The 55,514-nt window shown below is 68.8% G+C and carries 50 protein-coding genes (2 of these 50 only partly in view); 25 read left to right on the top strand and 25 right to left on the bottom strand.

All coding sequences use genetic code 11. The features are described 5' to 3' along the window. Positions 1 to 345: the 5' end (the start) of an RluA family pseudouridine synthase gene (locus AC3A6J_RS08970; protein WP_487859581.1), read on the bottom strand. It extends 738 nt beyond the left edge of the window; only the first 345 of its 1,083 coding nucleotides appear in the window; its start codon is at positions 343 to 345; the stop codon falls past the left edge of the window. A 559-nt stretch (positions 346 to 904) separates the two neighbouring features. On the opposite strand from AC3A6J_RS08970, the gene AC3A6J_RS08965 reads away from it, so the two are divergent. Beyond that, positions 905 to 4,195: an Rne/Rng family ribonuclease gene (locus tag AC3A6J_RS08965; protein WP_487859580.1), complete on the top strand. Its 3,291-nt coding sequence runs from the start codon at positions 905 to 907 to the stop codon at positions 4,193 to 4,195. 100 nt (positions 4,196 to 4,295) lie between these two features. On the opposite strand, the gene AC3A6J_RS08960 is transcribed toward AC3A6J_RS08965, so the two are convergent. The 4 genes from AC3A6J_RS08960 to hemC are packed head-to-tail and all read right to left on the bottom strand — an operon-like array spanning position 4,296 to position 8,377. After that, the gene (locus tag AC3A6J_RS08960; RefSeq protein ID WP_487859579.1) at positions 4,296 to 5,585 is read right to left on the bottom strand and encodes a heme biosynthesis HemY N-terminal domain-containing protein; all 1,290 of its coding nucleotides are present in this window, start codon (positions 5,583 to 5,585) and stop codon (positions 4,296 to 4,298) included. Then, on the bottom strand, positions 5,585 to 6,688 hold the full coding sequence (locus AC3A6J_RS08955; protein WP_487859578.1) for a uroporphyrinogen-III C-methyltransferase: 1,104 nt from the start codon (positions 6,686 to 6,688) through the stop codon (positions 5,585 to 5,587). The genes AC3A6J_RS08960 and AC3A6J_RS08955 overlap by 1 nt, the downstream gene beginning before the upstream one ends. Further along, positions 6,685 to 7,464: a uroporphyrinogen-III synthase gene (locus tag AC3A6J_RS08950; RefSeq protein WP_487859577.1), complete on the bottom strand. Its 780-nt coding sequence runs from the start codon at positions 7,462 to 7,464 to the stop codon at positions 6,685 to 6,687. The genes AC3A6J_RS08955 and AC3A6J_RS08950 overlap by 4 nt, the downstream gene beginning before the upstream one ends. Positions 7,465 to 7,471: 7 nt before the next feature. Further along, entirely contained in the window at positions 7,472 to 8,377 is a 906-nt protein-coding gene (hemC, locus tag AC3A6J_RS08945) for a hydroxymethylbilane synthase (protein WP_487859576.1), read from the bottom strand. A 103-nt stretch (positions 8,378 to 8,480) separates the two neighbouring features. On the opposite strand from hemC, the gene ppc reads away from it, so the two are divergent. The 5 genes from ppc (at position 8,481) to AC3A6J_RS08920 (ending at position 16,322) form a co-directional block, all read left to right on the top strand. Then, positions 8,481 to 11,348: a phosphoenolpyruvate carboxylase gene (gene ppc, locus AC3A6J_RS08940; protein WP_487859575.1), complete on the top strand. Its 2,868-nt coding sequence runs from the start codon at positions 8,481 to 8,483 to the stop codon at positions 11,346 to 11,348. A gap of 249 nt (positions 11,349 to 11,597) precedes the next feature. Continuing rightward, positions 11,598 to 13,091, top strand: coding sequence for an NCS1 family nucleobase:cation symporter-1 (locus tag AC3A6J_RS08935; RefSeq protein WP_487859574.1), 1,494 nt, complete (start codon positions 11,598 to 11,600; stop codon positions 13,089 to 13,091). A gap of 32 nt (positions 13,092 to 13,123) precedes the next feature. Continuing rightward, positions 13,124 to 13,861 (top strand): aspartate/glutamate racemase family protein, encoded by a 738-nt coding sequence (locus AC3A6J_RS08930; protein ID WP_487860044.1) that lies wholly within the window; start codon positions 13,124 to 13,126, stop codon positions 13,859 to 13,861. A gap of 49 nt (positions 13,862 to 13,910) precedes the next feature. Further along, complete coding sequence (locus AC3A6J_RS08925; RefSeq protein ID WP_487859573.1) at positions 13,911 to 14,666, top strand: GntR family transcriptional regulator; 756 nt, start codon at positions 13,911 to 13,913, stop codon at positions 14,664 to 14,666. Between the two features lie 159 nt (positions 14,667 to 14,825). Then, positions 14,826 to 16,322 carry a nucleobase:cation symporter-2 family protein gene (locus AC3A6J_RS08920; protein WP_487859572.1) on the top strand — a complete coding sequence of 499 codons (1,497 nt, stop codon included), beginning with the start codon at positions 14,826 to 14,828 and terminating at the stop codon, positions 16,320 to 16,322. 28 nt (positions 16,323 to 16,350) lie between these two features. On the opposite strand, the gene AC3A6J_RS08915 is transcribed toward AC3A6J_RS08920, so the two are convergent. Genes AC3A6J_RS08915 through AC3A6J_RS08895 form a run of 5 tightly spaced genes read right to left on the bottom strand, consistent with a single transcriptional unit; the run spans position 16,351 to position 21,525 of the window. Then, positions 16,351 to 17,208: an aldo/keto reductase gene (locus AC3A6J_RS08915; RefSeq protein ID WP_487859571.1), complete on the bottom strand. Its 858-nt coding sequence runs from the start codon at positions 17,206 to 17,208 to the stop codon at positions 16,351 to 16,353. Between the two features lie 9 nt (positions 17,209 to 17,217). Then, entirely contained in the window at positions 17,218 to 17,502 is a 285-nt protein-coding gene (locus AC3A6J_RS08910; protein ID WP_487859570.1) for a DUF3325 family protein, read from the bottom strand. Then, positions 17,499 to 19,121 (bottom strand): PepSY-associated TM helix domain-containing protein, encoded by a 1,623-nt coding sequence (locus AC3A6J_RS08905; protein WP_487859569.1) that lies wholly within the window; start codon positions 19,119 to 19,121, stop codon positions 17,499 to 17,501. Before AC3A6J_RS08905 ends, AC3A6J_RS08910 begins: the two co-directional genes overlap by 4 nt. Before the next feature lie 6 nt (positions 19,122 to 19,127). Next, entirely contained in the window at positions 19,128 to 19,418 is a 291-nt protein-coding gene (locus AC3A6J_RS08900) for a DUF3649 domain-containing protein (protein ID WP_487859568.1), read from the bottom strand. Between the two features lie 19 nt (positions 19,419 to 19,437). Continuing rightward, positions 19,438 to 21,525, bottom strand: a complete 2,088-nt coding sequence (locus AC3A6J_RS08895) for a TonB-dependent receptor (protein ID WP_487859567.1) — start codon at positions 21,523 to 21,525, stop codon at positions 19,438 to 19,440. Positions 21,526 to 21,950: 425 nt separating this feature from the next. On the opposite strand from AC3A6J_RS08895, the gene AC3A6J_RS08890 reads away from it, so the two are divergent. The 5 genes from AC3A6J_RS08890 to AC3A6J_RS08870 all read left to right on the top strand — a co-directional run bounded on the left by AC3A6J_RS08890 (position 21,951) and on the right by AC3A6J_RS08870 (position 27,253). Further along, complete coding sequence (locus AC3A6J_RS08890) at positions 21,951 to 23,285, top strand: C4-dicarboxylate transporter DctA (RefSeq protein ID WP_487859566.1); 1,335 nt, start codon at positions 21,951 to 21,953, stop codon at positions 23,283 to 23,285. 5 nt (positions 23,286 to 23,290) lie between these two features. Continuing rightward, a complete protein-coding gene (locus AC3A6J_RS08885) occupies positions 23,291 to 24,004 on the top strand; it encodes a GntR family transcriptional regulator (RefSeq protein WP_487859565.1) in 714 nt (237 codons plus the stop codon). Positions 24,005 to 24,061: 57 nt separating this feature from the next. Continuing rightward, entirely contained in the window at positions 24,062 to 25,132 is a 1,071-nt protein-coding gene (locus AC3A6J_RS08880; RefSeq protein ID WP_487859564.1) for an AI-2E family transporter, read from the top strand. Between the two features lie 163 nt (positions 25,133 to 25,295). After that, positions 25,296 to 25,733, top strand: a complete 438-nt coding sequence (locus AC3A6J_RS08875; protein ID WP_487859563.1) for a DUF2141 domain-containing protein — start codon at positions 25,296 to 25,298, stop codon at positions 25,731 to 25,733. An 8-nt stretch (positions 25,734 to 25,741) separates the two neighbouring features. Beyond that, complete coding sequence (locus AC3A6J_RS08870) at positions 25,742 to 27,253, top strand: carotenoid oxygenase family protein (RefSeq protein WP_487859562.1); 1,512 nt, start codon at positions 25,742 to 25,744, stop codon at positions 27,251 to 27,253. Positions 27,254 to 27,257: 4 nt separating this feature from the next. Here AC3A6J_RS08870 and AC3A6J_RS08865 read toward each other — a convergent pair whose 3' ends face one another. Then, positions 27,258 to 28,160, bottom strand: coding sequence for a LysR family transcriptional regulator (locus AC3A6J_RS08865; protein WP_487859561.1), 903 nt, complete (start codon positions 28,158 to 28,160; stop codon positions 27,258 to 27,260). Positions 28,161 to 28,272: 112 nt separating this feature from the next. Between AC3A6J_RS08865 and gcl the strand changes: the two genes are divergently transcribed. From gcl to AC3A6J_RS08850, 3 genes are read left to right on the top strand one after another with little or no spacing between them, the layout of a single operon-like run. Further along, the gene (gene gcl / locus AC3A6J_RS08860) at positions 28,273 to 30,066 is read left to right on the top strand and encodes a glyoxylate carboligase (RefSeq protein ID WP_487859560.1); all 1,794 of its coding nucleotides are present in this window, start codon (positions 28,273 to 28,275) and stop codon (positions 30,064 to 30,066) included. Positions 30,067 to 30,080: 14 nt separating this feature from the next. Next, entirely contained in the window at positions 30,081 to 30,869 is a 789-nt protein-coding gene (gene hyi / locus AC3A6J_RS08855; protein WP_487859559.1) for a hydroxypyruvate isomerase, read from the top strand. A 32-nt stretch (positions 30,870 to 30,901) separates the two neighbouring features. Beyond that, entirely contained in the window at positions 30,902 to 31,813 is a 912-nt protein-coding gene (locus tag AC3A6J_RS08850; RefSeq protein WP_487859558.1) for a 2-hydroxy-3-oxopropionate reductase, read from the top strand. Positions 31,814 to 31,911: 98 nt separating this feature from the next. Here the strand turns inward: AC3A6J_RS08850 and AC3A6J_RS08845 are convergent, their stop codons facing one another. Further along, on the bottom strand, positions 31,912 to 33,246 hold the full coding sequence (locus AC3A6J_RS08845) for an NAD(P)/FAD-dependent oxidoreductase (RefSeq protein WP_487859557.1): 1,335 nt from the start codon (positions 33,244 to 33,246) through the stop codon (positions 31,912 to 31,914). A 239-nt stretch (positions 33,247 to 33,485) separates the two neighbouring features. Between AC3A6J_RS08845 and AC3A6J_RS08840 the strand changes: the two genes are divergently transcribed. The 4 genes from AC3A6J_RS08840 to AC3A6J_RS08825 all read left to right on the top strand — a co-directional run bounded on the left by AC3A6J_RS08840 (position 33,486) and on the right by AC3A6J_RS08825 (position 38,806). Then, positions 33,486 to 35,789 (top strand): NADP-dependent malic enzyme, encoded by a 2,304-nt coding sequence (locus AC3A6J_RS08840; RefSeq protein WP_487859556.1) that lies wholly within the window; start codon positions 33,486 to 33,488, stop codon positions 35,787 to 35,789. Positions 35,790 to 36,133: 344 nt separating this feature from the next. Next, positions 36,134 to 37,168 carry an ABC transporter substrate-binding protein gene (locus tag AC3A6J_RS08835; protein WP_487859555.1) on the top strand — a complete coding sequence of 345 codons (1,035 nt, stop codon included), beginning with the start codon at positions 36,134 to 36,136 and terminating at the stop codon, positions 37,166 to 37,168. Next, a complete protein-coding gene (locus AC3A6J_RS08830; RefSeq protein ID WP_487859554.1) occupies positions 37,168 to 38,028 on the top strand; it encodes an ABC transporter ATP-binding protein in 861 nt (286 codons plus the stop codon). The genes AC3A6J_RS08835 and AC3A6J_RS08830 overlap by 1 nt, the downstream gene beginning before the upstream one ends. A gap of 10 nt (positions 38,029 to 38,038) precedes the next feature. Then, positions 38,039 to 38,806, top strand: coding sequence for an ABC transporter permease (locus AC3A6J_RS08825; protein ID WP_487859553.1), 768 nt, complete (start codon positions 38,039 to 38,041; stop codon positions 38,804 to 38,806). Between the two features lie 34 nt (positions 38,807 to 38,840). Here AC3A6J_RS08825 and AC3A6J_RS08820 read toward each other — a convergent pair whose 3' ends face one another. Next, on the bottom strand, positions 38,841 to 39,353 hold the full coding sequence (locus tag AC3A6J_RS08820; RefSeq protein WP_487859552.1) for a DUF2938 domain-containing protein: 513 nt from the start codon (positions 39,351 to 39,353) through the stop codon (positions 38,841 to 38,843). Then, positions 39,346 to 40,227, bottom strand: a complete 882-nt coding sequence (locus AC3A6J_RS08815) for a class I SAM-dependent methyltransferase (protein WP_487859551.1) — start codon at positions 40,225 to 40,227, stop codon at positions 39,346 to 39,348. Before AC3A6J_RS08815 ends, AC3A6J_RS08820 begins: the two co-directional genes overlap by 8 nt. 74 nt (positions 40,228 to 40,301) lie before the next feature. On the opposite strand from AC3A6J_RS08815, the gene AC3A6J_RS08810 reads away from it, so the two are divergent. Beyond that, complete coding sequence (locus AC3A6J_RS08810; protein ID WP_487859550.1) at positions 40,302 to 40,775, top strand: helix-turn-helix domain-containing protein; 474 nt, start codon at positions 40,302 to 40,304, stop codon at positions 40,773 to 40,775. Here AC3A6J_RS08810 and AC3A6J_RS08805 read toward each other — a convergent pair. Genes AC3A6J_RS08805 through AC3A6J_RS08785 form a run of 5 tightly spaced genes read right to left on the bottom strand, consistent with a single transcriptional unit; the run spans position 40,744 to position 46,315 of the window. After that, a complete protein-coding gene (locus AC3A6J_RS08805) occupies positions 40,744 to 41,703 on the bottom strand; it encodes a Bug family tripartite tricarboxylate transporter substrate binding protein (protein WP_487859549.1) in 960 nt (319 codons plus the stop codon). The two genes, AC3A6J_RS08810 and AC3A6J_RS08805, sit on opposite strands and share 32 nt — an antisense overlap. 29 nt (positions 41,704 to 41,732) lie before the next feature. After that, positions 41,733 to 42,542 (bottom strand): HpcH/HpaI aldolase family protein, encoded by an 810-nt coding sequence (locus AC3A6J_RS08800; protein ID WP_487859548.1) that lies wholly within the window; start codon positions 42,540 to 42,542, stop codon positions 41,733 to 41,735. Positions 42,543 to 42,589: 47 nt separating this feature from the next. Next, a complete protein-coding gene (gene araD / locus AC3A6J_RS08795; RefSeq protein WP_487859547.1) occupies positions 42,590 to 44,347 on the bottom strand; it encodes an L-arabinonate dehydratase in 1,758 nt (585 codons plus the stop codon). A gap of 4 nt (positions 44,348 to 44,351) precedes the next feature. Next, entirely contained in the window at positions 44,352 to 45,326 is a 975-nt protein-coding gene (locus tag AC3A6J_RS08790) for a Bug family tripartite tricarboxylate transporter substrate binding protein (protein WP_487859546.1), read from the bottom strand. A gap of 47 nt (positions 45,327 to 45,373) precedes the next feature. Further along, on the bottom strand, positions 45,374 to 46,315 hold the full coding sequence (locus tag AC3A6J_RS08785) for a 2-hydroxyacid dehydrogenase (protein WP_487859545.1): 942 nt from the start codon (positions 46,313 to 46,315) through the stop codon (positions 45,374 to 45,376). 82 nt (positions 46,316 to 46,397) lie between these two features. Here AC3A6J_RS08785 and AC3A6J_RS08780 point away from each other — a divergent pair, with 82 nt between their 5' ends. Beyond that, positions 46,398 to 47,534: a LacI family DNA-binding transcriptional regulator gene (locus AC3A6J_RS08780; protein WP_487859544.1), complete on the top strand. Its 1,137-nt coding sequence runs from the start codon at positions 46,398 to 46,400 to the stop codon at positions 47,532 to 47,534. Between the two features lie 15 nt (positions 47,535 to 47,549). On the opposite strand, the gene AC3A6J_RS08775 is transcribed toward AC3A6J_RS08780, so the two are convergent. The 3 genes from AC3A6J_RS08775 to AC3A6J_RS08765 all read right to left on the bottom strand — a co-directional run bounded on the left by AC3A6J_RS08775 (position 47,550) and on the right by AC3A6J_RS08765 (position 49,647). After that, the gene (locus AC3A6J_RS08775; protein ID WP_487859543.1) at positions 47,550 to 47,789 is read right to left on the bottom strand and encodes an oxidoreductase-like domain-containing protein; all 240 of its coding nucleotides are present in this window, start codon (positions 47,787 to 47,789) and stop codon (positions 47,550 to 47,552) included. Further along, the gene (gene lpxO, locus AC3A6J_RS08770; RefSeq protein WP_487859542.1) at positions 47,790 to 48,686 is read right to left on the bottom strand and encodes a lipid A hydroxylase LpxO; all 897 of its coding nucleotides are present in this window, start codon (positions 48,684 to 48,686) and stop codon (positions 47,790 to 47,792) included. It abuts the gene before it with no gap. Between the two features lie 73 nt (positions 48,687 to 48,759). Continuing rightward, positions 48,760 to 49,647, bottom strand: a complete 888-nt coding sequence (locus tag AC3A6J_RS08765) for an NAD(P)-dependent oxidoreductase (RefSeq protein ID WP_487860043.1) — start codon at positions 49,645 to 49,647, stop codon at positions 48,760 to 48,762. 102 nt (positions 49,648 to 49,749) lie between these two features. On the opposite strand from AC3A6J_RS08765, the gene AC3A6J_RS08760 reads away from it, so the two are divergent. Continuing rightward, entirely contained in the window at positions 49,750 to 50,103 is a 354-nt protein-coding gene (locus tag AC3A6J_RS08760) for a winged helix-turn-helix transcriptional regulator (protein WP_487859541.1), read from the top strand. Between the two features lie 27 nt (positions 50,104 to 50,130). On the opposite strand, the gene AC3A6J_RS08755 is transcribed toward AC3A6J_RS08760, so the two are convergent. Further along, positions 50,131 to 50,532: an OsmC family protein gene (locus tag AC3A6J_RS08755; protein WP_487859540.1), complete on the bottom strand. Its 402-nt coding sequence runs from the start codon at positions 50,530 to 50,532 to the stop codon at positions 50,131 to 50,133. Positions 50,533 to 50,594: 62 nt separating this feature from the next. After that, positions 50,595 to 51,062, bottom strand: coding sequence for an Lrp/AsnC ligand binding domain-containing protein (locus AC3A6J_RS08750; RefSeq protein ID WP_487859539.1), 468 nt, complete (start codon positions 51,060 to 51,062; stop codon positions 50,595 to 50,597). A 128-nt stretch (positions 51,063 to 51,190) separates the two neighbouring features. Here AC3A6J_RS08750 and AC3A6J_RS08745 point away from each other — a divergent pair, with 128 nt between their 5' ends. After that, positions 51,191 to 52,492 carry a D-amino acid dehydrogenase gene (locus AC3A6J_RS08745; protein WP_487859538.1) on the top strand — a complete coding sequence of 434 codons (1,302 nt, stop codon included), beginning with the start codon at positions 51,191 to 51,193 and terminating at the stop codon, positions 52,490 to 52,492. A gap of 27 nt (positions 52,493 to 52,519) precedes the next feature. On the opposite strand, the gene AC3A6J_RS08740 is transcribed toward AC3A6J_RS08745, so the two are convergent. Next, positions 52,520 to 53,599 carry an aromatic ring-hydroxylating dioxygenase subunit alpha gene (locus AC3A6J_RS08740; protein WP_487859537.1) on the bottom strand — a complete coding sequence of 360 codons (1,080 nt, stop codon included), beginning with the start codon at positions 53,597 to 53,599 and terminating at the stop codon, positions 52,520 to 52,522. Between the two features lie 287 nt (positions 53,600 to 53,886). Between AC3A6J_RS08740 and AC3A6J_RS08735 the strand changes: the two genes are divergently transcribed. The 3 genes in view from AC3A6J_RS08735 to AC3A6J_RS08725 are tightly spaced (at most 34 nt apart) and all read left to right on the top strand, a layout consistent with a single transcriptional unit that may run on beyond the window. Beyond that, on the top strand, positions 53,887 to 54,921 hold the full coding sequence (locus AC3A6J_RS08735) for an ABC transporter substrate-binding protein (RefSeq protein ID WP_487859536.1): 1,035 nt from the start codon (positions 53,887 to 53,889) through the stop codon (positions 54,919 to 54,921). Next, positions 54,918 to 55,454 (top strand): nucleoside deaminase, encoded by a 537-nt coding sequence (locus tag AC3A6J_RS08730; protein WP_487859535.1) that lies wholly within the window; start codon positions 54,918 to 54,920, stop codon positions 55,452 to 55,454. Before AC3A6J_RS08735 ends, AC3A6J_RS08730 begins: the two co-directional genes overlap by 4 nt. A gap of 34 nt (positions 55,455 to 55,488) precedes the next feature. Beyond that, on the top strand, positions 55,489 to 55,514 hold the 5' portion of the coding sequence (locus AC3A6J_RS08725; protein WP_487859534.1) for an urease accessory protein UreD. The gene runs 805 nt beyond the window's last position; only the first 26 of its 831 coding nucleotides appear in the window; it begins with the start codon at positions 55,489 to 55,491; its stop codon lies beyond the right edge, outside the window.

The following is a 55,514-nucleotide window of genomic DNA, read 5'->3' as shown; positions in this document are numbered from 1 at the left end:
CTCGAGCAGCACCGGGAACTCGCGCGCGGGCGCCGGCGGCGTGGCGCCCTCCTCGGCGCGCGCCGAGATCCGCACCGGCGGCAGCCGCAGCACGTCGCCGGCCTCGATGCGCGTCTCGGCCTGCACGCGTCCCTTGTTGATGCGCACCTCGCCCGACCGGATGATCCGGTAGACATGCGTCTTGGGAACGCCCTTCAGGTGGCGGAAAAGGAAGTTGTCGAGCCGCTGTCCGGCGGATTCGGCGTCCACAGTAATGAATTTGATGGACGCGCCGGGCGCGCCGCCTTCATTTCCCGCGATTTGGGGCGCCGCGGGGCTGTGCTTCGCACCTATAATGTTTTTCACCAGCGCGGTCGTGTAAGTGCTTGATTAGACAGAAGTTTAGACCACTGCGGTCAAGCACCCACTACAACGCTGCGAGGTCGATGCCGCTTTGGCGCCGAGACTGCAAACCCCGCGCAAGCGCGCAAAGTGGCAGGCCCTGCACCCAAGTCAAGCCGACACCCACGAAACACCGATACGGAATACCCAGCCTGCAGCTTCCGAGCTGCAGGCGGATCGAAGCGAGCCCCTTGTGTTGATGCTGCTGATTCGACTGTGCCTGCGCTGGCCGACCTGGCTTCTGCCAGCGGCCTCCGGCATGGAATCATCCGCGCCGCGCGCCACCATTGCGCACCCTGCCATCGAAAAGATGGCCGCTCAACACCGAATCTGGCTCGCGCCCATCCACGCGCCCCCACCCCGGCTGTCCTCCTGAGCTGACGCTCGAGAGGCTTGTCCGCGCCTGCGCGGCACAGCACAGCATCCGGGGCCAAGCGGCAATTCCCCTCGTTTCGCGGGCGTCGTCCGTGCATCGTTGGCCCGTCATGGGCCGGTAGAACGATACATAGAAGGACAACGCATCATGAAGCGGATGCTGATCAATGCCACGCAGGCCGAAGAACGCCGCCTGGCCATCGTCGACGGGCAAAAGCTCCTCGACTACGAGATCGAGATCGAAGGGCGCGAACAGCGCAAGGGCAACATCTACAAGGCCGTCGTGACGCGCGTCGAGCCGTCGCTCGAAGCCTGTTTCGTCGACTACGGCGAAGACCGCCACGGCTTCCTGCCGTTCAAGGAAATCTCCAAGCAGTACTTTGCCGAAGGCGTTTCCGCCAGCCAGGCGCGCATCCAGGACGTTATCAAGGAAGGCCAGGAACTGACCGTCCAGGTCGAGAAGGAAGAACGCGGCAACAAGGGCGCGGCCCTCACCACCTTCATCTCGCTGGCCGGCCGCTATGTCGTGCTGATGCCGAACAACCCGCGTGGCGGGGGCGTTTCGCGCCGCATCGAAGGCGACGACCGCGCCGAGCTCAAGGAGGCGATGGACCAGCTCGAGTACCCGAAGGGCATGAGCATCATCGCGCGCACCGCTGGCATCGGCCGCTCGGCGCCCGAACTCCAGTGGGACCTGAACTACCTGCTCAAGCTCTGGACCGCCATCGACGGCGCGGGCAAGGGCGGCAAGGGCGCCTTCCTGATCTACCAGGAATCCTCGCTCGTCATCCGCGCCATCCGTGACTACTTCAATCACGACATCGGCGACATCCTGATCGACACCGACGACATCTACGAGCAAGCGCAGCAGTTCATGGCGCACGTCATGCCCGAGCATGCCGCCCGCGTGAAGCGCTACCGCGACGATGCGGCGCTGTTCAGCCGCTTCCAGATCGAGCACCAGATCGAGTCGGCCTATGCCCGCACCGTGCAGCTGCCCTCGGGCGGCGCCATCGTGATCGACCACACCGAAGCGCTCGTGTCGGTCGACGTGAACTCGGCCCGCGCCATCAAGGGCGGCGACATCGAGGAAACCGCCACGCGCACCAACCTCGAAGCCGCCGACGAAGTGGCCCGCCAGATGCGCCTGCGCGACCTCGGTGGCCTGATCGTCATCGACTTCATCGACATGGACGAGTCGAAGAACCGCCGCGAAGTCGAAAGCCGCCTGCGCGATGCGCTGCGGCAAGACCGCGCCCGCGTGCAGTTCGGCTCGATCAGCAAGTTCGGCCTGATGGAAATGAGCCGCCAGCGCCTGAAGCCGGCGCTGTCGGAGGGCTCGTCGATCCCCTGCCCCCGCTGCGGCGGCTCGGGCCACATCCGCGATACCGAATCCAGCGCACTGCAGATCCTGCGCATCATTCAGGAAGAGTGCCTGAAGGACAACACGGCCGCCGTGCACGTTCAGGTGCCGGTCGAAGTGGCCTCGTTCCTGCTGAACGAAAAGCGCCCCGAGATCGCGAAGATCGAGCTCAAGCAGCGCGTCACCGTGCTCATGGTGCCGAACAAGACGCTCGAAACGCCGAACTACAAGCTCGAGCGCCTGAAGCACGACGACCCGCGCCTCGACCACATCGAAGCCAGCTACAAGATGGCCGACGAGGTCGAGGACCCGACTTCGGTCACCCGCCGCTCGCAGGAGCCGACCAACAAGCAGACGCCGGTCATCAAGGGCGTGCTGCCCGACGCACCGGCGCCCGTGGCGGTGCCCCGGCCCGAACCGGTGCGCGCCCCCGTGGCCGTGGCCCCGGCACCGGTTGCACCGCCAGTCGTGAGCGCACCGGCACCGGCCGAAACCGGCTTCTTCGCACGCCTCAAGGGCTGGTTCTCGGGCACGCCGGCGCCAGCGCCCGCACCGAGCACCATGATCCCGGTCGAGCCCCCGAAGCCCACCCGGCGTGACGGCGGCCGCACCGGCCGCGATGGCGAGGCGCGCGGCGCCCGCGGCGACGGCGAACAGCGCCGCGGTGGCCGCACCGGCGAGAACGGTGGCCGCTCGGGCGGGCGCGATGGCGAACGCCGCGGTGGACGCGGTGGCGAGCGCCGCGAAGGACGCGAACAGCGCGAGGCACGCGGCAACGGCAGCGAACTCCGCAACGACGCCGCCGCCCAACCGCGCGAGCAGCGTGAACCCCGCGAACCGCGTGAGGCCCGTGCCCCGCGCGACGGCGAGCAGCGCCGCGGTGGCCGTGGCGAACGCCGCGACGGCGAAGGCCGCGGTGCCCGCGCGGCATCGGGCGATCCGATCGACAACACCAACCTCGAAGCCCAGCAGCTCGCGCCCAACGGTGAGGCCGGCGACGAAGGCAACACCACGGCCGAGCGCGCACCCCGCGCCCGGGGCGGTGAACGTGGCGAACGCCGTGAACGCGGCGAGCGTGGTGAACGTGGCGAGCGCGGTGGTGAACGCACCGAGCGCGGCGAGCAACAGCCGCAGCCGCAGCCGCAGCGCAACGACACCGAGATGGCGCGCGAATCCACCGACGGCGACAACGCCGCCGCACCGCAGGACGGCGTACAGCCCGAACGCGCACCGCGCAGCGGCCGCGACGAGCGTGGCCCGCGTGGCGAGCGCGGCGAAGGCCGCCGCGGCGAGCGCCGTGGCGAAGGCCAGCCGCGCTTCGGCAGCGACAGCGAAGCAGCCGCCACGCCGGACGATGCCGAGCGCGGTGCAGCCGAGCCGGCTGAACTCGCAGCCGGCACCGAAGGCGAAGCGCCGCGTCGCGATGGCGAAGAGCGCCGTGGTCGTTCGCGTGACCGCTACGGCCGCGATCGACGCGAACGCGCCCCGCGCGACGAGAGCGAAGCCAGGCCATCGGCCGACGGCGCTGCCGTTGCAGAGGCCGGCGAGGCCATGCCTGCTGCGCAGGTGCCGGCCGAGCGCGCTGTCGCCGAAGACGCACCGGCACGACGCAGCTACTTCGACCGCCCCGCGGAAGCGGCTGCGGCCGAAGCAGCGGCACCGGCATTCGTCCCGGCCGCGGCAACGGTTCCTGCGCCCGCACCGGCACCAGCCCCCGCGCCAGTGGCTGCGGTGGCTGCACCCGCGCCCGTCGCAAGCCTCGCACCGAGCCAGCCCGCTGCCAGCGGCCGGGCGCTGCCGAAGGTCCAACCCTTCCAGCTGCCGCTCGACGAACTGGCGCAGGTCGCCGAAAAGTCGGGTCTGCAATGGGTGAACTCCGACGCCGAGCGCATCGCGCAGGCGCACGCCGCCATGGCGGCCGAGCCGAAGCCGGTGCACGTGCCGCGCGAACGTCCGCCGGCCGTCGTGCTCGACGAAGGTCCGCTGGTGCTGGTCGAAACCCGCCGCGATCTCGGCGCAATGAGCCTGCCGTTCGAGAAGGCAGCGGCATCCTCCGACGCGCAAAACGTGAACTGACGCAGCAGCGAGCAAGCCACCGGGTCGCGAGGCCCGGTGGCCAACAACAAAAAACGGCGCCGATGAGGCGCCGTTTTTTTTGGGCTCTCTCGTTTCCCGCTCAGGCCTTGTCGGTCTGCCCCTGCGCAGCGCGCTTCCAGGCCGCCGCCGCCTGCGCTTCGTCGCCGCGCGCTTCTGCCAGCTCGGCGATGGCGAGCCAGGCGCGGCGGTAGAGGTCCGCGTCCTGCAGGGTCTGGCCGGCCTGCGTGAGCAGCTGATGCGCCTTGCCCCAGAGCTGGTGCTTCATGCAGGCCATGCCCGCGAGGTACTGCAGGTTCGGGTCGCGTGGATTGTTGCGTTGGGCCGATTCGATGCGCGCCAGCCATTCGGGATCGACCGAATCGAAGCCGGCCTCGAGCGCCCGCGCGAGCTTGACGCGCAACGCGTCGCCCAGGCCGTGCGGTTGCGCGACCATGCGCTCCCAGGCCGGCAGCAGCCAGCCGCGCGCCACCGACAGGTCGCCGCGCAACGCCACCATGCGCTGGGCGGCATGGATCGCGATCTCGGGCATCTCGCGCTCGGCCGGCTCGAGTTCCGACCATGCGCGCAGCAGTTGGGCCGGATCGTGCGCGCCCGAGAGCAGGTCGGTGGCCAGGCCGCGCACGATGCTGCGCGCCGCGGCTTCCGAGAAGGCCCGGTGCTTGGCGAGCAGGCGTGCAGTTTCGAGGGCCTCGAGCGAGCGCCCTTCCTGGCGCGCCGCCTTGAGGCGGATGCGCAGCGCGAGCGTGCGCCGCTGAACGCCCTGGGGCAGCTCTTCAAGACGCGCAAGCGCGGCCGCCGGATCACGGTCTTCGAGCGCCCAGCGGGCGGCGCGCAACTGCACGCCTTCGCGCGTCTCGGGGCTCGCGAGCAGGGTGCGATCGGTACTTTCGTTGAGCGCCTGCTGCAGGTGCGCATCGCGTGCGGGCCGGTCCTGCAATGCCTGCGCGCTTTCGGCCGCGAGCAGATGGGCGAGCACGCGCACCTGCTGCGCCTGCGGCAGGTGCGCGTCGAGTGCCGCGAGCGTCTTCTCCTGCACCAGCGCGGCCTGCGCGGCCTTGCGCGCGCGTGAGAAACGCCCAGAGATCAGTTGCACCATCGCGTCGAGCACGGCCGCATGCAGCGTGCGTTCCTTCTGCTGCAGCCGCCACTGCCGCGCCTGCGTCGGCAGCGAGAACAACGCCGCGAGGCCGCGCAATGCCAGGTGAAGCAATGCGAAGACCGCGAACAGGATCAGCAGCACCAGATTGAGCGAAAGATCGACCCGCCAGGGCGGCCAGAACACCGTAATCGTGCCCTGGTTGTTGCCCGCGAACAGGGCCACCGCTGCCGCGATGGCGAACAGGCCGAGGAGCCAGAGCGCCGCTCTCATCAGCGCCCCGCTGCGGCGGTTGCGAGCGCGGCCAGCGTTTCGTCGATGCGCGGCGGCTCGGTGGCCTTCACCTGGGTCTGGAGCTGCTGCAGCAGCGTGGCCGCCGCCTGCGTGCGCCGCGAGGCGGGATCGAAATAGCGGTTCAGCGCGCTGGCGACCACCGCGAGTTCGCTGCGCGCGGTGTCCATCTGGCGCGACAGCAGCGAGAGCCGCGCATTGAGCAGCTTGAGCTTGAGGTTCTCGCGCAGGAAGTAGGTCTGGTCGGGCGCCAGCAGCACGGCTTCGGGCCGCTCGATGCGGCCCACGCGCACCAGCGAGCGGAGTTCGGCGCGCACGGTCAACAGCGCCTTCTGCCACCAGGGCGCGTCGGCCGGAATGGGTTCGGGCTGCCAGGCGTTGAGGCCGCTGCCGCGCATGGCGACGGCGTTCAGCGGCGGCAGGTCGTCCACGCCGCGCATCAGCTCGTCGATGCGCCGCAGCGCTTCACCGTTGTCGGCGCTCGCGCTGCTGCGCAGGCGATCGGCATCGCGCTGCATGGCGCGCTGCAGCGGCGCGAGCCGGGGCTGCGCTGCGCGCGCGATGCGCAGGTCGCCGGACTTCATCACCGCCAGCAGCGGCTCCACGCTGCCCGTGACCTGGGCCTGCTGCAAGGCCAGGCGGATGGCCGATTCGATGTCCACCACGAGGTTCTCGTCGCGCGAGCGCGAGAGGCTCTGCATCAGTTCCTCGAGCTGCGAGCGCTGGAGCGCGACTTCGGCCACCCGGGTCTCGGTGAGGGCTGCGCGGGCCGCGGTGTCGCGCACCGTGTCCATGGCCTGGCGCGCGAGCGTGCGCGCCTCGAGCGACTGGGCCTGCGCTTCGGCGCTCTGGCGAGCCAATTGCTCCTGCATGCCGCTGACCCGCTGCCACAGCGCGATGGCGATCACCAGCGCAGCCAGGGCCACGAGCGCCAGCAGGCCGAGGGCGATGCGCGAAAGCGTTCTTGCCGCTGCGGCCAACGACTCCGGCGTCTGCGACATCGACACCGGGGCCGGCAACGGCGCGGCCGCATCGGCGGCGGACGGCGAGGGGGAGAAGTCGTCGGGCGGGGACGCAGCACTCATGAGAACGATTCTATCGACGCGATCAACGCCTCTCGCAGGGGCGCGCACACGCGCACGGCGCCGAAGCCCGCGGCGCGCGCCGCATCACCGATGCGTTCGTGCGTGGCCACCGCGCGGGCCTCGTCCCATGGGATGCCGGGCATGGCATGGCACAGGTTGCGGATCGCCTCGGAGCTGCTGAAGAGCCAGATGGCGCCGCCCGCGGCGGCTTCGCGCGCGAGTGCACGCGCCGTGTCGTCGAAACTGGGCGCGAGCCGCCGGTAGGCGACCACCGTGTCGCGCAGGCCGCCGGCGGCGTCGATCTCCTTCGCGAGCCAGTCGCGCCCGCTCGGCGCCCCGGCCGCGTCGCCGCCGCGCACGATCAGCACGCGCACGCCGTCACCGACCTGGGTCTTCACAAGGGACCAGAGCGCCTCGGAATCGAAGCGTTCCGCATCGGTAGGCGGCGCGTCGATGGCATGGTCGGGCACACCGGCCCGCTGCAGCGCACGCGTGGTGCCGGGGCCGGTGGCCCAGAAGCGCAGGCCGGGCGGCAAGCCGGGCACGCCCTCGCCCGCGTGGGCGAAGAAATGTTCGACGGCCGTGGCGCTCACGAACATCAGTGCGGCATAGCCGGACAGGCGCTTCCACGCGGCGTGCAATGGGGCGGTGTCGAGCGCGGGTTCGATCACGATCAGCGGCAGCGCCTCGGCCCGAAGCCCGGCGGCACGCAAGAGGTCGACCCATTGCGCGGCCTCGCGCGCGGGCCGCGTCACGATGACGGGCTTCGCGGCCATCGAACGCTCAGCGCGCGCCGGCCTGGCGCAGCAGCGCGGCCGCGCGTTCGCCCACCGTGCCGGCCTGCGCAAGATCGGCCACCGGCGCTTCGGCCTGCACGCGCACCAGCGCGGCACGCCCCTCGGGGTCGCCCCAGGCCGCATCGACGCGCAGCGCGCCATCGGGCTGCCAGCGCGCATGGGCCGCCAGCGGCATCGAGCAGCTGCCGCCCATGGCGCGGCTCACGGCGCGCTCGGCGGCGGTGGCGAGCCAGTCGCGCGGATGCGACAGCGTGCCGAGCAACGCGATCAGCTCGGCACGGTCGGCACGCACCTCGATGCCGAGGGCGCCCTGCCCCGCGGCCGGAAGCATGGTGTCGGGCTCGAATGCGACGCGGATGCGGCTTTCGAGCCCGAGGCGCTTGAGCCCGGCCGCCGCAAGCACGATCGCGTCGTACTGGCCTTCGTCGAGCTTGCGCAGGCGGGTGTCGAGGTTGCCGCGCAGCGGCTCGATGCGCAGGTCGGGTCGCAGCGCCCGCAGCAGCACGACGCGGCGCAGGCTCGAGGTGCCGACCACAGCGCCCTGCGGCAGCGCATCGAGCGAGGCGTAGTGCGGCGACACCAGCGCATCGCGCGGGTCTTCGCGCTCCAGCACGCCGGCCAGCACAAAGCCTTCGGGCAGGTCCATCGGCACGTCCTTCAGCGAATGGACCGCGATGTCGGCGCGGCCTTCCTCGAGCGCGAGCTCGAGCTCCTTCACGAAGAGCCCCTTGCCGCCCACCTTGCTGAGCGACTTGTCGAGGATCTGGTCGCCGCGTGTGGTCATGCCCAGCAGGGTGACCGTCTGGCCCCGCGCCTGGAGCAGTTGTTGCACGTGTTCGGCCTGCCACATGGCCAGCCGGCTTTCGCGCGTGGCGATCACGATAGGGCTCAAGATCGCTCCCAAAAAAGTACGAGTTTGGACGGCCGGAATGCTAGCATGTTGCGCCGCAGCAACGCAGGCGGCGTCTTCTTTCACGTCCAGGAAAAAGCATCGAATGAAAGCCAGCAAGACCCCTGCGCCCGCCAAGCGCCGGCAAGCCGAAGACCAGCCCCTGATCGACGACATCCGGCTGTTGGGCCGGATCCTCGGCGACGTGATCCGCGAGCAGGAAGGGCAGGAGACCTATGCCCTGGTCGAGAAGATCCGCACGCTCTCGGTGGCGTTCCGCCGCGATGCCGACCATGCCGCCGACCGCGCGCTCAAGAGCCTGCTCAAGGGCCTCAGTGCCGCCGAGACGGTGCGCGTGATCCGCGCCTTCACGTACTTCAGCCATCTTGCGAACCTGGCCGAAGACCGGCACCAGATCCGCCGCCGCACCGAAGCGGAACGTGCCGGTGAGAGCGCCGACGGCGACCTGCAGACCGCGCTGGCGCGCATCCGCAAGGCCGGCGTGAAGCCCGAGCAGGTCGTCGCCTCTCTGGCCCACAGCTACGTGTCGCCGGTGCTGACCGCGCACCCGACCGAGGTACAGCGCAAGAGCATCCTCGACGCCGAGCGCGCGATCGCGCAGCTGCTCACGGCGCGCGACGAGATCAAGCTGCGCCAGGGCGCCTACGCCGGCGCGAAGGACGCGCTGACGCCGATCGAATTTGCCGAGAACGAAACGCAGATGCGCACCCGCGTCACGCAGCTGTGGCAGACGCGCCTGCTGCGCTTCTCCAAGCTCACCGTGGCCGACGAGATCGAGAACGCGCTGAGCTACTACGAGGCCACCTTCCTGCGCGAGATCCCGCGCGTCTACGCCGACCTCGAGAAAGCCCTGGGCCAGGGCGGCATCACGCCCTCGGTGGCGACCTTCCTGCGCATGGGCCAATGGATCGGCGGCGACCGCGACGGCAATCCCAACGTGACGGCCGAGACGCTCGAGTACGCGCTGCGCCGCCAGGCCGAGCTGGCGCTGCGCCACTACCTCACCGAAGTGCACTACCTGGGTGGCGAGCTTTCACTGTCGGCCACGCTGGTCGACGTGTCGGTCGAGATGCAGGCGCTGGCCGAACGCTCGCCCGACACGAGCGAGCACCGCATGGACGAGCCCTACCGCCGCGCGCTGACCGGCGTGTACGCGCGCCTCGCGGCAACGCTGCGCGAACTCACGGGCGGCGAGGCCGCGCGGCATGCGGTGCCGCCGCAGAACCCCTACGCCGCGGCGGAGGAGTTCCTGGCCGACCTGCGCACCGTCGAGGAGTCGCTCGGCGAGAAGCACGGCAGCGTGCTTGCCGCGCCGCGCCTGCGGCCGCTGATCCGCGCGGTGGAGGTGTTCGGCTTCCACCTGGCCACCGTCGACCTGCGCCAGAGTTCCGACAAGCACGAGGCCGTGGTCGCCGAGCTGCTGGCCACCGCACGCATCGCGCCGGCGTATGTGTCGCTGACCGAAGAGGCCAAGCAGAAACTGCTGCTCGAACTGCTCGACGACGCGCGCCCATTGCGCGTGCCCGATGCCGAGTACTCGCCGCTCGCCACCAGCGAGCTCGCGATCTTCGCGGCCGCGCGCACGGCCCGCGCGCGCTACGGCGCGGCGGCCATCCGCCACTACATCATCAGCCACACCGAGACGGTGAGCGACCTGCTCGAGGCCCTGCTGCTGCAGAAGGAAGTCGGCCTGCTTCGCGGCAGCCTGAGCGACAACGCGGTCTGCGACCTGATCGTCGTGCCGCTGTTCGAGACCATCGAAGACCTGCGCAACGCCGCGCCGATCGTGCGCGCGTTCTATGCCCTGCCCGGCATCGCCGAACTCGTCGAGCGCTCGGGCGGCGAGCAGGACGTGATGCTCGGCTACAGCGATAGCAACAAGGACGGCGGCATCTTCACGAGCAACTGGGAGCTCTACCGCGCGGGCACCGCGCTGGTGGCGCTGTTCGATGAGCTCAACGACAAGAAGAAGAAGGCTTCGGCGAGCAGCGGGCGCCCGCCGATCCGCCTGCGCATGTTCCATGGCCGCGGCGGCACGGTGGGACGCGGCGGCGGCCCGAGCTACCAGGCGATCCTCGCGCAGCCGCCCGGCACGGTACGCGGGCAGATCCGGCTCACCGAGCAGGGCGAGGTGATCGGCTCCAAGTACGCGAACCGCGAGATCGGCCGGCGCAACCTCGAGACGCTGGTGGCCGCCACGCTCGAGGCCACGCTGCTGCCGCAGGGCAAATCCGCGCCCGCCACCTTCATGTCGGCCGCGGCGGAGCTTTCGAGCGCGAGCATGGCGGCCTACCGCAAGCTGGTCTACGAGACGCCGGGCTTCGGCGACTACTTCTTCGGCTCGACGCCGATCCGCGAGATCGCCGAACTCAACATCGGCTCGCGCCCCGCCTCGCGCAACCCGAGCCACAAGATCGACGACCTGCGCGCCGTGCCGTGGAGCTTCAGCTGGGGCCAGTGCCGGCTCACGATCCCGGGCTGGTTCGGCTTCGGCGCGGGCGTCGAACAGTTCCTCGCGGCAGCCGCCACGCCGGCGGCCCGCAAGGAGCGCATTGCGGTGCTGCGGCGCATGTATGCGCAGTGGCCGTTCTTCCGCACCCTGCTGTCGAACATGGACATGGTGCTGGCCAAGAGCGACCTCGCGCTGGCCTCGCGATATGCCGAGCTCGTGACCGACCGCAAGCTGCGCCAGAAGGTGTTCGCGATGATCGATGCCGAATGGCACCGCACCTCGGATGCGCTCACGCTGATCACCGGCGCGAAGCAGCGGCTCGAAGGCAATGCCGAGATGCAGCGCTCGGTGCGCCACCGCTTCCCCTACATCGACCCGTTGCACCACCTGCAGGTCGAACTGATGCGCCGCTACCGCGCGGGCGACGGCGGCGAACGGCTGCAGCGCGGCATCCACATCTCGATCAACGGCGTGGCCGCCGGCCTGCGCAACACGGGCTGAGCCCCGACGCCGCGCGCGGCAGCACGCGGCGGCCCCCTCCCTCTTCTTGTCCTGCTCCCGCGCCCCCGCGGGCGGCGGGCGCACGCCCGTGGGCCGATCCGTTGACAGTTCTCAGGGAATGTACGGATATATGAATTCTCGGATGACCTTGATTGCATCCTGTTTTTGTATACAAAATAACGAACTCAAAACGGGCGCAAATTTGCGTCGCAACTGGCTTCCCAACCACCCACTCCAAGAGGTAAGACCATGAGCACAGTCGCCAGCGAGGCCCCGATCGGGTCCGGCAGCACCGGGCCGCACGCCGAATCGAACGCCCTCATCAAGCCCGGCTACCACCCGCGCCTGACCAACGAGGACCTCGCGCCTCTGAAGAAGCAGACCTGGGGCCAGTACAACATCTTCGCGTTCTGGATGTCCGACGTGCACAGCGTGGGCGGCTACATCACGGCCGGCAGCCTGTTCGCGCTCGGGCTGTCGAGCTGGCAGGTGCTGGTGTCGCTGCTCGTGGGCATCGTGATCGTGCAGGTGTTCTGCAACCTGGTGGCCAAGCCCAGCCAGGTGACCGGCGTGCCCTACCCCGTGGTGTGCCGCGCGTCGTTCGGCGTGCTCGGCGCCAACATTCCGGCGATCATCCGCGGCTTGATCGCGGTGGCCTGGTACGGCGTGCAGACCTATCTCGCATCGGCGGCCTTCATGGTGCTGGCGCTGCACATGTTCCCCAACCTCGCACCGTATGCGGACGTGGCCCAGCACGGTTTCGTGGGCCTCTCGGCGCTGGGCTGGCTGGCGTTCATGGTCATGTGGGTGCTGCAGGCGCTCGTGTTCTGGCACGGCATGGAAGCCATCCGCCGGTTCATCGACTGGGCCGGCCCGGCGGTGTACGTGGTGATGGCCATCCTCTGCGGCTGGCTGGTGTGGAAGGCCGGCTGGCAGAACATCGACCTGAATCTCGGCGGCATCAAGTTCCAGGGCTGGGACGCACTGCCGGTGATGCTCTCGGCCACCGCGCTGGTAGTGAGCTACTTCAGCGGCCCGATGCTCAACTTCGGCGACTTCTCGCGCTACGGCAAGAGCTTCGAGGCGGTGAAGAAGGGCAACTTCTGGGGCCTGCCGATCAACTTCGTGTTCTTCTCGTTGCTGACCGTGATCACCACGGCGGCCACGCTGCCGGTCTTCGGCGAACTCATCACCGACCCGGTGCACACGGTCGGCAGGATCGACAGCACCACCGCCGTGGTGCTGGGCGCGGTGACCTTCATGATCGCCACCATAGGCATCAACATCGTGGCCAACTTCGTCTCGCCGGCCTTCGACTTTTCGAACGTGGCGCCGCAGCACATCAGCTGGCGCACCGGCGGCATGATCGCTGCGGTGGGCTCGGTGTTCCTCACGCCCTGGAACCTCTACAACAGCCCCGAGGTCATCCACTACACGCTCGACGTGCTCGGCTCCTTCATCGGCCCGCTGTTCGGCATCCTGATTGCCGACTACTACATCGTGCGCAAGCAGCGCATCGACGTGGACGCGCTCTACACCATGAGCGAGAAGGGCGAGTACTGGTACAGCGGCGGCTACAACCCGAAGGCCATCCAGGCGATGATCCCGTCCGCGCTCGTGCCGATCCTGTGCGTGATGGTGCCGACGCTGCGCGGTGCGGCCAACTACGCCTGGTTCATCGGCATGGCGCTCGGTTTCGTCATCTACGTCCTGCTGAATCGCAACACCATCAAAGCCCGTTGACCCCACGCACCGAAGAAAAGGAAGGCCGCCACGTGCGCATCAAGATCATCAATCCCAACACCACCTGGAGCATGACCGAGAAGATCGGTGCCTGCGCCCGCGCGGTAGCGCACGCCGGCACCGAGATCGTGGCCGTCAGCCCCGCGATGGGACCGGTCTCGATCGAGAGCCACTACGACGAGGCGCTGGCCGTGCCGGGCCTGCTGCAGGAGATCGCGGCCGGCGAGCGCGACGGCATCGACGGCTACGTGATCGCCTGCTTCGGCGATCCGGGCCTGAAGGCCGCGCGCGAACTGGCGCGCGGGCCGGTGGTCGGCATCGCCGAAGCCGCGATGCACCTCGCGAGCATGGTCGCCAGCCGCTTCAGCGTGGTGACCACGCTCGGGCGCACCATGGGCCAGGCCTGGCACCTCGCCGAGATCTATGGCATGGAACGCTTCTGCGCCAACGTGCGCGCCTGCGAGCTGCCGGTGCTCGAGCTCGAGGAGCCCGGCTCCAACGCGCGCGAGCGCATCGTCGATGAATGCCGGCGCGCGCTCGACGAAGACGGCTCCGACTGCATCGTGCTCGGCTGCGCCGGCATGACCGACCTGTGCGAGCACATCGCCGGGCTGCTGGGCGTGCCGGTGATCGACGGCGTGGCCGCAGGCACCAAGCTCATCGAATCGCTCGTCACGCTGAAGCTCGAGACCAGCAAGCACGGCGAACTCGCGCGGCCACTGCCCAAGACCATGATGGGCGCGCTCGAAGGCTTCACGCTGCGCGGGTGATGCAAGCTGGTGCAGGCGAAGGCATCGAACGCTGAGCCACAATCTCCGCATGCCCCGCGCCAGCTCCAAGACCCCTGCTCTTCCCGAAACGATCGCCGCACCCGCCGAAAGCGGCGCGGCTGTCGACAGGGGCAGCTCCATCGAGAGCATCGCCCAGGACATCGCCACCGCCATCGTCGAGAAGCGCCTGCCGCCCGGCACGTGGCTGCGCGAAGAAGCGCTGGGCCGCGTCTACTCGGTGAGCCGTACCAAGGTGCGGGCGGCGCTCTTGATGCTGTCGAAAGACAAGCTGATCGAGATGATCCCCGACAAGGGCGCCTTCGTCTCGCAGCCCACGGTGCAGGAGGCGCGCGAGGTGTTCGCGGTGCGCCGCATCCTCGAGAGCGAAGTGGTCCGCCTCTTCATCGCGAATGCGCGGCCGCGCGACTACCAGGTGCTTGAGCAGCACATCAAGTTCGAGCGCACGGCGCTGCGCCAGAGCCCCGCCATGGGCACGGTGCGCGAGAAGGTGCTGGGCGACTTTCACGTGGCGCTGGCCGAAGCCACGGGCAACCACACGCTGACGGAACTGGTGCGTGAACTGGTGGCGCGCAGCTCGCTGATCGCGATGCTGTATCACTCGTCGAACGATCCGCACTGCTCGTCGGACGAGCATTCGGACTTTCTTCGCATCTGCCGCAAGGGCGATGTCGAAGGCGCTGTGGTCTGCATGACCGAGCACCTCGAACGCATCGAAGCCAGCCTTGAGCTGGGCACCGACAAGCCCGACCGCCAGCTCGACCTGGTCAAGGCCCTGCTCGCCTAGGACCACCGGAAACAGCCCGACACCATTGCGCGCTGCGATGCGGGTTTTCCTGCATCCGTATTGCCGCATAAATTGTATACAGTTTCGCGTACACACTTTGTGGACGCCGCGACGCGCCGTCTGCGCCTTTTCTCCCCTTGCTGCGCCAGGAGATACACGATGACGGCCGAGACCTCTTCCACTGTTTCAACAGTCCATCCGGTGGACCAGCGCCTGCCCGCAGGCAAGCTCACGGCGCTGGGCCTGCAGCATGTGCTGGTGATGTACGCGGGCGCCGTGGCCGTGCCGCTGATCGTCGGCCGTGCGCTCAAGCTCTCGCCCGACGAGGTAGCCCTGCTGATCTCAGCCGACCTGTTCTGCTGCGGCATCGCCACGCTGATCCAGGCGCTCGGTGCCACGCAGTGGTTCGGCATCCGGCTGCCGGTGATGATGGGCGTGACCTTCGCCTCGGTCGCGCCGATGGTGGCCATCGCCAATGCCAATCCGGGACAGAGCGGCGCGCAGCTGCTGTTCGGCGCGATCATCGGTGCGGGCATCATCTCGATCCTGATCGCGCCCTTCGTGAGCCGCATGCTGCGCTTCTTTCCGCCGGTGGTCACGGGCACGATCATCGCGGTGATCGGCATCAGCCTGATGCGCGTGGGCATCAACTGGATCTTCGGCAACCCGGTCGGGCCCACCGCGCCCGCGCTGGTCGATCCGGTGTACGCCAAGTGGCTCGCGCAGGTCACCTCGCCCGGCAGCTCGATCCCCGAAGTGCCCAAGGGCTTCGCGATCATGCCGACGGTGCCCAACCCGCGCTACGCCGACCTGCCGGGCCTCGGCGTGGCGGCACTGGTGCTGGTGTCGATTCTTCTGATCGTGAAGTACGCCAGGGGCTTCGTCGCGAACATCTCGGTGCTGCTGGGCATCGTGATCGGCGCGGTGGTGGCCACGGCCACGGGCCTCATGACCTACGAGAAGGTCGGCAAGGCCGCGTGGTTCGACGTGGTGCTGCCGTTCCACTTCGGCATGCCGCAGTTCGATCCGATCCTGATCCTCACGATGACGCTGATCATGATCGTGGTGATGATCGAATCGACCGGCATGTTCCTCGCGCTCGGCGAGATGACCGAACGCAAGATCTCGCAGAAGGACCTGGCCAAGGGCCTGCGCACCGACGGCCTGGGCACGCTGATCGGCGGCGTGTTCAACACCTTTCCCTACACCAGCTTCTCGCAGAACGTGGGCCTGGTGGCGGTCACGGGCATCAAGAGCCGCTACGTCTGCGTGGCGGGCGGCGTGATCCTGGTCGTGCTCGGGCTGCTGCCCAAGATGGCGGCGCTGGTCGAATCGCTGCCCACCGTGGTGCTCGGCGGTGCGGGCCTCGTGATGTTCGGCATGGTGGCCGCCACGGGCATCCGCATCCTTTCGGGCGTGGACTTCAAGCACAACCGCCACAACGCGATGATCGTGGCAGTGTCGATCGGCGTCGGCATGATTCCGCTGATCGCGCCCAACTTCAAGCAGTGGATGCCGCATGCGATCCACTCGCTGATCGAGTCGGGCATCTTGCTGGCGTCGATCGCGGCGGTGCTGCTGAACCTGTTCCTCAACGGCGCGAAGCACGACGAAGAGGCGGTGATCGCGGCCGCAAAGCACGCGGACGCGCACTGACGGCCGAACGCGGCCGCGGCGGACGGCCTCAGATCATTGCCAGCGGCCCCTTGCGCCGCGGCGGCGGATGCAGCCGGTCCAGTTCGGCGAGCACCTCGGCATCGAGCACGAGGTCGGCGGCCGCAAGGTTGTCGCGCAGGTGGGCACTGCGCACTGCCTTCGGGATGGCGGCCACGCCCGGCCGGGCGATGACGGCCGCCAGCGCGAGCTGCGCCGCCGTGACGTTCAGGCGCGCCGCGAGTTCGGCCAGGGCCTTGTCGCCGGCCCGCGCGCCTTGGTCGATCGGGCTGTAGGCCATCAACGGCATGCCGCGCTCGCGCAGCCAGGGCAGCAGGTCGAACTCGGGACCGCGCTCACCGAGCGACAGGTAGACCTGGTTGGCCGCGCATGGCGGGCCGCCACGCACCAGCGGTTCGAGCTCCTGCATGTCGTCGGTGTCGAAGTTGCTCACGCCCCAGCGCGCGATGCGCCCGCTGGCCACGAGCGACTGCATCGCCTCCACGGTGTCGGCGAGCGGATGGCTGCCGCGCCAGTGCAGCAGGTACAGATCGATCGTGTCCAGGCCCAGCCGCTGCAGGCTGCGCGCGCAGGCCTCGGGCGTGCCGCGGCGGCTTGCATTGTGCGGATAGACCTTGCTCACGATGAAGAGCTCGTCGCGCCGCACCTCGTTGGCGCGCAGCGACTCGGCAAGGGCCTGCCCCAGCACGGTCTCGGCGCCGCCTTCGCCGTACATCTCGGCGGTGTCGATCAGGCGCCAGCCCATCGCGATGGCCTCGCGCACCGCGGCCACCTCGGCCGCGCGCCGGCTTGCCGCTTCGCCCATGCGCCAGGTGCCCAGGCCCAGCACCGGCATTTCGCCACTGCCCGGAAGTGAAAGTGTTCGCATCAGCCGATGCTAGCGCCTGCCCCGCTTCCGCGCTGCGGCGACAAGCCCGATGTACACCAGCCCGGCGGCCAGGCTGGTGTGGCCGCTGTACGCGACGACGCCCAGGCCCCAGCCCCACTGCCCGACGGCTGCCGCAAGGCACACGGCGAGCAGGGCCCAGCCCGCGGCCCGAAGCGCGCGCGTGGCGCTGGCCGACAGCGCGCCCCCGAGCAGTTCGTCCTGCTGGCGTTCGGTGGCGAGCGCCAGCGCCGCGAAGCCGGCCGCACTCGACAGCAGCATCAGCACATGGGTCATGCGGGATCGCCGATGCGCTGGTCCGCGCGAGGTGTCGCGGAACGCCTGCCGGCGGGCGCGCGCCCGCGATGGCGCGCGGTACGCACGGCCAGCGCGGCATGCAGCGCTGCCAATACCCAGAGCGCCAGGTCGATGCCCGCGAGCACCCAGTCGCCGTCGGCAAGGCTCTGCCACAACGGCCGGTCGGTGGTGAATACGCCGAGCACCGGCAGCAGCGCCAGCGCCGCCGCCGCGGCCCACAGCTGTTCGGTCCAGGCGCGCTTCGCGGGGCGCAGCAGCGCATGCAGCAGCGCAACACCCCAGACGATGAAGAACACATGCACTTCCCAATCGCCGCGCCGCTCAAGCTGCACCGGCAGCAGCCGGTTGGCCCAGAGGAAGCCCGCCATGGCGACGGACAGCCCCGCAATGGATGCGATGTTCAGCCGTTCGACCAGCCAGAAGCCGAAATGCGGCCGGGCCGGATCTGCGAGCTTCGCGCGGCGCTTGACGGTCCACATGACGAGTCCGGTGCCCACCATGGCGGTGCCCGTGAGGCTGACGATGAAGTAGAGCCAGCGCAGTGCGAGGTCGCTGAACCGCCCCAGGTGCAGCGCATACAAGACCCCGCGCGTTTCGGCAGCGGGGCCGACCCCGTCGCGCGCCTCGAGCAGCTTGCCCGTGGCGCCCTCGAACAGCATGGCCTGCGGGCTCATCGACACGCGGCCGGTGTCGCCGCGGGACACGGCCACGCGCGACGCGGCATCGCCGGGGTGCGTGATGGCGACACGGCCCACGTTGCCCGCCCCCCAGGCGGCCTGCGCCTGGCGCACCATGGCGTCGACCGGTGCCAGCGGCGCCGCGTTGCCGCTGGGCTTGCCGGGCGGCGCGAAGGCGCGGAGTTCGGCCGACAGCTGCTGCCGCTCGGCCGGGGTCTTGACCGCCGCCTGCTGGCCCCACGGCATGTACATCGCCATCAGCGTGACGAGCCCCGTGTAGGTGATCATCAGGTGGAAAGGCAGCCCGAACACCGAGAGCGCGTTGTGCGCATCGAGCCAAGAGCGCTGTCCCTTGCCCCAGCGGAAGGTGAAGAAGTCGATAAAGATCTTCTTGTGCGTGATGACGCCGCTCACGATGGCCACCAGCATGAACATCGCGGCCAGCCCCGCCAGCCAGCGGCCCCACGGCACCGGCATGTAGTGAAACTGGAAGTGGAAGCGGTAGAAGAATTCGCCGCCCTTCGTCTCGCGCGCGGCGATCTTCGCGCCGGTCGCGGGGTCGAGGTGCGCTTCGGTGAAACCGCGCCTGCCGGGTTCACGCTGCGCTGTGCGCCAGAACACGTCGACGCTGTTGTTGCGCGCATCGGGCATGCGCATGTTCCATTGCGGGCTGCCGGGCGCGGCGACGGCCAGCGCATCGGCCACGCGCTGCGCCACCGCGGCGGCATCGGGCACCTGGGCCTGGTGCGGCAGCTCGGGCCGCATCCACTGCGAGAGTTCGTTCTTGAAGTAGCTCACTGTTCCGGTGAGGAACATCGCATAGAGCACCCAGCCGAGCAGCAGACCGACCCAGATGTGCAGGCCGGACATCGTCTGGCGGATGCCTGGGGCTTTCTGCGGCGTGAGGGATTCGTTCGACATGGCGGCTCAGGGCGCAGGGCTTGCGGACCAGACCGTCCATGCAGGAACCGACAGCAAGGCGGTGGCCACCAGCAGGCCCGCCCAGGCACGGCGCGCGCTGCGCACCGCGAACACCCAGACCACCGCCGCCGTGTAGACGATGAAGCTCAGCAGCATGCCCGCGAGCACCCCCTGTGGCTGGCTCACGGGCAGCGCGACGGTGGCCACGCTCGCGAGCGCGGCCACCGCGTAGCCGCCGAACACGGCGGCCACGATGCGCGAGATCAACGGACCGACGCCGCGGACTCCCCAGCGCATTGCACTCACCGTCCTTGCGTCAGAAGTCGATCGACGCCGACAGCATCAGCGTGCGCGGCGCGCCGACCGTAACGTAGGTGCTGGTGACCCAGTAGTTCTTGTCGAACACGTTCTCCAGGTTGGCGCGGAAGATCACAGGCTTGTTCGCCACCTTGGTCGCATAGCGCGCGCCGATGTCCAGCCGCGTCCACGCGGGAACGCGCAGCACGTTGGCGGCGTCGGCGTACACCGACGAGGTGTGGATCACGCGGCCGTTCAGGCTCAACCCCGGCACGCCGGGCAGGTCCCAGTCGAGCCCCAGGTTGAAGGTGCGGTCGGGCACGCCGGCGGCGTCGTTGCCCTGGTTGACACCGCCCGCCGTGCGCGTGAGCTTGGCGTCGTTGAAGGCCGCGCTGGCCATCACGCGCAGGCCGCGCTGGATTTCGCCGTAGGCCGTGAGCTCCAGGCCGCGGTTGCGCTGCTCGCCGCCGAAGCTGTAGACGTTGGTGACCGGATCGGTCAGGCTGCTCGGCCGGGTGATCTGGTAGACGGCGGCCTGGGTGGTCAATTGGCCCCAGTCGATCTTCACGCCGGCCTCGTACTGCTTCGACTTCTGCGGCGCGAAGGTCTCGCCGACGTTGGCGGTGCCCGGTCCGGCCGTGCCGCCGCGCGTGAGGCCGGCGGTGTAGTTGGTGTAGAGCGAGACGTTGCTCACCGGCTTGAAGACCAGGCCCGCGAGCGGCGTGACCGAACTCGCCTTGTAGCGGCTCGTCGAGGCGCCGGTGGTCTGCGAGAAGTTCTCCTGCTCGATGGTCTGGTCGCGCAGCCCCAGCGTGACCAGGACGCGGTCGTTGGCGAACGACATCGTGTCGGCCAGCACCACGCTGGTCTGCTTCAGTTCGCTCGACTTGACCGGCGCCGTGCGCGGCACCGTCACGGGGGGCAGCGGCGCGGGGAAGTACAGGCTCGACGGGTTGGTTCGCGCCGACTGCGCGTAGAAGTAGCCCGATTCCTGGTCGAGCAGGTTCACGCCGAGCGCGAGCGTGTGGCCCACGCTGCCGGTCTTGAAGCGCGTGCGCACGCCGGCATCGGCCGCGGTGCTCTTGCTGTCGAAGTCGTAGTAGGCGTTCGAGACGTTGAAGTTGCCGAGCGCGTTGGGGCGGCCGCTCGGGAACACCTGCATGTAGTCGAAGTCGGTGTAGCCGACGCTGCCGTAGACGGTCGTGCTGTCGTTGATGTCGTATTCGGCGCGCGAGATCACCGTCTTCACGTTGTCTTCCAGCCGCGTGCCCGGATAGAAGTTCAGGCGCGCCGGCGGCGGCTCGGGAATCTGCGTGATGCCGGCCGCAAAGCTGGTCTGCGGGCGGAACTCGCGCGTGTCGCCCTTGCTGGCCATCGCGTCGAGCGACCAGCGCAGCCGCGTGCCCAGGTAGTCCAGGCCCAGCGAGCCGAGGCCGAGTTCCTGCTTGCCGTTGTCGATGTTGCCTTCGCCGCCGCGCAGCACGCCGTTGAAGCGCACGCCCCACTGGTTCTCTTCGCCGAAACGGCGGCCCACGTCGAGGTGCGTGCCGAACTGGGCGCGGCTCATGTAGGTGGTGGTCAGGCGCGTGAGCGGCACGTCGGCCGCGCGCTTGGTCACCACGTTGATGCTGCCGCCGACGCTGCCGGTGGGCGCCACGCCGTTGGCCAGCGCGCCCGGTCCCTTGAGCACCTCGACGCGCTCGATCATCTCGAGCGGCACGCGCGTCGTGGGCGTCAGCCCGAACAAACCGTTGATGCCGATGTCGCCGTTGGGCACGGTGAAGCCGCGGATCTGGAAGTCGTCGCCGAAGCCGCCGCGCGAGGTGAGCGGCCGCACCGACGCGTCGTTCATCACCACGTCGGCCACGCTCAGCGCCTGCTGGTTCTGGATCAGCTCGGCCGTGTAGTTGGTGGTGCTGAACGGCACGTTCATCAGGTCGGTGATGCCCAGGATGCCCAGGCTGCCACCGCGCGCGAACTGGCCGCCCGAATAGGTCTTCTGCAGCCCGCCAATGGCCTCGGCCTCGCCGAACACCGTCACTTCATGCAGTTGCTGCGAGCCCGTGGGCGCCGGGGTCTGCGCGGCGGCGCTGGCGGCGGCCAGCAAGAGCGAAGCGCCAAGCCCCTGGCGCAGGAGACGAACCACAGGCGTGAGGGCGAAGCGGAGTGAGGAAGCGGTCGGCGAAGGCATGGGAGATGAAAGCGAGGAGAGCAGGAGGGAACGGGAACGGGAATGGGAGCCCGCGGTGGCCCGGAACGTGCAACGCGAGAGTTCCAGCACGCCCGCAAATGCCAATCGCAACGAGAACAATTCCGATTCTATAAACAGATGTAAGCCGATCCTGCTAAATCCCCCTCTCATTCACATGCGTTTTCATGGAACGTTGCGATCGCGAGACGCACGGCCCGTCTGAATCAGCGCGGCGCCGGGAATACCCTCTGATAAGCAAAGGCCTTGTTGCCTACATTTCTTGTATGCAAGAAAAGAAATCCTTGCATGCAAACATCGTCCCTTCCTCCAAGGAGCCTTCCATGCCCCGCTTCGCCAGATCCCTTTTCGGCCAGGTCGTCATCGCGCTAGTGCTCGGCGTGCTGGCCGGCCTCTTCGTGCCGGAGTTCGCCGTCAAGCTCAAGCCGCTCGGCGACGCGTTCATCAAGCTGATCAAGATGATCATTCCGGTACTGGTGTTCTGCGTGGTGGTGCACGGCATCGCCGGCGCCGGCGACCTGAGGCGCGTGGGCCGCGTCGGCGTGAAGGCACTGATCTACTTCGAGGTGCTCACCACCATCGCGCTGGCCATGGGCCTGGTGCTGGCCTTCGTGTTCCAGCCCGGCGTGGGCATGAACGTCGATCCGGGCCAGCTCGACGCGACCGCCATGAGCGCCTACGCCTCGAACGCCGACAAGCTCACGAGCGGCGGCACGGTCGACTTCCTCATGAAATTGATCCCCACCACGGTGGTCAACGCCTTCGCCACCGGCGACGTGCTGCAGGTGCTGCTGTTCGCGGTGCTGTTCGGCTGCGCGCTCGCGCTGCTCGGCGAACGCGGCAAGCCGGTGGCGGTGGTGGTGGACGCGCTCTCGCTGGTGCTGTTCAAGATCATGGGCATCATCATCAAGCTGGCGCCGCTCGGCGTGCTGGGCGCCATCGCCTTCACGGTCGGCAAGTACGGCATCGGCTCGCTCAAGCAGCTCGGCATGCTCGTGGTGCTGTTCTACGGCGCGGTGCTGGTGTTCGTGTTCGTGGTGCTCGGCGCGGTCATGCGCATCTCGGGCTTCAGCCTCTGGAAGCTGCTGCGCTACCTGCGCGAGGAACTCGCGATCGTGTTCGCCACCACCTCGTCCGACAGCGTGCTGCCGCAGATCATGGCGAAGCTGCGCCGCATGGGCATCCGCGATTCGACGGTCGGCCTGGTGATTCCCACCGGTTACTCGTTCAACCTCGACGCCTTCTCGATCTACATCACGCTGGCGGCGGTATTCATCGCGCAGGCCACCAACACGCCGATCGGCATGGGCGACCTGCTCACGATCCTGGCGATCGCGCTGGTCACTTCCAAGGGGGCGCACGGCGTGCCGGGCTCGGCCATCGTGGTGCTCGCGGCCACGCTGCATGCGATACCCGCCATTCCGGCGATCGGGCTGGTGCTGGTGCTCTCGGTGGACTGGTTCATGGGCATTGCGCGCGCGCTCGGCAACCTGATCGGCAACTGCGTCGCCACGGTGGCGGTCGCGGCCTGGGAAGGCGACATCGACCGCGAGCGCGCCCATGCGGTGCTCGACGGCACCTACGTGCCCGACGAGGTGCCAGCCGACGAAACGCCCGCCACCGCGCCGATCGCCGCCGCCGGCGCGGCAAGCCACTGACCGCGATGGCCCCCGCCAACGACGTTACCCCCACCGCCATCGCCGAGCGCGTGGTCGAAGCGATCCTGGCGCAGAAGCTCGCGCCGGGCGAGCGGCTCGGCGAGCAGGCGCTGGCCGAGAACTTCGCGGTCAGCCGCACCATGGTGCGTGAGGCGCTGATGCAGCTGCAGGCGCGCGGCTTCGTCGAAGTACAGTCGCGCCGCGGCTGGTACGTGGTGGAGCCCTCGGCCGAGGAAGCGCGCGATGCGTTCTCGGCGCGCCGCATCGTCGAGGCGGGCATCCTCGCCGAGAGCGAAGGCCGGCCGCTGCAGAAGGCCATTCGCAAGCTGCGCGACCACATCGCCGACGAGCAGCGCGCGATCGAGGGCGCCGACGCCGCCACGCGCGCCTTCCTGCTGGCGGACTTCCACGTCTGCCTGGCCGAGCAGATGGGGCACCAACTGCTGGTCGACGTGCTGCGCGACCTGACGGCCCGCACCACGCTGGCCGCCACGCTCTACCAGTCGAAGCACGAGGCCGGCCAGTCGTGCGCCGAGCATGGCGCAATCGTCGCGGCGCTCGAGGCCGGCGACACCGATGCGGCACGCCGGCTCATGATCGACCACATCGGCAACGTCGAGCGGGCGCTCGAGGTGGCGCCGCCCGCCGCACCCGACGCGCCGGCCCGGCTGCGCGCCACGCTGGCGCCCGTGGCCCTGCCGGCGCGCACACGGCGCTGACTAGGGCCCCGGCCGACATGGCCGGGCCGCGGGGCTGGGCTACAGTGCGGTTCACGTATGAACACACCCCAACTCCAGCGCGGCGTCTTCCTCGCCCTCCTCGCCATCGTCACGGTTGCCTTCCTCTGGGTGCTGATGCCGTTCTTCGGCGCGGTGCTCTGGGGGGTTTCGCTCGCGATCCTGTTCACGCCGCTCTACAAGTGGTTGCTCAGGAAGATGCCGGGCAAGCGCAATGCCGCGGCGCTGTCGACGCTGGCGATCTGCCTGTTCATCGTGATCCTTCCGCTCGCGATGATCGGCGTGTCGCTGGTGCAGGAAGTGGCGCTGGTGGCGCAGAAGATCCGCTCGGGGCAAATCAACTTCGCGGCCTACTTCCAGCAGATCCTCGACGCGCTGCCGCAATGGATCTGGAATATTTTCAACCGCTTCAACCTCGGCGACACCGGCGCCTGGCAGGCGCGCATCTCGGCGGGCGCCGCGCAAGGCAGCCAGGCCATCGCGGGCCAGGCGCTCACCATCGGGCAGAACACCTTCGACTTCGTGGTCAGCTTCTTCGTGATGCTGTACCTGCTGTACTTCCTGGTGCGCGACGGCGCCAGCCTGTCGAAGTCGATGCGCCAAGCCGTTCCGCTCGCGCAGCCGCACACCGAGTACCTGCTCAACAAGTTCACCACCGTGATCCGTGCCACGGTGAAGGGCAACGTGGCGGTGGCGATCGCGCAGGGCACGATCGGCGGCCTGGCGTTCTGGTTTCTCGGTGTGCAGGGCGCGCTGCTGTGGGCCGTGCTCATGGCCTTCCTGTCGCTGCTTCCGGCAGTCGGCGCGGCGCTCATCTGGGCGCCGGTGGCGATCTACTTCCTGGCCACCGGCCAGTTCTGGCAAGGCGGCGTGCTGATCTTCGTGGGCGTGTTCGTGATCGGGCTGGTCGACAACATCCTGCGCCCCGTGCTCGTCGGCAAGGACACGCAGATGCCCGACTACATCGTGCTGATGTCGACCATCGGCGGCATGGCGCTCTTCGGCATCAACGGCTTCGTGATCGGGCCGGTCATTGCGGCGCTGTTCATGGCGGCTTGGAGCCTGTTCGTGGCGTCCGACAAGCTGGAAGTGCCGCCAAAGCAGGGTTGAGCCCGCCGCGGCCGGCTGTCCGGCCGCGCATTCATTGCGGCTTCGCCTCGCACCGGCGAAGCGCATCCCGCGCCCTTCAGGCGGCGTTTCGTCGCATGCCGCTGGGAAGCGAACGCGCGCTGCGCGATGGTCGGGACCTCCAACTTTCGACGAGGTCCGATTGATGAACTTCCGCTCCAAGCTCCCCCGGCCGCGCATGCTCTGCGCCGCCCTGCTCCTGTCGCCGCTGGCCGTGATGGCCGCCGACCTGAACCTGCACGTGGCCGACGGCCCCGCCGCCGACGCCACGCTGTATGCCGCGCTGTACGACAGCGCCGAAGCCTTCGCGGGCGGCGGCAAGCCCGTGGCCGCACAGACCGCGATGCTGCGCGGTGGCGAGGCCCGGCTGCGCTTCGCGAACCTTGCGGCGGGGCGCTATGCGCTGCGCGTGTTCGCCGACGAAAACGGCAATGGCAAGCTCGACGCCAACCCCATGGGCCTGCCGCTCGAACGCTACGGCTTCTCGAACGACGCCAAGGGAAACCGCGGCGCGCCGGCGTTCGACGCCGCCGCACTGCCCGTCGAGGCCGACGACGTTCCGGCCGTCATCCACCTGCGCTGAGGTTCGCCATGGCACCCCCGCTTCAACGGCGCGCGCTCCTGCTGCGCCTGATGGCCACGGCCGGTGCGCCTGCCTGGCTGCCCACGCTCTCGCATGCTGCGGCGCCCGACGACTGGCAGGCCGCGTACGAGGCCGCCCCCGCGCGCTGGAAATCCGGCTTCGCCACGCCGCCGGCCGACTTCCCGCCGGTGCGCGCCGCGGTGCGCGGCCGCTTCCCCGATGCCGTCGCGGGTACGCTTTTCCGCAACGGCCCGGCCGGGCACGACCTCGGCGGCCAGCGCTACCACCACTGGTTCGACGGCGACGGCATGGTGCAGCGCTTCGCGATCGATGGCCGCGAGGTGCTGCACCAGGGCCGCTACGTCGCCACGCCCAAGCGCGTGGCCGAGCTGCGCGCCGGCCGCCGCCTTGCCGAAGCCTTCGGCACCGTGCCGCCGGGCGCGGAGCCAACGGCTTCGCCCGACAGCATCAACGTGGCCAACACCAGCGTGCTGCCGCTCGCGGGCGAGCTGCTCGCGCTGTGGGAAGGCGGCTCGGCCACGCGGCTCGATGCGCGCACGCTCGAGACGCTGGGCCTCAAGACCTGGCGCCCCGACTTCGCGGGCATGCCCTTCTCGGCCCATCCGCGCGTGGACCCCGACGGCACGGTCTGGAACTTCGGCATCGGCGCGGGCCAGGACCTGCTGGCGCTCTACGAGATCGCGCCCGACGGTGCGCTGCGCCGCGCCAGCGCGATCACCGTTCCCGACCTGCCGATGGTCCACGACTTCGCGGTGACCGCGCAGCATCTCGTCTTCCTGATGCCGCCGCTCGTGTACGACCCGAAGCGCAAGGAAGCCGGTGCGAGCTTTCTCGATGCGCATGTCTGGCGCCCCGAGCTCGGGATGCGCGTGCTGGTGGTCGACAAGCAGGACTGGGCGCGCCGCCACACGCTGGCACTGCCCGCGGGCTTCCTGTTCCATGTCGGCAACGCCTGGGAAGAGCAGGCGCCGGGCGGCACGCGCATCCACATCGACTACGTGCGTTCGGACACCACCGCCACGGTGTTCACCACCAGCCGCGAGCTGATGCGCGCGCGCTGGGTGACGCGCCCCACGCCGCAGCTGACGGTCGCGACGCTGGACCTCGGCACCGGCCGCGCCACGCAGACCACGCTGCCGTTCGACGCCGAGTTTCCACGCATCGATCCGCGCCGAACCGGCCTGCGCCACCGCCGCGTGGTCCATGCGACCGCAGCCCTGCCCGACCGGCCCGGCTTCACCGCGGTGGCGCTGACCGACGTCGAGACAGGCCGCAGCCAGCGCTACAGCTATGGCCGGCAGGCGATGGTGGAGGAGCATGTCTTCGTGCCTGACGGCGGGGGCCCAGGCTGGGTGCTGGGCACCGCGCTCGACTTCGGCCAGCAGAAGACGCTGCTCTCGTGCTTCGCGGCCGATGCGCTGGCGGCGGGTCCGGTCGCGCAGGCCACGCTGCCGTATGCGCTGCCGCTCGGGCTGCATGGGGCGTTCGTGGCGGGTTGAGGGATCAGCCCGCCCACCAACCCTCGGCAAAGCGCCCCTGCAAGAATGCCACGAAGCCCGACACCTTGCCCGGCACCAGCTTGGGCGACGGAAAAACGGCGTGGATCTCCTGCTCGGGCAGCGCATGGTCGCCGAGCACTTCGGTCACCTTGCCGGCAGCGAGCGACTCGCTCGCCACGTAGCGCGGCATCAGCGCGATGCCCAGACCGTCGCGCGCCGCGGCCAGCACGGCCGACAGGTTGTTCGAGCGGAAGCGGCCCGACACCGGCACGGTCACCGCCTCTCCCTTGGGCGTGTGCATGCGCCAGAACTCGTCGCCGACCACGCTGCTGTAGATCAGCGCCACATGCGCGCTGAGGTCCTGCGCGCGCCGGGGCATGCCGTGCTTCTTCAGGTAGCCGGGCGCCGCGACCATGGCCCACGGGTTGGTGCCGAGGTAGCGCGCGCCAAGCGACGAATCGGCCAGCTTGCCCATGCGGATCGCCACGTCGATGCCTTGCGCGACAAGGTCGACGTAGCGGTCCTCGAAGCTCAGGTCGAGCTGCACCTGCGGATGGCGGCGCATGTACTCGAGCGCGAGCGGCACCACCACGCGGCGCCCGAACGCCACCGAGGTGCCCACGCGCAGGAGGCCCTGCGCCTGGTTTTGCCGCAGTTGCACGATGCTGTCGGCCTCCTCGGCGTCGCGCACGATCGTCTTGCACTTCTCGTAGTACAGGGCGCCCGGCTCGGTGAGGCTCACGCCGCGCGTGTTGCGGTTCAGCAGCCGCACCTTCAGCCGCGCCTCGATGGCCGCGACCTGCTTGGTCACGGTGGGCTGGGTGGTGTTGAACTCGCGCGCCGCCTTCGAGAAGCTGCCGGTCTCGACCACGCGCACGAACATTTCCATTGCCAAGAGTCTGTCCATCCACGCATCGTAGTCAGTTATTCCGCCACGGAATAGCTTTTATGGCCTGCAGCTGTCTTCTTCGAACGGGCATCGCTTCCTACAGTGGGACCACTTCAACGGAGACAGTCCCATGGCAAAAATGAAAGCGGTCCAGGCCGCCGTGCTGGTGATGGAAAAAGAAGGCGTGACGCAGGCCTTCGGCGTGCCCGGCGCTGCCATCAACCCGATGTACTCGGCGCTGCGCCAGCGCGGCAGCATCTCGCACATCCTCGCGCGCCACGTCGAGGGCGCCTCGCACATGGCCGAGGGCTACACGCGTGCGGTGGCCGGCAACATCGGCGTGTGCATCGGCACCTCGGGCCCCGCAGGCACCGACATGATCACGGGCCTCTACTCGGCTTGGGCCGATTCGATCCCGATCCTGTGCATCACAGGCCAGGCGCCGCGCGCACGGCTCTACAAGGAAGACTTCCAGGCGGTGGACATCGAGTCGATCTCCAAGCCGGTCACCAAGTGGTCGGTCACGGTGCGCGAGCCGGGCCAGGTGCCGCAGGTGTTCCAGCAGGCCTTCCACCTGATGCGCTCAGGCCGCCCGGGCCCCGTGCTCGTCGACCTGCCGTTCGACGTGCAGATGGCCGAGATCGAATTCGACATCGATGCCTACGAGCCGCTGGTGCCCTACAAACCGGCCGCCACGCGTGCGCAGATCGAGAAGGCCATCGGCATGCTCAACGCCGCCGAGCGCCCGCTGATCGTGGCCGGCGGTGGCATCATCAACGCCGACGCGAGCGACCTGCTGGTGCGCTTTGCCGAGATCACGGGCGTGCCGGTGATTCCCACGCTGATGGGCTGGGGCGCTATTCCCGACGACCATCCGCTGATGGCCGGGATGTGCGGCCTGCAGACCAGCCACCGATACGGCAACGCGACCATGCTCGCCTCGGACTTCGTGCTGGGCATCGGCAACCGCTGGGCCAACCGCCACACCGGCTCGGTCGACGTCTACACCAAGGGCCGCACCTTCGTGCACGTGGACATCGAGCCCACTCAGATCGGCCGCGTGTTCACGCCCGACTTCGGCATCGTGTCGGACGCGAAGGCCGCGCTCGAGCAGTTCGTGGCCGTGGCCGAGGAGATGAAGGCCGCCGGCCGCCTCACCGACCGTCGCGCCTGGGCCAAGGATTGCATCGAGCGCAAGAAGACGATGCTGCGCAAGACCAACTTCGACGACGTGCCGATGAAGCCGCAGCGCGTGTACCAGTGCATGAACAACAACTTCAGCAACGACACCTGCTACGTGAGCACCATCGGGCTGTCGCAGATCGCCGCGGCGCAGTTCCTGCACGTGTACAACCCGCGCAACTGGATCAACTGCGGTCAGGCCGGCCCGCTGGGCTGGACCATCCCGGCCGCGCTGGGCGTGCGCGCGGCCGACCCGACGCGCAAGATCGTCGCGCTCTCGGGCGACTACGACTTCCAGTTCATGATCGAAGAACTCGCGGTGGGTGCGCAGTTCAAGCTGCCGTACATCCACATCGTGGTCAACAACTCGTACCTGGGCCTGATCCGCCAGGCGCAGCGCGGCTTCGAGATGGACTACTGCGTGCAGCTCGCCTTCGACAACATCAATGCGGGCCCCGACGCCGGCATCGAGAGCAGCTACGGCGTGGACCATCTGAAGGTGGTGGAGGGCCTGGGCTGCAAGGCGATCCGCGTGAACAAGCAGGAAGAGATCGCGCCGGCGATCCAGCGCGCCGAGGCGCTGATGGCCGAGTTCAGCGTGCCCGTGGTGATCGAGGTGATGCTGGAGCGCGTGACCAACATCGCGATGGGCACCGAGATCGACAACATCGCCGAATTCGAACCGCTGGCCGAGACGCCGGCGGACGCGCCCACGGCGGTGGCGGCCGAGATGCTGGACTGACGAGGAGCCACGCCATGCCCAAGTTCGCAGCCAATCTCACGATGCTCTTCACCGAGCTGCCGTTCATGCAGCGCTTCGAGGCGGCCGCCAAGGCCGGGTTCGAGGCGGTGGAATATCTGTTCCCCTATCCGTTCGAGAAGAAGGAACTCGCGGCCGCCCTGCGCGCCAACGGCCTTCTGCAGGTGCTGCACAACCTGCCGGCCGGCGACTGGGACAAGGGCGAGCGCGGCATCGCCTGCCATCCCGACCGCACCGGCGAGTTCCGCGAAGGCATCGCGATGGCGATCGACTACGCCACGGCGCTGGGCTGCCCGCAGGTGAACTGCCTCGTCGGCAAGGTGCCGGCAGGCGTGGGCCACGACGCGGCGCACAGGACCGTGGTCGAGAACCTGCGCCTGGCCGCGGGCGAGCTCGAGGCGGCGGGCATCCGCCTGCTCGTGGAGCCGATCAATCCCTTCGATATTCCCGGCTTCTTCCTCAACCGCACCGACCAGGCGATCGCGCTGATCGACGAGGTGGGCTCGGCCAACCTGCGCGTGCAGTACGACATCTACCACGCGCAGCGCACCGAGGGCGAACTGGGCAACACGCTCACGAAGCACTTCGCGCGCATCGGCCACATCCAGCTTGCGGACAACCCGGGGCGCGGCGAGCCGGGCACGGGCGAGATCAACTACCCCTGGCTCTTCGCGCACATCGATGCGCTGGGCTACGACGGCTGGATCGGCTGCGAGTACAAGCCGCGCGCCACCACCGCCGAAGGCCTGGGTTGGCGCGAGGCGCTGGCCGCCACACCGCAGTGAACACGGACAACAACATTCAAGGACAGAAAGACATGTCGGCAACGCAACAGAAAATCGGATTCATCGGCCTCGGCATCATGGGCGCACCCATGGCGGGGCACCTGCTCGACGCGGGCCACGAGCTCTTCGTGAACACGCAGGGCAACACGCCCGAGCCATTCATCTCGAAGGCCACGATCTGCGGCTCGGCGGCCGAGGTGGCGCGCCGGGCCGACGTGATCTTCATCATGGTGCCCGACACGCCCGACGTGGAGAAGGTGCTGTTCGGCGAACCGGGCACGCTGGGCGTGGTCGAGGGCTTGACGGACTCGCGCGGCAAGATCGTGGTCGACTGCAGCTCCATCGACCCGATCGCCACCAAGGGCTTCGCGAAGCGCATCCTCGCGCTCGGCTGCGGCTACATCGACGCGCCGGTCTCGGGCGGCGAAGTGGGCGCCAAGGCCGCGAGCCTCACGATCATGTGCGGCGGCGACGAAGGCACCTTCGGCCGCGTGCGCCCGCTGCTCGAGAAGATGGGCAAGAACGTCACGCTCGTGGGCGGCGTGGGCGACGGCCAGGTCTGCAAGGTGGCCAACCAGATCATCGTGGCGCTCAACATCGCGGCCGTGGGCGAGGCGCTGCTCTTCGCCTCGAAGGCCGGTGCCGATCCGGCCAAGGTGCGCCAGGCGCTGATGGGCGGCTTCGCGAGCTCGCGCATCCTCGAGGTGCACGGCGAGCGAATGATCAAGCGCACCTTCGCGCCGGGCTTCCGAATCTCGCTGCACCAGAAGGACCTGAACCTCGCGCTGCAAAGTGCCCGCGCGCTCGGCGTCGCGCTGCCGCAGACTGCCGGTGCGGCGCAGCTGATGAACGCCTGCGCGGCGCTCGGCCACGGCCAGCAGGACCACTCGGCATTGGTCAAGGCGCTCGAAGCGCTCGCCCAGCACACCGTCACGCCGGACTGATCGGGGAACACCGAGGAACCGGCTTTGCCGGGCCTCAGGTGTTGCCCCCGGTAGGGGGTTGGCGTAGCGACACGAAGTGCGCGAAGACTGGGGGCGAGCTAAGTTCTTGCCTCGAGAGACTCTTTGAGGTTGCGCCGGCGCCAGGCCCAGGTCTTCACGGCCTGCGGCAGGATGCCGAGGCACGACGCGTAGTAGGTCACCTTGAAGCCCCAGAAGCGCGGGCCGATCGGCGTGTTGCGGAACAGGTCGCCGGCCAGGATGGACAGCAGTGCCTCCTGCATGCGCCAGATGTTGCGCGGGTTCATGAACAGCCGCCGGATGGCCGGCGAGGTGATGCGGTAGATGAACCACGAGAACATCCGGGGCCCGTGCTTCATCACCTTCTCGTAGTGGCGGAACGCGCGCTCGGCCGCCTTCGCCTCGCCGCGCAGCCAGTGGTCGGCCGCAGTGGCCGCCTCGAAGCCGCTGTTCATCGCGAGGTAGACGCCCGACGAGAACATCGGGTCGACGAAGGCGTAGGCGTCGCCCACCATCATGAAGCGGTCGCCGCGGCAGAACTTCGAGTCGTAGGCGTAGTTGCCGGTCGAGGTGACGCCGTCGACCAGCGTGGCGTTCGCGAGGCGCGCCGCGAGCTTGGGCGCAAGCGCGATGGTTTCCATCAGGAACGCCTCGAGCGTGCCCTTCCGGCGCTTGAAGTACGCGGGCGAGGCCACGGCGCCGACGCTCACGGTGCCGTCCTTCAGCGGGATGTACCAGAACCAGCCATGGTCGAACCAGAACAGCGTGATGTTGCCCTCGAAGCGGCCGGGCCGGCGCTCGGCATTCACGAAGTGGCCGTAGAGCGCGGCGCTCGCATGCTTGCGGTTGCGTTGCTTGACGTCGAACTGGTTCGACAGCAGCGTGTCGCGCCCGCTCGCGTCGATCACGAAGCGCGGGCGCCACTGGGTCTCGGTCCCGTCGTCGGCCTTCACCTTCACGAGCGGGCGGTTGTCCGGCGTGCCCTTGCCGGCGTCCATGTCGACGCCGGTGACGCGCTGGCACTCGAAGGTGCGCGCGCCGCGCTTGCCGGCATGGCGGAACAGCAGCTCGTCGAACTCCGAGCGGCGCACGTGCACCGCATACGGAAAGCTCTTGTCCATTGCCTCGCCGAAATGGAAGTGGCTGCTGTGGTCGTGCCAGGGCGACACGAACTCGGCACCATGCTTGCGCAGGCCGATGGCCTCCACTTCGGTGCGCACGCCGAGCCGGTCGAACAGCGGCATGTTCATCGGCAGCAGCGATTCGCCGATGTGGAAGCGCGGATGCTGCGCCTTCTCGATCAGCACCACGTCGTGGCCCTTGTCGGCCAGCAGCGCGGCCACGGTGGAGCCCGAAGGGCCGCCGCCGATGACCACGACGTCGGGCTCGGCGGTGGTGAAAGGTCCGGGTGTCATGCGCTGCCCTCGTTCTCGTTCGTGTGTTGTTGTGGACGATGGCCGGCCCGCTGGCTTGCGGCGCGGCAAAAAAACGTAACCGCGGCCGACAGAATCCGGCCCCGGTTTACAGGTTGCGGAGTGTAGCGAACCGCCCGCCCCTTTCGCTATGGGTTCAGGCGTTTTCGGCATTCCCCGGTCCCGATCCGGCGCTGGTTTTGCGGTAGCCTCGTTGCCCGACAGAAACAAGGAGACATTTCATGGCTGCACCTCTCCCCCCCGCAGAAGAAGCACTTCGCGAAGCAGCGCGCGAATACCACCGCGCTCCGGTCCGGGGCAAGATTTCGATCACGCCGACCAAGGCACTGCTGAACCAGCGCGACCTGTCGCTCGCCTACTCGCCCGGCGTGGCCTACCCCTGCCTCGACATCGCGGCCGATCCGTCGATGGCGGCCGAATTCACCGCGCGCGGCAACCTCGTGGGCGTGGTCACCAACGGCACCGCGGTGCTGGGCCTCGGCAACATCGGCCCCTTGGCCGCCAAGCCGGTGATGGAAGGCAAGGGCTGCCTGTTCAAGAAGTTCGCGGGCATCGACGTGTTCGACATCGAGCTGGCCGAGACCGACCCCGACAAGCTGGTCGACATCATCGCTGCGCTCGAGCCCACGCTCGGCGGCATCAACCTCGAGGACATCAAGGCGCCCGAGTGCTTCTACATCGAGAAGAAGCTGCGCGAGCGCATGAACATCCCGGTGTTCCACGACGACCAGCACGGCACCGCCATCATCTCGGCCGCGGCGCTGATCAACGGCCTGGAGCTCGTGGGCAAGAAGATCGAGGACGTGAAGATCGCCGTCTCGGGCGCCGGCGCGGCCGCCATCGCCTGCCTCGACGTGATGGTCGGGCTGGGCGCGAAGCCCGCGAACATCTTCGCCTGCGATTCCAAGGGCCTGATCTACACCGGCCGCGCCGGCGGCTTCGACGAGTCGAAGGCGCGCTACGCGCAGCGGGACACCGGCGCGCGCACGCTGGCCGACGTGGTGGACGGTGCCGATGTGTTCCTCGGCTGCTCGGCGCCCGGCGTGATGACCGCCGACATGGTGAAGTCGATGGCCGCCCAGCCGATCATCCTGGCGCTGGCCAACCCCGAGCCCGAGATCCGCCCCGAGCTGGCCAAGGCCGTGCGGCCCGACTGCATCATCGCGACCGGCCGCTCGGACTACCCGAACCAGGTCAACAACGTGCTGTGCTTCCCGTACATCTTCCGCGGCGCGCTCGACTGCGGCGCGAGCAAGATCACCGAGGAAATGAAGCTCGCCTGCGTGCGCGAGATCGCCGAGCTCACCAAGGCCGACATCAGCGAGGAAGTGGCCACTGCCTATGCGGGCCAGGAACTGACCTTCGGGCCCGATTACCTCATTCCCAAGCCCTTCGACTCGCGGCTCATCCTGCGCATCGCGCCGGCCGTGGCCAAGGCGGCCGAGGCGTCGGGCGTGGCAACCCGCCCGATCGAGGACATGGAGGCCTACCGCCAGCACCTCACGCGCTTCGTCTACCAGACCGGCATGTTCATGCGCCCAGTGTTCGGCGCCGCCAAGATCGCGGCCGCCAAGCGCGTGGCCTACGCCGAAGGCGAGGACGAGCGCGTGCTGCGCGCCGCCCAGTGGGCCGTCGACGAGGGCCTGGCGCAGCCGATCCTGGTCGGGCGCCCCGCCGTCATCCAGGCGCGCATCGAGAAGGCCGGCCTGCACATCCGCCCCGGCACCGACTTCGAGATCGTCGATCCTGAGGACGATCCGCGCTTTCGCATCTATTGGGAGAGCTACCACAAGCTAATGGGGCGCCGCGGTGCCACGCCCGAGGCGGCCAAGTCGATGGTGCGCCGCTCCAACACCATCATCGCCGCGCTGATGCTGCACCTGGGCGACGCCGACGCGATGATCTGCGGCCTGGTCGGCCGCTTCGATGCACACCTGGAGCACATCCGCAGCCTGATCGGCCTGAAGCGCGGCGCGCCGGGATTTGCCACGCTCAACGCGCTCACGCTCGACAAGCGCACGGTGTTCATCACCGACACCAACGTCAACGAGGACCCGAGCGCCGAACTGCTCGCGAGCATCGCGCTGATGGCGGCCGAGGAGGTGAGCCGCTTCGGGCTGCCGCCGAAGGTCGCTTTCCTTTCGCACTCGAACTACGGCACCTCCGAGCGCGCTTCGGCGCGCAAGATGCGCCTGGCGCGCGACCTGTTCGCGCAGATGGCGCCCGACATCGAATGCGACGGCGAGATGCACGGTGACACGGCGCTGTCCGAGGAAGTGCGCCGCATGGCGCTTCCAGAGACCACGCTCAGCGGCGAGGCCAACCTGCTGGTGTGCCCAAACCTCGACTCGGCGCACATCCTCTACAACGTGCTGAAGATGACGGGCGCCAACGGCATCACCGTCGGCCCGATCCTGCTGGGCGGCGCCGCCTCGGCGCATGTGCTCACGCCGTCGTCGACCGTTCGGCGCGTGGTCAACATGACTGCGCTGGCTGTGGCCAAGGCGAACACGGCGCTGAAGTAACGGGGCGCCGCGGCGCCGCCTGACGCGTCACGGCCCCGAGGCCCAGCGCCAGGCGCCACAAGAAACGGCGCACGGCCGGCCGCTCCATCCACCGGCCGCGACCGGGCCGTCGATTCGATGACATAGGCATTCCTCCCTGGAGACCGTCGCTGCAGCGACGTTGTTGTGGCGGCGAGTTTGCCATGGAGGCCCGGCTTTGGTGCCTGCACCTTCGATCGTCCAGCGCAATCCCCGCACCGGTGCATGCCATGCACCACGCTCGTGACCGAAGAGGGTTCGCACCAATCGCGTGCGGGCACCGTTTTTGCTTGAATGCCGAAGCATTCACATTTACGGGTCCCGCAATGAACAAGCGCCAACTGCTCCAGTCCTTCCTCGCCGCCTCGGCACTCGGCCTCGGCCTTTCGCCGGCCCTGGCCCAGACCACGACGCCGATCAAGTTCCAGCTCGACTGGCGCTTCGAGGGACCGGCCGCGCTGTTCCTCCATCCCGCGGCCAAGGGCTATTTCAAGGCGGCAGGCCTCGACGTGACGATCGATGCGGGCAACGGCTCGGGCGGCACGGTCACGCGCGTGGCCTCGGGCGCCTACGACATGGGCTTCGCCGATCTGGCGGCGCTGATGGAATTCCACGCCAACAACCCCGACAGCCCCAACAAGCCGGTCGCGGTGATGATGGTCTACAACAACACGCCGGCCTCGGTCATGGCGCTCAAGAAGAGCGGCATCACCAAGCCGTCCGACCTCACAGGCAAGAAGCTCGGCGCGCCGGTGTTCGACGCGGGCCGCCGCGCGTTCCCGATCTTCGCCAAGGCCAACAACATCGGCGCCGTCAACTGGACCGCGATGGACCCCACGCTGCGCGAAACCATGCTGGTGCGCGGCGACATCGATGCGATCACCGGCTTCACCTTCACGTCGCTCCTGAACCTCGAGGCGCGCGGCGCCAAGGCGGCCGACGTGGTGATCCTGCCCTACCCCGACTTCGGCGTGAAGCTCTACGGCAACGTGATCATCGCGTCGCCGAAGCTCCTCAAGGAGAACCCCGAGGCGGTGAAGAGATTCCTCGCGGCGTTTGCCAAGGGCGCGAAGGAAGTCATCGCCAATCCGGCCATGGCGATCGAATCGGTCAAGGCGCGCGACGGCATCATCAACAGCCAGCTCGAGACGCGCCGCCTGCAGCTCGCGATCGACACCGTGATCAACAGCCCCGACGCGCGCGCCGACGGTTTCGGCGCGGTGAACGCGGGCCGCCTGTCGCTGATGGCCTCGCAGGTGTCCGACGCCTTCAACACCAAGACCCGCGTGGTCCCCGAAGCCGTGTGGACGGCCGCGATGCTGCCGCCCGCGGCCGAGTTGAGCGGGGTCCTTCGCAAGTGATGGCGGGCGCATCGAACAACGCCGCCGCTGCCGCCCCCTTCGTCGAATTCCAGGACGTCTGGCTCGCCTACAACGAGGAGCTGCTGCGCGCCAACCACTTCGCGGTCGAAGCCATCGACCTGCAGGTGACGCGCGGCGAGTTCATCGCCATCGTCGGCCCCTCGGGCTGCGGCAAGTCGACGTTCATGAAGCTCACCACGGGGCTGAAGATGCCGTCGATGGGCAAGATCCGCATCGACGGCCAGCCCGTGACCGGGCCGCTCAAGATCTCGGGCATGGCGTTCCAGGCGCCGTCGCTGCTGCCGTGGCGCACCACGGTCGACAACGTGCTGCTGCCGCTGGAGATCGTCGAGCCCTACCGCTCGAGCTTCAAGGCGAAGCGCAAGGAGTACGAGGAGCGCGCCCGCAAGCTGCTGCAGAAGGTGGGCCTTGCCGGCTATGAAGACAAGTTCCCGTGGCAGCTGTCGGGCGGCATGCAGCAACGCGCGAGCATCTGCCGCGCGCTGATCCACGAGCCCAAGATGCTGCTGCTCGACGAGCCGTTCGGCGCGCTCGATGCCTTCACGCGCGAGGAGCTCTGGTGCATCCTGCGCGACCTCTGGACCGAGCAGCAGTTCAACGTGATCCTGGTCACGCACGACCTGCGCGAGTCGGTGTTCCTGGCCGACACGGTCTACGTGATGAGCAAGAGCCCGGGCCGCTTCGTGGTCAAGCGCGAGATCGAGCTGCCGCGCCCTCGCGAACTCGAACTCACCTACACCAAGGAATTCACCGACATCGTGCTGGAGCTCCGCGGCCACATCGGTGCGATCCGCGGCGGCACGACGGCCACTGCCCCCGCGGCAGCGGCGGCACATTGAGGAAGCGGGCATGAAGAACACCAAGCAACTCGAACGCTGGTCGCCCTGGCTGCTGCTCGTGGCGGTGATCCTGCTGTGGCAGGTGATCTGCGCGGGCTTCGGCGTGTCGGACTTCATCTTCCCGAGCCCGCTGCGCATCTGGGAGCAGTTCTGGGAATACAAGGGAATCATCGCGGGCCATGCCTGGCGCACCTACTGGGTCACGATGGCGGGCTTCGGCCTGGCGATCGTGGTGGGCGTGCTGCTGGGCTTCGTGATCGGCAGCTCGCGCCTGGCCTATGCCGCGATCTATCCGCTCATGACGGCCTTCAACGCGCTGCCGAAGGCGGCCTTCGTGCCGATCCTCGTGGTGTGGTTCGGCATCGGCATCGGGCCCGCGATCCTCACCGCCTTCCTGATCAGCTTCTTCCCGATCATGGTCAACATCGCCACCGGCCTCGCCACGCTCGAGCCCGAACTGGAGGACGTGCTGCGCGTGCTCGGCGCCAAGCGCTGGGACGTGCTCGTCAAGATCGGGCTGCCGCGCTCCATGCCCTACTTCTTCGGCTCGCTCAAGGTCGCGATCACGCTGGCCTTCGTCGGCACCACGGTCAGCGAGATGACCGCCGCCAACGAGGGCATCGGCTACCTGCTGATCTCGGCCGGCTCGGCCATGCAGATGGGCCTGGCCTTCGCGGGCCTGATGGTGGTGGGCGCGATGGCGATGCTGATGTACGAACTCTTCAGCGTGGTCGAGAAGCACACCACGGGCTGGGCCCACCGCGGATCGCAGGCCTGACGCGCGGCCCCTGCAGCCGCGGGCGCTGCAGGCACTAGTCGGCGAGCGGCAGGCGCCAACCTTTGGTGAGCCAGGCCGAACCGTAGAGACCGAGCCCGAACACCGCGTGCGTGGCAAGGCTCTGCCAGCGCGCCGCCCAGGGCCGTGGCGAGCGGCTGGCCGCCACGCCGAATCCCAGGGCCGGCTGCATCACGAAGAACGGCGCGGCCACGCTGCCGATGCCGACCGTGAGCGCCGGCCCCGGCGTCGGCCCGCGCGCCCAGCCGAGCCCCCAGACCGCGAGCAGCACGGCAGCGAACGCGATGCCGATCGCGTAGTGGGCGCTCCACCCGAGCAGGCGCTCGCCCGCGATCGGCGGCGAGGCGCCGATGGGATGGTGGCGAAAGCGCCCGCGCGCGAGGTGGCCGAGCCAGCGTCCGACCAGCGCATAGTCCAGCGCGCGTTGGCCGAGCAGCCGCTGTCGCACCAGCGCCCACACGTCCATCGCCACGGTCGCGCCGCCGCCGATCAGCAGCGCGCGCAGCATGAATTCGAGCGGCTCAGGCATGGCCGACCTTCATCACCGCAGGCGGCGCAGAACGCGCACGCGCATCGACCTGCCAGCAGGCGGCCGTGAAGCGCACCTCGACCCCATGGACGTAAGGCGCGAAGGCGGCGCGCACGGTCTCGATCACGCGCTCGCGCGTGGCGGCATCCGCCTGGTCGAGCGCGAGGCCCACGGGCCCGAGCCGGGCGAGGTACGTCGGCAGGCTCGGCTCGGGCATGCGGCAGGCGAACTCCACCGGCTGCACGTCGATGCCCGTCCAGCCGCTGTCCTCGAGAACCCTGGCCATGTGGTTGCGCTCGGCAAAGGCGAACTGCCCCGGTGCGCCCGGCCGGCGCGGTGGCAGGCCAGGCAGCAGCGGCGCCGCGGCCCGCTCGGCGGTCGTCATGAACGGGTTCTCGGCCGCGCTGCGCCAGGCGATGAAGCGCAGCGCCGCGCCCGCCTTCGCGGCCCGCCGCAGGTTCGAGAAAGCCCGGACCGGGTCGCCGAAGAACATGACGCCGAGACGCGAGACGACCGAGTCGAAACCCGCGGGCTCGAACACATGCGCCTGCGCATCGGCCTCGATGAAGCGGGCCGCGAGGCCCTCGCGGCCGGCGCGCGCGCGGGCGGCCTCGAGCATCGGCCGGGAGATGTCGATGCCCGTGCAGTGCCCCCGGGCGCCGAGCCGCCGCGCGAGCGCCAGCGTGACGGCGCCCGTGCCGCAGCCCACGTCGAGCACGCGGCTGGCGGCGCCCGCGGGCACGGCCTCGGCGAGCGGCGCCGCGAGCGGTTCGAAAAGCCCGTCGAGCAGTTCCTGCGTGTCGACCCAGGCGCGGCCCGCGGGGCCGTTCCAGAGCCTTGCCTGTTCGCTGTCGGCCTCGGGAATGTCGTTCATGGTGTGGTCCTTTCACTTGCCTTGGATAAGCGGAACCTGCACTATGCAAGCTCAAGTCGACTTGAGGTCAAGGGATGAAACATCTGGACATTGCCGAGGTGGCACAACGTTCCGGCCTGCCGGCATCGGCGCTGCGGTATTACGACGAGAAGGGCCTGATCACCTCCACCGGCCGGCGCGGGCTTCGGCGGTTGTTCGACGAGCGCGTGCTCGAACGGCTGGCGCTGATCGCGCTGGGCCGCGCCGCCGGTTTCTCGCTCGACGAGATCGCCGCGATGTTCGCGCCCGACGGCCGGCCCGACATCGACCGAAGGATGCTCGCGGCCAAGGCGGACGAGATCGACCGCACGATCCGCGGCTTGGCCGCGATGCGCGACGGCCTGCGGCATGCGGCGGTATGCCCGGCGCCGAGCCACATGGAATGCGCCACCTTCCGGCGCATCGTGGGCGCTGCCGCATCGGGGGCGATCGGCGGGCGGCGCCGGAAAGCGCCCGCCGTGCCGGCTGCGCCGGTGCCTACTGCTTCTCGGCGAGCCCGAGGTTCTTGATCAGGCCGGTGTAACGCGCCTGCTCGGCCTGCACGAAGGCCTCGAAGGCCTTGCCGTCGCGCCACACCAGCGGCGTGTTCGCCTGGTCGGCCTTGGCGGTGTAGGCCTGGGCGTGCGCGGCCTTCCGGCATGCGGCTTCGAGCTTCTGGCGGATCGGCGCCGGGAGCCCCTTGGGCGCGATCAGGCCGCCCCAGACCGACGCCTCGAGCGGAAAGCCCGTCTCCGCCGCGGTGGGCACCTCCGGATAGGCCGGCAGCCGGCGCTTCGCCAGCACCGCCAGGCCGCGCAGCTTGTACTGCGTGGAGACGGTCGGCGTCTCGTTGAACAGCGCCACGTGCTGGCCCAGCAGCCCGGTCACCATCTCGCCGGAGCTCTTGTAGGGCACGTGCAGCCCGGTGGCCTTGGCCTGATCGAGCAGCATTGCCATCGACAGGTGCAGCACCGTGCCGGTGCCCGACGAGCCGTAGGCCAGCTCACCGGGCTGCGCCTTGGCCGCGGCCATCACGTCGCCGAGCGTCTTGAAGCGTGAGTCGGGCTTGACCATCATCATCAGCGGCACGTCGTAGGTGCCGCAGAGGTGGTCGAAGTCGGCGTGGGTGTAGCCGGTGTTGCGCAGCGCGGGCTGCAGCACTTCGGGCCCGATGACCGACAGGCCTATGGTGTGGCCGTCGGCCTGCGCATTCTTCAGCGCCGTCATGCCGATGGCGCCGCCGGCGCCGGCCTTGTTGTCGATGACCACCGGCACGCCGAGTTGGTCGGCCAGGGGCTGCTGGAGAAAGCGCGCCATGATGTCGGAGGTGCCGCCCGGCCCGAAGGGCACGATGAGCGTCACGGGGCGCGAGGGGTAGGCGGGCTGGGCCTGCACGGTGGCAGACAGGCACAGGACGAGCGTGGCGGCGGCCGCGCATGCAGATTTCTTCGAGATCATGAAGGGTCTCCCTGGATTCGGTGAACGGCTCAATACACGGCGCTGTCGAAACCGCGCGCAAGGCTGGGCTGGATCGCGTCGATGAAGGCCGTGGCCTGGCGCACCATCATTCCCATGTCGGACGCGACGGCCACGAACGAATAGCCCATGGCCACGAAGCTGGCCACCGCCTCGGGCGTGGGGCCGACGATGCCGCACGGGATGCCGGCCTTGCGGCAGCGCGCGGCCACGTCGGCAATGACGGCCTGCACCTCGGGGTGCAGGATGTTGCCGATGTGCCCCATGTTGGCCGACAGGTCGCCCGGGCCGAGGAACAGCGCGTCGACGCCCTCGACCGCCGCGATGTCCTCCAGCGCGGCCACCGCGGTTTGCGTCTCGAGCTGGATGATGGTGAACACCGAATCGTTGGCGCGCTTGCCGTAGTCCTTCACGGTGCCGTAGCCGCTCGCGCGGAACATGGCCGCAAAACCGCGCTGGCCCTCTGGCGGGTATTTCGCGTACGAGACGGCGCGCCGCGCTGCGTCGGCCGAGTCGACGAAAGGCACCATCACGCTCTGCGCGCCCATGTCGAGCGCGCGCTTGAACAGCACCATGTCGTTGGCCGCGAGACGCACCACGGGCGCAGCGCGCGTGCCGGCAATCGCCTGCAGCACGTGCAGGGTGTCGCGCTCGTCGAGCGGCACATGCTCCTGGTCGACCACGAGCCACTCGAAGCCGGCGTGGCCCATGGCTTCGGCGGTGCTCGCGGTGCCGGACATGAGCCAGGTGCCGAGCGGCGTGCCGGGCTGCTGCAGGCGCTGGCGGAAAGGATTGGAAAGCAGGTCGGGTGTCGAGGACATGGTGCTGGAGGTGTGAAGGGTTGAAAAGGAAAAGACGCTGGAATGCGTCAGTAGATGGACGGCTCTGCCGTGGGCGCATTGCCGGCCAGCACAGCGAAGTCGCAGCCCTTGTCGGCCTGCGTCACTTCCTGCTGGTAGATGCGTGCATAGCCGCGTGCATGGGCCCGGGGCGGAGCGACCCATGCGGCGCGCCGGCCGGCGAGCTCGTCGTCGGAAACCTGCATGTCCAGCCGCCTCGCGCCGATGTCGAGCGTCACGATGTCACCCGTCCTGAGCAGCGCGAGCGGGCCGCCGACCGCGGACTCGGGCGCCACGTGCAGCACGCAGGTGCCGTAGTGCGTGCCGCTCATGCGTGCGTCGGAAATGCGCAGCATGTCGCGCACGCCACGCTGGAGCAGCTTCTTCGGAATCGGCAGGTTGCCCCATTCGGGCATGCCGGGCGCGCCGACCGGCCCGCCGTTGCGCAGCACGAGCACGGTGTTCTCGTCGGCGTCGAGCGCGGGGTCGTTCACCGCAGCGAGCATCTCGGCATTCGAGTCGAAGACCAGCGCGCGCCCGCTGTGGCGCAGCAGGTGCGGCGACGCGGCCGAGGGCTTGAGTACCGCGCCGTCGGGGCACAGGTTGCCGCGCACCACGGCCAGCGCCATGCCGGCCTCGGGGCACTCGGGTGTCGCGGCGATCAATGGCGCGCCGGCGTCGCGGATCACGTCGTCGTCGGTGCAGGTGCGCCCCGCGATGTTCTCGCCGAGGCTGCGGCCGGTGACGGTGAGCGCCGAAAGGTCCAACTGCGCGCTGATCTTGTTGAGGAGCGCGGGCAGTCCGCCGGCGTAGAAGAAATCTTCCATCAGGCGGTTGCCCGAAGGAAAGAGATTGGCCAGCACGGGCACGCGGCGCGCCATCTCGTCGAGGTCGTCCAGGCCGAGCGCGATGCCTGCGCGGCCGGCGATGGCCGGCAGGTGGACCGCGGCATTGGTGGACCCGCCGAGCGCCATGTACGCCGCCACGCCATTGAGCAGCGCGGCGCGGGTGACGATGCGCGAGGGCCGCAGGTCTTCCCACACCATTTCGACCGCGCGCCGTCCGCAGGCCCAGGCCATGCGCGTGTGGCCGGCGTCCATGGCCGGCACGCTTGCGGCACCCGGAAAGCACAGCCCCATCGCCTCGATGATCGAGGTCATGGTGCTGGCCGTGCCCATGGTGTTGCAGGTGCCCGGCGCGCGCGTCATCTTGGCCTCGAGCGCGATCCACTCGGGCTGCTCGATGTTGCCCATGACGTACTCTTCCCAGTACTTCTTGGTGTGCGTGCCGGCGCCCACGGCCTGGCCCTTGTAGCGGTCGTTGAGCATCGGCCCCGCGGGGCAGAAGATGGCGGGCAGGTCCATCGACAGCGCGCCCATCACGAGCCCCGGCGTGGTCTTGTCGCAGCCGCCCATCAGCACCGCACCGTCGAGCGGCAGGCTGCGCAGCAGCTCCTCGGTCTCCATGGCGAGGAAGTTGCGGTAGATCATCGTGGTGGGCTTGACCATCACCTCGCCCAGGCTCATGGCCGGCAACTCGAACGGATAGCCTCCCGCCTGCAGCACGCCGCGCTTCACGGCCGCGGCGCGCTCGCGAAGATGGGCGTGGCACGGCGACAGCTCGCTCCACGTATTGATGATGCCGATGACCGGCCGGCCCATGAACTCCTCGCGCGCGAGGCCTTGCTGCTGCATGCGCTGGCGGTGCGCGAAACCGCGGATGTCGTCGCTCGCGAACCAGCGCTGGCTGCGCAGTTCGGCGAGGGTCTTGCGTTTCGGAACGGTCATGGCCTCAGTCCAGCTGGATGCCGGCCTGCTTGACGGTGGTGGCCATGGCGGCGAGGTCCTTCTTCAGCAGCGCCTCGAACTCGGCCGGCGTGGAAGACAGGACCTCGTAGCCCTGCGCTTCGAGGGGCTTGCGGAATTCGGGCGACTCGAGCACGGCGCGCAACTCGGTGTTGAGCCGCGCGACGATGGGCGCGGGCGTGCCGCGCCGCACCAGCAGGCCGTTCCACACGATCGACACCACGCCCGGCACGCCGGCCTCGGCCATGGTCGGCACGTCGGGCAGCACCGGCGAGCGCTTGGTGTCGGCCACCGCGAGCACGCGCACCTTGCCGGCCTCGCGGAACGACACCACCGCGGGCAGATTGTGGAACATCATCGGGATCTGGCCGCCGAGCACGTCATTGAGCGCGGGCGGGCCACCCTTGTACGGCGCATGAATGAGTCGCGCGCCGCTCTTCTCCTGGAACACGACGCCCGCGAGGTGCATCGAGTTGCCGTTGCCGGCGGAACCGAAGACCAGCGTGTCCGGCGCGGCCTTCGCGGCGGCGGTCACATCGGTGAGGGTCTTGTACGGCGTGCCCGCGCCGACCACCAGCACGTTGGGCATCTGGTGCGTCAGCGTCACGGGCTGGAGGTCCTTGACGGGGTCGTAGCCCATCGACTTGTAGAGGTGCGGGTTCACCGCCAGCGTGCTCGTCGAGCCGAGCAGGATCGTGTAGCCGTCGGCCGGCTGCTGCCGGGCCGCATGGGCCGAGCCGATGTTGCCGTTGGCGCCGGCCCGGTTGTCGATGACCACCGCTTGCCCGAGCCGCTTGCCCAGCGCCTGTGCCAGCGGGCGCGCGATGGTGTCGGCAACGCCACCGGCCGGGTACGGCACGACGAGGGTCAGCGGACGGTTCGGGAAATTGTCCTGGGCATTGGCGCAGAGCGCGGCGGCGCCGGCGAGCGCGGCAATGGCAATTCGGGTGATCGGGTGCATGGTGCGATGGCTCCTGTCGGGTCGGTGATGGATGGGTGCGCGCGGTCTCAGGGCACCGGGGTCGGCAGCGACCTGCCCCCGGCCCACGCCTCGACGTTGGCCACGACGAGTTCGCCCATGGCACGACGGGTTTCGTGGGTGGCACTGGCGATGTGCGGCGTCAGCACCACCTGCGGCATGGCCAGCAGCGGCGCCGGAACGTTCGGTTCGTCGGCGAAGACATCGAGGCCCGCCGCGGCGATGCCGCCCGACACCAGGCGTTCGACCAGTGCCTCCTGGTCGACCACCGAGCCACGCGCGATGTTGATGAACACGCCCTGGGGCCCGAGCGCATCGAGCACCTCGGCCGAGACCAGGTGGCGTGTGGCCGCGCCGCCGGGCGTGGCGGCGATCAGCACGTCGCTCCACGCGGCGAGCGCCCTGGGCGAGTCGAAGTACGCGTAGGGCACGTCGGCCTGCTGGCGCCGGCCGGCATAGCCGACCGTGGTGTCGAAGGCGACGCAGCGGCGCGCGATCAGGCGCCCGATGTTGCCCAGCCCGACGATTCCGATGCGGCTGCCTGCGAGCCGCCGTCCCAGCGGCAGCGGGCCTCGCGCCCATGCGCCGTCGCGCACATGCCGGTCGGCCGCAGGCACCTGGCGGAACACCGCGAGCAGCAGCGCCAGCGCGAGGTCCGCCACGTCGGCCGACAACACGCCGGGCGTGTGGGTGACGGCGATGCCGCGCTGGCGTGCCCCCTCGACGTCGATCGCGTCGTAGCCCACGCCGTTGCAGGCGATGAGTTCCAGTTTCGTGAGGTGTTCGGCGCTGCCCGCGGGCAGGCCGATCAGCCCGTTCGTGATGACGACCCGCACCTCGGCGCCGCGCTGGCGCAGGAAATCGAGCGGCGCGGGCAGCGCGCTCCAGCGCACGATCTCGCAGGCGCCTTCGAGCGGCTGCAGCAGCTCGGGTGGGAGCGGAATGATGACGAGGAGAACGGGTCGGGGCATGGAGAGGATCGGCGGGTGAGCCGGTGGAAAAACAGGAAATGTCACCGGTAACATTGCTGCGACTGTATATTTCGCGCCAGCCATGCGTCAACCCGTTCGAACTGGATCAAGGGAAAACCACGAGCCGCCACCCGGCGGGCCGGAAGGTGCGGCCGAAGGGTCGGCGCCGGCACGCGCACGCACGCCCCGGCGCAAGCTCGGCACCCACACCATCCACGACGTGGCCGCGCTCGCGGGCGTGTCGTCGATCACCGTGTCGCGCTACTTCAATGCGCCCGAGAAGGTGTCGCCCCGCGTCCGCGAGCAGCTGCGCCAGATCATTCTCGAGACCGGCTACGTGCCGAACCAGATGGCCGGGCGTCTCGCGTCGGCCGAAAGCCGGGTGGTCGGTGCCGTGATGCAGAACACCGGCAGCCTGACCTTCGCGTCGCTCGTGAAGGGCATGGCCGACGGCTTCGAGGCGTCGGGCCTGCAACTGCTGCTGGCCAACACCGAGTACTCCGAGGTGCTGGAGGAGAGGGCCATCCGCGCCTTCGTCGGGTGGCACCCGAGCGCGCTGATCCTCACGCGCGACGACCACACGCCGGAGTCCGATGCGCTACTGCAGGCCTGCCGCTGCCCCATCGTCGAGACCTGGGGCGTGGTGCCCGGACGGCCCTTTCACCAGGTCGGCTTTCCGCATGCGGACATCGGCATCGAGCTGGCCCGGCACTTCCTGGCGCAAGGTGCGCGGCGCATTCGCTTCGCATTGCGCGGCGCGCCCGAGGACTTTCGCGCGCAGCAGCGCGCGCTCGGCTATGCCGAAGCCATGAAGGCCGCGGGGCTGGTGCCCGACATCGAAGTCTCTACCCTCACGGACGAGTTCGACGCTGGCGCCCAAATCCTGGAGCGGCTGGCACACCAGAGCGCGGCAGAGCGGCCCCAGGCCGTGATCTTCGCCAGCGACAACATGGCCGTGGGCGCCATCCTGAAAGCACCGGAACACGGCATCCGCTTTCCTCAGGACTTCGCGATCGCCGGCTTCGGCGATGCGCCGATCGCCGCGCGGCTGCATCCGTCGCTCACGACGGTGCGCCCCGAGCCCTATGCCATCGGGCTCAAGGCCGCGCAGGTGGTGCTGCAGCTGAAGGCCGACAAGCAACCCGATGCGCCGCCCGCGCTGCACATCGTGCCGTGCCAGCTGATCGTGCGCGAGAGTTCGCGCATCGCCGGCACCTGAGCGCCGGCGGCGCGGTCATTCGTCCTGCTGCAGCAGCAGCAGCAGCGAGGCCTCGTCGCGCCAGTAAGCGACGGCGCCCAGCCAGCCTTCCCACACGCAGCCATTGCAGCCGCGGCCGCAGCAGGTGGTGGGCGCAGGCGGCGGCACACGCATGGCGATGTTCCGCGCCCGCAGCAGCGACTGGATGCGCGCAATCAGCGCCTGGGCGCTGGCCAGGTCGGTCGGGGCGATGAGGTCGAGGACAGGGGCAGTCACCTACCAGAAAATCCAGAGCGCGAGGCCGCCAAAGATCGTCCACTTCACGAGGTAGTACGCCCGCTTGTCCCAGGCCTTGAGCCGCTTGCCGAGTACGCGGACCTGGTAGATGTACTTGAACGCGCGGTTGAGGCCGCCGGTCTTGTCACCGGCGTCGTTGGGCGATGCCGCAGCGGCCAGCAGGTTCTTCGCGAACCAGCGGTTCACCGCGCTGGCCCAGCGGTATTTCAGCGGACGCTCGATGTCGCAGAACAGGATCACGCGGTCATGCTCGGTGGTGTTCTCGGCATAGTGGATGTAGGTTTCGTCGAACACCACCGCCTCGCCGTCGCGCCAGTGGTAGCGCTGGCCGTCCACGTCGATGTAGCAGCCCTCGGCGCCGGGCGTCCACAGACCCAGGTGGTAGCGCAGCGAACCGGCGAACGGGTCGCGGTGGCGCACCAGGCGGCTGCCGGGCGGCAGCTCGGCGAACATCGCGGCCTTGATGGTGCCGATGCCCTTGAGCAGCTCGGTGGTGCGCGGGCACAGCTCGGCCGCGGACGGATGCGCATCGTCGTACCACTTCAGATAGAAACGCTTCCAGCCGCTCTTGAAGAAGGAGTTGAAGCCCACGTCGTTGAACTGGTTCGACGCCTTGATGCTGCCGCCGTTGCGCATGGCGAGTGCCTCTTCGCGGATGACCTCCCAGTTCTCCTCGAGCACGCGCATCTCGGGGAACTGCGCGGGCGAGAGATACGGCGTGCCCGGCACCTTCGAGAACATGTACATGAACACGTTCAGCGGTGCGAGAAAAGTGGAATGGTCCGACAGCTGCCTGAAGAAGCGGTGCCGGACCTGGCCGCGAAAGTGAACGTAGAGCGCACTGAGCGCGAAGATGGCGAGGATGACCCACTTCATTTGTTGAAAAGTGTCTTGTGGAGCGGGCGGGTAGTGTAGTTCTTCACACTTGTCCCGACCGATGGCGGCCTTTTCAGCGCCGAAGCAGCTTGATCAGCGCCGCGAACTCCTCGCCGCCGAGCCCCGCACCATCGGCGCGCCTCAACAGCCCCGCCGCGAAGGCAGGGAACTCGGTGTTGATGCCGGCCTGCTGCGCGGTGTCGAGGATGCGCTGCGTGGCCTCGACCGAAATACGCATCGGGCTTTGCGAGATCGCGAAGTCGCCCGACTGGATGACCTTGGCCTCGTGCTGCAGGAAGCCCGCGAAGGTCGACATGATCCCGGCCACGATGCGGCCGTACTCCGCCACGTCGAACCCCTCGTGCTCGGCCACGCGCGCGCCGTGCACGAAGCCGATCAGCGTGCCGTAGACGGTCGACAGCGTGGCGAGGTCCATCGCGGCGGCGGCGCTGGACTTGTCGCCGAGGTAGACGATGCCGCCGCCGAGCACACCGAGCATCGGCTCGGACGCGCGGAACACGGGCTCGGCGCCCGACATCAGGATCGGCGTGTCGGGCTGGCCCATCTGCTCTGGCGCGGCCTGGATCGCGCCCTCGAGGTAGCGCGCGCCCTGCTTGTGCGCCCAGGCCTCGGCGTCCCTCGCGTCCTGCGGGCTACCGGTGGTGAGCTGCACCAGCAGGCGCCCGTCCATGGCGGCGGCCACGCCGTCCATGGCGAGGACCGCATCGGCTGCGCGGTAGTCGTAGACGCACATCAACACCACCGGGCTTGCGCGCACGGCTTCGGCCGCACTGCGCGCCAGCGTGGCACCGCGCGCCACGAGCGCTTCGGCCTTGGCGGCGCTGCGGTTCCATACGGTGACCTCGTAGCCCTGCGCGATGTACAGGCTGGCAAGGGTCTGGCCCATCGATCCGAGGCCCAGGACGGTGATCTGCTTTTGCTTCATGACGTTTTGCTCAATGCGATGTGAAGAGGCGTGTATCGTCTGATGTGGCTTTCACTCGGTCAAGTACCTACAATAAAGTGAGGTACTTACCAAAACAGCAGTATTGGAACGAACGACATGGCATCGAAGAAGCCTTACGTCTGCGGCATCGGGCCCGCATTCGAGGTCATCGGCGGCAAATGGAAGGCGCTGATCCTCTGGGAGCTGCACCTGCAGCCGCGCCGCTTCGGCGAGCTCAGGCGGATGCTGCCGGGCATCAGCGAGAAGATGCTGATCCAGCAGCTGCGCGAGCTCGAGACCGACGGCATCGTCGCGCGCGAGGTGTTCCGCGAGGTGCCGCCGCGCGTCGAGTATTCGGAAACCAAGCTCGGCGCCACGCTGAATGCGGCGCTCGGTCCGCTGGCCGACTGGGGCGACCGCCATGCCAAGCGCGTGGCGGCGGCACGCAAGCTCGCGTCGGCCGAAGCCTGACGGCCCGTCCGCGGGGCCGGCGCAGGTTCAGTCGGCCCAGCCGGTCTGGATCTCGGTCTTCACCTCGGTCATGAGCTTGTGCACCGGGCACTTGGCGGCCACGCGCATCAGTTCGTCGCGCTGCGCCTCGCTGAGATCGCCGCTCACGCGCAGCTTCGTGTCGAGGCGGTAGACGCCCTTGCGCTCCTCGCTATCGTCGCGGTCGACCGCCACCTCGATGTCTTCGACCGGAATGCCCTTGCGGCGCGCATAGATCAGCACGGTGAGCGCCTTGCAGGCCGCGAGCGAGGCATCGTAGAGATCGTGCGGCTCGGGGCCTGCGTCGCTGCCGCCGCCCGCGGGCGAGGCATCGATGGCGATCTCGTGGTTGCGGATCTTGAGGATGTGGCGCGTGCCGGTGGTGCCGTCGCGGCGGATCGAAAGGCTCATGGGGCGGTCCTTGGGTGCTTGGATCAGGCCGGCGATGGTAGCCGCCGAGGCACCAGCCCTGCTTACCGGTCCATTGCCAGCACCAGCGTTTCCTTGATCTCTTCCATCACCACGTAGCTGTGCGACTCGGCTGCCACCGGCAGCTTCTTGAGGATGTCGCCGAGCAGGTGCCGGTATTCGCTCATGCCGCCGAGGCGCGCCTTCACGAGGTAGTCGAAGCTGCCCGACACCAGATGGCATTCGAGCACCTCGGGCATGTGCAGCAGTTCCTTGCGCACCTTGTCGAACACGTCGCCCGACTTGGCCGAGAGCTTGATCTCCACGAACACCAGCAGCGTCTTGCCGAGCGCCTCGGGCGACACATGGGCGTGGTAGCCGCTGATGACGCCCTCGCGCTCCATTCGCTTCACGCGCTCGGTGCAGGGGGAAGCCGACAGCCCGATGCGCTCGGCGAGTTCGGTCATGGAAATGCGGCCCTGGCGCTGCAGCACGTCGAGGATCTTGCGGTCGATGCGGTCGAGTTCGGGCATTTCACTTGGCGCGGGGCGTTGCCCGTCTTTCGGCAGTTGTTTTCACTGGGTAGACCAAAAATTCGATGAAATCCACTCCATTTTGAAGCATAAATTCTGGCTATTCACCTTCATACCGGTAGATACCCATGAAAGTCATCGTTCTCGGCGGCGGCGTGATCGGCACCACGACGGCCTACTACCTCGCACGCTCGGGTGCCGAAGTGACCCTGCTCGACCGGCAGGCCGGCACGGCCGAGGAAACCAGCTTCGCCAATGCGGGCCAGGTGTCGCCGGGCTACTCGACGCCATGGGCGGCGCCGGGCATTCCGCTGAAGGCGCTCAAGTGGATGTTCCAGAAGCATGCGCCGCTGGCGGTGCGCCCCGACGGCACGCTGTTCCAGCTGCGCTGGATGGCGGCGATGCTGCGCAACTGCTCGCCGGAACGCTATGCAGTCAACAAGGAACGCATGATGCGCGTGGCCGAGTACAGCCGCGGCTGCCTGCAGCAGCTGCGCGCCGAGACCGGCCTCGCCTACGAGCACCGCACCGGCGGCACGCTGCAGCTCTTTCGCACGCAGGCGCAGCTCGACGCGGTGCAGCGCGACATCGCGGTGCTCGAGGAATGCGGCGTGCCCTACGAGCTGCTCGAACGCGATGCGCTCGCGCGCGTCGAGCCCGCGCTCGCCGGCGCGCGCGACCGGCTCACGGGCGGGCTGCGCCTGCCCAACGACGAGACCGGCGACTGCCATCTCTTCACGCGCGGGCTGGCCGAGATCGCACGCGGCCTGGGCGTCGATTTCCGCTTCGGCCAGCAAGTGGCCGCGCTCGAGATGGCGGGCGACCGCATCACGGGCGTGCGCACCACGGCCGGCAAGATCCTCACGGCCGACCGGTACGTGATGGCCTTCGGCAGCTACTCGCGCCCCGCACTCGCATCGCTCGGCCTCGACATCCCTGTGTACCCGGTCAAGGGCTACTCGCTGACCGTGCCGCTCGTCGACGAGGCGCTGGCGCCGCAATCGACCGTGCTCGACGAGACCTACAAGGTGGCCGTCACGCGTTTCGACAACCGCATCCGCGTGGGCGGCATGGCCGAGCTCGGCGGCTTCGACCTGCGGCTCAATCCCGCGCGCCGCGCCACGCTCGAGAAGGTGGTGAGTGACCTGTTCCCCGGCGGCGACCTGCCGCGCGCCAGCTTCTGGACCGGCCTGCGCCCGATGACGCCCGACGGCACGCCGATCGTCGGCGCCACGCGATTTGCCAACCTGTTCCTCAACACCGGCCACGGCACCCTCGGCTGGACCATGGCCTGCGGCTCGGGCAAGCTCATTGCCGACATCGTGACGGGCCAGCGCCCCGAGATCCGCACCGAAGGGCTTGCGATGGACCGCTACCAGGCGGGTTCGGCACGCATGGGGAGCAGGCGCCCTGCCACTGCAGTCGCCTGAGAAAAGCGGGCTGCCCGGGTACGGGCTTCAGGCAGCCTTCGCCACCACCACCGCCTGGTCAATTCCCCGGTACACCTCCGCCTCGCCAAACCGCGCCAGCAGCTGCATCAGGTGCTTGCGGATCAGCATGCCGGGCCGGTCCGAGTCCATCGAATACTCGATGCCGCGGCGGCGCGTGTCGACCACGGCGTCGGGGTCGGTCGACTCGAGGATGTCCTTGTCCTCGCGCGTGATCTCCTCGTCGAAGTCGATCAGCATCTGCGCCGGGCAGTCGGCCTCGGTGTCGTTGCGGAACAGCCATTGGCACAGCTGCATGCGCGTGTCGTCGATCGGCGTGAAGCAGTTGATGATGATGTGGCGCACGCCGCTCGGGTACTCGATGTCGAGGCGGCGCGAGAACGGCATGAAGTAGGCATTGCGCATGTGGCGCGTGGTGATCGCGTCGGTCACGCCGCTGATCGCATGGAACCTGGCCGGATTGGCCGCCTCGATCACCGTCTCGGCATGGAAGCCGCCCTCGTTCTCGACCAGTTCGTACCGGCTCGGCTTCGGGCTCGCGGCCACGCCGAAGGTGGCGCGGTGCACGAAGCTGAAGTGCGAGTTGTCGAACGAATTCTCGAGCGCACGCAACGGGCTGGTCTGCCATTCCTCGTAGAACTGGAAGATCGTGCGGTAGCCCGGATCGCCGAACTCCGGGATCGCCGGAATGTCGGCGACCGGCTCCTCCAGCGCCACCCAGGCATAGCCGTAGCGCGCGGTGCAGCGGTAGGCGGTGGTGCGGTACTCGGGCGAGATCTTGCGATCGGGCTCGTACTGCGGAATGCGGATCACCTGGCCGCTGCGGTCGTAGGTCCAGCCGTGGTAGCCGCACTGGATCGCGCCCTGGCCGCAGGCCTTGCCTTCGCCGTCGACGCACCAGCCCTTCGAGAGCTTGGCGGTGCGGTGGCAGCAGCGGTCGCGCAGTGCCGCGGGCTGGCCCTCGGCGTCGATGAAGAGAACGATGTCCTCGCCCAGCAGCTTGAATGGCTTCGGGCCGGTGGCAAGTTCAGTGAGCGGCATGACGGCATGCCAGAACTTGCGGAAGACGGGTTGTCGGGAAACGAGCATGCGGGACTCCTTCTGTTGCACGTGGGTACGGACGAACCTGAAAGAGCAATTTCCCGCCGCGAGGCTGAACGCTTCTACTCTGCGCGACCAGCCTTGCAAGTTGCGCGCCCGCATTGTGCCCGCTCGGGAAGGCTCGCGCTGGCATGCGTCGTGCAATAGCCATTGCAAGAGTAGAAGCGTTCAGCAGCGCACGCACCATTCACGTGCGCCCGCCCGGAAATTGCTCTTGCGAGGCCTCCCTGCCACCGCGGGAGGGATCACAAGACGACCGACCCCGGAGCCCCACCATGCAACGCCGACTCTTTCTTGCCGCAGCAGCCACCGCCGCCAGCGTCGCCGCCCCTCGCGTGTTCGCGCAGGGCAGCAACAACAAGCTCACGCCCATCAAGTTCACGCTCGACTTCCGCATCAACGGGCAGACTGCGCCGTTCTTCCTTGCGCACAGCAGGGGCTACTACCGCGACGACGGCCTCGACGTGACCATCGACACCGGCGCCGGCTCGGTTGCCTCGATCACGCGCATCGCGAGCGGCGTGTACCAGATGGGCCTCGGCGACATCAGCTCGCTGGTGGAGTTCAATGCACAGAATCCGGGCACCCCGATGGTGCAGGCCGTGTACCAGTACTACAACCGTGCACCCTTCGTGATCATCGGCCGCAAGGACCGCGGCATCACCGGCGACTTCAAGAGCCTGGCCGGCAAGAAGGTGGCCGCGGCCGCCGTCGAGGCCACCCGCCGCGCATGGCCCATGGTGGCGCGCAGGCAGGGCATGCGAAGCGATGTCTTCCAGTGGCAGACCACCGACTTCTCGGCGCGCGACAACGTGATGGTGCGCGGCGATGTCGATGCCGCCACCTATTTCCACGACTCGGCGATCTCGCTCTTCGCGCGCATGAAGCCGGACGAACTCTCGGTGCTCAAGTATTCGGACGCCGGCGTCGACCTCTACGGCAACGCGATCCTCGCGAGCAGCAACCTGATCGCGCAGAATCCCGGGGTGGTCGCGGCCTTCCTGCGCGCGACCAACCGGGCCATCGTCGAGACCTTCGCCAATCCGGCGCCCAGCATCGCCGCCATGCGCCAGCGCGAACCGATCCTCGACGAGAAGATCGAACTCACGCGCTGGGGCGTCACGGCGCAGTACGTGGGCGCGGCCGACGCGCGCAGCCATGGCCTCGGCGACATCCGCAAGCTCACGCTCGAGCAGCAGGTCGACCAGGTCGTCGACGTCTTCGGCCTCAAGGTCAAGCCCGCGTCCGACGCCATCTTCAACACGTCGATGCTGCCATCGCGCAACGAACGCAACCTTCCCAAGGCATGAACTTCAGCAATCTCACCACCACCACCACCCACACCGCGCTTCCCGAGGAAGCCACGCTCGACGAACGCGACGAGCGCTACCTGCGCAAGGCGATCGTCTGGTCGCATGCGGCGCGCCGCCGCGGCAACCGGCCGTTCGGCTCGGTGATCGTCTCGGCCGACGGCGAGGTGCTCGCCGAGGCGGCCAACAGCAACAGCGAGACCGGCGACTGCACCGCCCACGCCGAGGTCAACGCGCTGCGCGCGCTCGCGGGGCGCGGCCTCACGCGCGAGGAACTGGCAGGCGCCACGATCTACGCGTCGGGCGAGCCCTGCGTCATGTGCGCGGGCGCGATCTTCTGGTCGAACATCGGCCGCGTGGTGTTCGGCATCGATGCCGAACGGCTTCGCGCGTTCCGCGGCGAGCGGCAGGACCAGCGCGACGCCGAGCTCTCGTGCCGCGACGTGTTCCGCGCTTCGCCGCACCCGATCGAGTGCATCGGACCCGCCTTGGTCGACGAAGCAAGCGCCGCCCACGACGGTGCCTGGAAATAGCGGCAAGGAAGGCGCGCCCGCATAGACTCGTTGGATGCCCTGGCACGCCCATCTCCATCT

The sequence above is a fragment of the Variovorax sp. Soil_C_39 genome (genome assembly GCF_057656815.1).
This window is presented reverse-complemented; position numbering and strand designations above follow the sequence as displayed.

What these genes read in the sequence shown, in the direction of transcription:
- AC3A6J_RS08800 (WP_487859548.1), bottom strand. Translation starts at nt 42,542, where the DNA reads ATGTCCTCGACACCCGACCTGCTTTCCAATCCTTTCCGCCAGCGCCTG.
- hyi (WP_487859559.1), top strand. Translation starts at nt 30,081, where the DNA reads ATGCCCAAGTTCGCAGCCAATCTCACGATGCTCTTCACCGAGCTGCCG.
- AC3A6J_RS08885 (WP_487859565.1), top strand. Translation starts at nt 23,291, where the DNA reads ATGGCCCCCGCCAACGACGTTACCCCCACCGCCATCGCCGAGCGCGTG.
- AC3A6J_RS08740 (WP_487859537.1), bottom strand. Translation starts at nt 53,599, where the DNA reads ATGCTCGTTTCCCGACAACCCGTCTTCCGCAAGTTCTGGCATGCCGTC.
- AC3A6J_RS08815 (WP_487859551.1), bottom strand. Translation starts at nt 40,227, where the DNA reads ATGAACGACATTCCCGAGGCCGACAGCGAACAGGCAAGGCTCTGGAAC.
- ppc (WP_487859575.1), top strand. Translation starts at nt 8,481, where the DNA reads ATGAAAGCCAGCAAGACCCCTGCGCCCGCCAAGCGCCGGCAAGCCGAA.
- AC3A6J_RS08875 (WP_487859563.1), top strand. Translation starts at nt 25,296, where the DNA reads ATGAACTTCCGCTCCAAGCTCCCCCGGCCGCGCATGCTCTGCGCCGCC.
- AC3A6J_RS08780 (WP_487859544.1), top strand. Translation starts at nt 46,398, where the DNA reads ATGCGTCAACCCGTTCGAACTGGATCAAGGGAAAACCACGAGCCGCCA.
- AC3A6J_RS08965 (WP_487859580.1), top strand. Translation starts at nt 905, where the DNA reads ATGAAGCGGATGCTGATCAATGCCACGCAGGCCGAAGAACGCCGCCTG.
- AC3A6J_RS08880 (WP_487859564.1), top strand. Translation starts at nt 24,062, where the DNA reads ATGAACACACCCCAACTCCAGCGCGGCGTCTTCCTCGCCCTCCTCGCC.
- AC3A6J_RS08790 (WP_487859546.1), bottom strand. Translation starts at nt 45,326, where the DNA reads ATGCACCCGATCACCCGAATTGCCATTGCCGCGCTCGCCGGCGCCGCC.
- AC3A6J_RS08810 (WP_487859550.1), top strand. Translation starts at nt 40,302, where the DNA reads ATGAAACATCTGGACATTGCCGAGGTGGCACAACGTTCCGGCCTGCCG.
- AC3A6J_RS08760 (WP_487859541.1), top strand. Translation starts at nt 49,750, where the DNA reads ATGGCATCGAAGAAGCCTTACGTCTGCGGCATCGGGCCCGCATTCGAG.
- AC3A6J_RS08805 (WP_487859549.1), bottom strand. Translation starts at nt 41,703, where the DNA reads ATGATCTCGAAGAAATCTGCATGCGCGGCCGCCGCCACGCTCGTCCTG.
- AC3A6J_RS08960 (WP_487859579.1), bottom strand. Translation starts at nt 5,585, where the DNA reads ATGAGAGCGGCGCTCTGGCTCCTCGGCCTGTTCGCCATCGCGGCAGCG.
- AC3A6J_RS08850 (WP_487859558.1), top strand. Translation starts at nt 30,902, where the DNA reads ATGTCGGCAACGCAACAGAAAATCGGATTCATCGGCCTCGGCATCATG.
- AC3A6J_RS08750 (WP_487859539.1), bottom strand. Translation starts at nt 51,062, where the DNA reads ATGCCCGAACTCGACCGCATCGACCGCAAGATCCTCGACGTGCTGCAG.
- AC3A6J_RS08955 (WP_487859578.1), bottom strand. Translation starts at nt 6,688, where the DNA reads ATGAGTGCTGCGTCCCCGCCCGACGACTTCTCCCCCTCGCCGTCCGCC.
- AC3A6J_RS08755 (WP_487859540.1), bottom strand. Translation starts at nt 50,532, where the DNA reads ATGAGCCTTTCGATCCGCCGCGACGGCACCACCGGCACGCGCCACATC.
- AC3A6J_RS08745 (WP_487859538.1), top strand. Translation starts at nt 51,191, where the DNA reads ATGAAAGTCATCGTTCTCGGCGGCGGCGTGATCGGCACCACGACGGCC.
- AC3A6J_RS08730 (WP_487859535.1), top strand. Translation starts at nt 54,918, where the DNA reads ATGAACTTCAGCAATCTCACCACCACCACCACCCACACCGCGCTTCCC.
- AC3A6J_RS08820 (WP_487859552.1), bottom strand. Translation starts at nt 39,353, where the DNA reads ATGCCTGAGCCGCTCGAATTCATGCTGCGCGCGCTGCTGATCGGCGGC.
- AC3A6J_RS08735 (WP_487859536.1), top strand. Translation starts at nt 53,887, where the DNA reads ATGCAACGCCGACTCTTTCTTGCCGCAGCAGCCACCGCCGCCAGCGTC.
- AC3A6J_RS08950 (WP_487859577.1), bottom strand. Translation starts at nt 7,464, where the DNA reads ATGGCCGCGAAGCCCGTCATCGTGACGCGGCCCGCGCGCGAGGCCGCG.
- AC3A6J_RS08785 (WP_487859545.1), bottom strand. Translation starts at nt 46,315, where the DNA reads ATGCCCCGACCCGTTCTCCTCGTCATCATTCCGCTCCCACCCGAGCTG.
- AC3A6J_RS08845 (WP_487859557.1), bottom strand. Translation starts at nt 33,246, where the DNA reads ATGACACCCGGACCTTTCACCACCGCCGAGCCCGACGTCGTGGTCATC.
- AC3A6J_RS08870 (WP_487859562.1), top strand. Translation starts at nt 25,742, where the DNA reads ATGGCACCCCCGCTTCAACGGCGCGCGCTCCTGCTGCGCCTGATGGCC.
- AC3A6J_RS08905 (WP_487859569.1), bottom strand. Translation starts at nt 19,121, where the DNA reads ATGTCGAACGAATCCCTCACGCCGCAGAAAGCCCCAGGCATCCGCCAG.
- AC3A6J_RS08865 (WP_487859561.1), bottom strand. Translation starts at nt 28,160, where the DNA reads ATGGACAGACTCTTGGCAATGGAAATGTTCGTGCGCGTGGTCGAGACC.
- AC3A6J_RS08920 (WP_487859572.1), top strand. Translation starts at nt 14,826, where the DNA reads ATGACGGCCGAGACCTCTTCCACTGTTTCAACAGTCCATCCGGTGGAC.
- AC3A6J_RS08925 (WP_487859573.1), top strand. Translation starts at nt 13,911, where the DNA reads ATGCCCCGCGCCAGCTCCAAGACCCCTGCTCTTCCCGAAACGATCGCC.
- AC3A6J_RS08830 (WP_487859554.1), top strand. Translation starts at nt 37,168, where the DNA reads ATGGCGGGCGCATCGAACAACGCCGCCGCTGCCGCCCCCTTCGTCGAA.
- AC3A6J_RS08910 (WP_487859570.1), bottom strand. Translation starts at nt 17,502, where the DNA reads ATGACCCATGTGCTGATGCTGCTGTCGAGTGCGGCCGGCTTCGCGGCG.
- AC3A6J_RS08825 (WP_487859553.1), top strand. Translation starts at nt 38,039, where the DNA reads ATGAAGAACACCAAGCAACTCGAACGCTGGTCGCCCTGGCTGCTGCTC.
- AC3A6J_RS08935 (WP_487859574.1), top strand. Translation starts at nt 11,598, where the DNA reads ATGAGCACAGTCGCCAGCGAGGCCCCGATCGGGTCCGGCAGCACCGGG.
- AC3A6J_RS08915 (WP_487859571.1), bottom strand. Translation starts at nt 17,208, where the DNA reads ATGCGAACACTTTCACTTCCGGGCAGTGGCGAAATGCCGGTGCTGGGC.
- AC3A6J_RS08890 (WP_487859566.1), top strand. Translation starts at nt 21,951, where the DNA reads ATGCCCCGCTTCGCCAGATCCCTTTTCGGCCAGGTCGTCATCGCGCTA.
- AC3A6J_RS08900 (WP_487859568.1), bottom strand. Translation starts at nt 19,418, where the DNA reads ATGCGCTGGGGAGTCCGCGGCGTCGGTCCGTTGATCTCGCGCATCGTG.
- gcl (WP_487859560.1), top strand. Translation starts at nt 28,273, where the DNA reads ATGGCAAAAATGAAAGCGGTCCAGGCCGCCGTGCTGGTGATGGAAAAA.
- AC3A6J_RS08835 (WP_487859555.1), top strand. Translation starts at nt 36,134, where the DNA reads ATGAACAAGCGCCAACTGCTCCAGTCCTTCCTCGCCGCCTCGGCACTC.
- lpxO (WP_487859542.1), bottom strand. Translation starts at nt 48,686, where the DNA reads ATGAAGTGGGTCATCCTCGCCATCTTCGCGCTCAGTGCGCTCTACGTT.
- araD (WP_487859547.1), bottom strand. Translation starts at nt 44,347, where the DNA reads ATGACCGTTCCGAAACGCAAGACCCTCGCCGAACTGCGCAGCCAGCGC.
- AC3A6J_RS08840 (WP_487859556.1), top strand. Translation starts at nt 33,486, where the DNA reads ATGGCTGCACCTCTCCCCCCCGCAGAAGAAGCACTTCGCGAAGCAGCG.